At 69.8% G+C, this 56,475-nt stretch carries 51 protein-coding genes and 1 tRNA gene (1 of these 52 only partly in view); 21 read left to right on the top strand and 31 right to left on the bottom strand.

The window, feature by feature from the left end; translation table 11 throughout:
• The 4 genes from rpoC to rplJ form a co-directional block, all read right to left on the bottom strand.
• Positions 1-2,406: the 5' portion of a DNA-directed RNA polymerase subunit beta' gene (rpoC, locus tag ABS772_RS22745; protein ID WP_350396976.1), read on the bottom strand. 1,806 nt of this gene lie to the left of the window's left edge; 2,406 of the gene's 4,212 nt are visible here — the first part of the coding sequence; the start codon lies at positions 2,404-2,406; the stop codon falls past the left edge of the window.
• Positions 2,407-2,583: 177 nt separating this feature from the next.
• Complete coding sequence (rpoB, locus tag ABS772_RS22740) at positions 2,584-6,714, bottom strand: DNA-directed RNA polymerase subunit beta (RefSeq protein WP_350396975.1); 4,131 nt, start codon at positions 6,712-6,714, stop codon at positions 2,584-2,586.
• Between the two features lie 257 nt (positions 6,715-6,971).
• Positions 6,972-7,352 carry a 50S ribosomal protein L7/L12 gene (rplL, locus tag ABS772_RS22735; protein ID WP_238257913.1) on the bottom strand — a complete coding sequence of 127 codons (381 nt, stop codon included), beginning with the start codon at positions 7,350-7,352 and terminating at the stop codon, positions 6,972-6,974.
• Between the two features lie 58 nt (positions 7,353-7,410).
• Entirely contained in the window at positions 7,411-7,929 is a 519-nt protein-coding gene (rplJ, locus tag ABS772_RS22730; RefSeq protein WP_183435988.1) for a 50S ribosomal protein L10, read from the bottom strand.
• A gap of 710 nt (positions 7,930-8,639) precedes the next feature.
• Here rplJ and ABS772_RS22725 point away from each other — a divergent pair.
• Positions 8,640-8,789, top strand: coding sequence for a hypothetical protein (locus tag ABS772_RS22725; RefSeq protein ID WP_238257914.1), 150 nt, complete (start codon positions 8,640-8,642; stop codon positions 8,787-8,789).
• Positions 8,790-8,833: 44 nt separating this feature from the next.
• Here ABS772_RS22725 and ABS772_RS22720 read toward each other — a convergent pair whose 3' ends face one another.
• Positions 8,834-10,369, bottom strand: coding sequence for a porin (locus tag ABS772_RS22720; protein WP_350396972.1), 1,536 nt, complete (start codon positions 10,367-10,369; stop codon positions 8,834-8,836).
• A 704-nt stretch (positions 10,370-11,073) separates the two neighbouring features.
• Here ABS772_RS22720 and ABS772_RS22715 point away from each other — a divergent pair.
• Positions 11,074-12,717, top strand: coding sequence for a B12-binding domain-containing radical SAM protein (locus ABS772_RS22715; protein ID WP_238257014.1), 1,644 nt, complete (start codon positions 11,074-11,076; stop codon positions 12,715-12,717).
• A 76-nt stretch (positions 12,718-12,793) separates the two neighbouring features.
• On the opposite strand, the gene ABS772_RS22710 is transcribed toward ABS772_RS22715, so the two are convergent.
• Positions 12,794-15,274 carry an EAL domain-containing protein gene (locus ABS772_RS22710; RefSeq protein ID WP_350396971.1) on the bottom strand — a complete coding sequence of 827 codons (2,481 nt, stop codon included), beginning with the start codon at positions 15,272-15,274 and terminating at the stop codon, positions 12,794-12,796.
• A gap of 437 nt (positions 15,275-15,711) precedes the next feature.
• Between ABS772_RS22710 and ABS772_RS22705 the strand changes: the two genes are divergently transcribed.
• Positions 15,712-16,611 carry a prephenate dehydrogenase/arogenate dehydrogenase family protein gene (locus ABS772_RS22705; protein ID WP_350396970.1) on the top strand — a complete coding sequence of 300 codons (900 nt, stop codon included), beginning with the start codon at positions 15,712-15,714 and terminating at the stop codon, positions 16,609-16,611.
• A gap of 8 nt (positions 16,612-16,619) precedes the next feature.
• Here ABS772_RS22705 and ABS772_RS22700 read toward each other — a convergent pair whose 3' ends face one another.
• On the bottom strand, positions 16,620-17,945 hold the full coding sequence (locus tag ABS772_RS22700) for an OmpP1/FadL family transporter (RefSeq protein ID WP_238257017.1): 1,326 nt from the start codon (positions 17,943-17,945) through the stop codon (positions 16,620-16,622).
• Between the two features lie 252 nt (positions 17,946-18,197).
• On the opposite strand from ABS772_RS22700, the gene ABS772_RS22695 reads away from it, so the two are divergent.
• From ABS772_RS22695 to ABS772_RS22685, 3 genes are read left to right on the top strand one after another with little or no spacing between them, the layout of a single operon-like run.
• Entirely contained in the window at positions 18,198-19,082 is an 885-nt protein-coding gene (locus tag ABS772_RS22695) for a fumarylacetoacetate hydrolase family protein (protein ID WP_238257018.1), read from the top strand.
• A 19-nt stretch (positions 19,083-19,101) separates the two neighbouring features.
• On the top strand, positions 19,102-19,872 hold the full coding sequence (locus ABS772_RS22690) for an alpha/beta hydrolase (RefSeq protein ID WP_350396968.1): 771 nt from the start codon (positions 19,102-19,104) through the stop codon (positions 19,870-19,872).
• A 10-nt stretch (positions 19,873-19,882) separates the two neighbouring features.
• Positions 19,883-21,130, top strand: a complete 1,248-nt coding sequence (locus ABS772_RS22685) for a tetratricopeptide repeat protein (RefSeq protein ID WP_350396967.1) — start codon at positions 19,883-19,885, stop codon at positions 21,128-21,130.
• Between the two features lie 22 nt (positions 21,131-21,152).
• On the opposite strand, the gene ABS772_RS22680 is transcribed toward ABS772_RS22685, so the two are convergent.
• Positions 21,153-21,500 (bottom strand): hypothetical protein, encoded by a 348-nt coding sequence (locus ABS772_RS22680; protein WP_350396965.1) that lies wholly within the window; start codon positions 21,498-21,500, stop codon positions 21,153-21,155.
• 257 nt (positions 21,501-21,757) lie between these two features.
• Between ABS772_RS22680 and bioB the strand changes: the two genes are divergently transcribed.
• The 7 genes from bioB to ABS772_RS22645 all read left to right on the top strand — a co-directional run bounded on the left by bioB (position 21,758) and on the right by ABS772_RS22645 (position 29,715).
• A complete protein-coding gene (gene bioB, locus ABS772_RS22675) occupies positions 21,758-22,795 on the top strand; it encodes a biotin synthase BioB (protein WP_350396964.1) in 1,038 nt (345 codons plus the stop codon).
• An 82-nt stretch (positions 22,796-22,877) separates the two neighbouring features.
• Positions 22,878-24,692 carry an aspartate--tRNA ligase gene (gene aspS / locus ABS772_RS22670; RefSeq protein WP_350396963.1) on the top strand — a complete coding sequence of 605 codons (1,815 nt, stop codon included), beginning with the start codon at positions 22,878-22,880 and terminating at the stop codon, positions 24,690-24,692.
• Positions 24,693-24,854: 162 nt separating this feature from the next.
• Positions 24,855-25,739, top strand: a complete 885-nt coding sequence (locus ABS772_RS22665; protein ID WP_350396962.1) for a glycosyltransferase family 2 protein — start codon at positions 24,855-24,857, stop codon at positions 25,737-25,739.
• Entirely contained in the window at positions 25,736-26,821 is a 1,086-nt protein-coding gene (locus tag ABS772_RS22660) for an acyltransferase family protein (protein WP_350396961.1), read from the top strand. Before ABS772_RS22665 ends, ABS772_RS22660 begins: the two co-directional genes overlap by 4 nt.
• 176 nt (positions 26,822-26,997) lie before the next feature.
• Positions 26,998-27,213, top strand: a complete 216-nt coding sequence (locus ABS772_RS22655; RefSeq protein WP_350396960.1) for a ferredoxin — start codon at positions 26,998-27,000, stop codon at positions 27,211-27,213.
• Positions 27,210-28,472 (top strand): NAD(P)/FAD-dependent oxidoreductase, encoded by a 1,263-nt coding sequence (locus ABS772_RS22650; protein WP_350396959.1) that lies wholly within the window; start codon positions 27,210-27,212, stop codon positions 28,470-28,472. Before ABS772_RS22655 ends, ABS772_RS22650 begins: the two co-directional genes overlap by 4 nt.
• A 4-nt stretch (positions 28,473-28,476) precedes the next feature.
• Positions 28,477-29,715, top strand: coding sequence for a cytochrome P450 (locus tag ABS772_RS22645; RefSeq protein WP_350396958.1), 1,239 nt, complete (start codon positions 28,477-28,479; stop codon positions 29,713-29,715).
• Positions 29,716-30,013: 298 nt separating this feature from the next.
• Here the strand turns inward: ABS772_RS22645 and rplA are convergent, their stop codons facing one another.
• The 7 genes from rplA to ABS772_RS22610 form a co-directional block, all read right to left on the bottom strand.
• Positions 30,014-30,712 (bottom strand): 50S ribosomal protein L1, encoded by a 699-nt coding sequence (rplA, locus tag ABS772_RS22640; RefSeq protein WP_183667043.1) that lies wholly within the window; start codon positions 30,710-30,712, stop codon positions 30,014-30,016.
• Between the two features lie 10 nt (positions 30,713-30,722).
• Positions 30,723-31,172, bottom strand: a complete 450-nt coding sequence (gene rplK, locus ABS772_RS22635) for a 50S ribosomal protein L11 (RefSeq protein ID WP_003597508.1) — start codon at positions 31,170-31,172, stop codon at positions 30,723-30,725.
• A gap of 349 nt (positions 31,173-31,521) precedes the next feature.
• Positions 31,522-32,055 (bottom strand): transcription termination/antitermination protein NusG, encoded by a 534-nt coding sequence (gene nusG, locus ABS772_RS22630; protein ID WP_003597503.1) that lies wholly within the window; start codon positions 32,053-32,055, stop codon positions 31,522-31,524.
• A gap of 43 nt (positions 32,056-32,098) precedes the next feature.
• Positions 32,099-32,401, bottom strand: a complete 303-nt coding sequence (secE, locus tag ABS772_RS22625; RefSeq protein ID WP_350396957.1) for a preprotein translocase subunit SecE — start codon at positions 32,399-32,401, stop codon at positions 32,099-32,101.
• 207 nt (positions 32,402-32,608) lie between these two features.
• Positions 32,609-32,685: transfer RNA gene (locus ABS772_RS22620), tRNA-Trp, on the bottom strand.
• An 87-nt stretch (positions 32,686-32,772) separates the two neighbouring features.
• Positions 32,773-33,330 carry an RNA 2',3'-cyclic phosphodiesterase gene (thpR, locus tag ABS772_RS22615; RefSeq protein ID WP_350396956.1) on the bottom strand — a complete coding sequence of 186 codons (558 nt, stop codon included), beginning with the start codon at positions 33,328-33,330 and terminating at the stop codon, positions 32,773-32,775.
• Positions 33,331-33,332: 2 nt separating this feature from the next.
• Positions 33,333-34,004 (bottom strand): arylesterase, encoded by a 672-nt coding sequence (locus tag ABS772_RS22610; RefSeq protein ID WP_350396985.1) that lies wholly within the window; start codon positions 34,002-34,004, stop codon positions 33,333-33,335.
• Positions 34,005-34,193: 189 nt separating this feature from the next.
• Here ABS772_RS22610 and ABS772_RS22605 point away from each other — a divergent pair, with 189 nt between their 5' ends.
• Positions 34,194-34,886, top strand: coding sequence for an ABC transporter ATP-binding protein (locus tag ABS772_RS22605; RefSeq protein ID WP_350396955.1), 693 nt, complete (start codon positions 34,194-34,196; stop codon positions 34,884-34,886).
• Positions 34,887-34,997: 111 nt separating this feature from the next.
• Here ABS772_RS22605 and ABS772_RS22600 read toward each other — a convergent pair whose 3' ends face one another.
• The 7 genes from ABS772_RS22600 to ABS772_RS22570 form a co-directional block, all read right to left on the bottom strand.
• The gene (locus ABS772_RS22600) at positions 34,998-35,195 is read right to left on the bottom strand and encodes a hypothetical protein (RefSeq protein ID WP_238256371.1); all 198 of its coding nucleotides are present in this window, start codon (positions 35,193-35,195) and stop codon (positions 34,998-35,000) included.
• 158 nt (positions 35,196-35,353) lie between these two features.
• Positions 35,354-36,025: an HAD family hydrolase gene (locus ABS772_RS22595; RefSeq protein WP_350396954.1), complete on the bottom strand. Its 672-nt coding sequence runs from the start codon at positions 36,023-36,025 to the stop codon at positions 35,354-35,356.
• A 14-nt stretch (positions 36,026-36,039) separates the two neighbouring features.
• Entirely contained in the window at positions 36,040-36,330 is a 291-nt protein-coding gene (locus ABS772_RS22590; protein ID WP_350396953.1) for a hypothetical protein, read from the bottom strand.
• Positions 36,331-36,527: 197 nt separating this feature from the next.
• Positions 36,528-36,935, bottom strand: a complete 408-nt coding sequence (locus ABS772_RS22585; protein ID WP_350396952.1) for a DUF2934 domain-containing protein — start codon at positions 36,933-36,935, stop codon at positions 36,528-36,530.
• A gap of 62 nt (positions 36,936-36,997) precedes the next feature.
• Positions 36,998-37,270 carry a hypothetical protein gene (locus tag ABS772_RS22580; RefSeq protein WP_350396951.1) on the bottom strand — a complete coding sequence of 91 codons (273 nt, stop codon included), beginning with the start codon at positions 37,268-37,270 and terminating at the stop codon, positions 36,998-37,000.
• A gap of 167 nt (positions 37,271-37,437) precedes the next feature.
• Positions 37,438-37,842: a hypothetical protein gene (locus ABS772_RS22575; RefSeq protein WP_350396950.1), complete on the bottom strand. Its 405-nt coding sequence runs from the start codon at positions 37,840-37,842 to the stop codon at positions 37,438-37,440.
• A gap of 867 nt (positions 37,843-38,709) precedes the next feature.
• Complete coding sequence (locus ABS772_RS22570) at positions 38,710-39,588, bottom strand: outer membrane protein (RefSeq protein ID WP_238258379.1); 879 nt, start codon at positions 39,586-39,588, stop codon at positions 38,710-38,712.
• 349 nt (positions 39,589-39,937) lie between these two features.
• Between ABS772_RS22570 and ABS772_RS22565 the strand changes: the two genes are divergently transcribed.
• From ABS772_RS22565 to ABS772_RS22555, 3 genes are all read left to right on the top strand, one after another.
• Positions 39,938-40,177: a hypothetical protein gene (locus ABS772_RS22565; protein WP_350396949.1), complete on the top strand. Its 240-nt coding sequence runs from the start codon at positions 39,938-39,940 to the stop codon at positions 40,175-40,177.
• Between the two features lie 324 nt (positions 40,178-40,501).
• Complete coding sequence (locus ABS772_RS22560) at positions 40,502-42,019, top strand: DEAD/DEAH box helicase (protein ID WP_350396948.1); 1,518 nt, start codon at positions 40,502-40,504, stop codon at positions 42,017-42,019.
• A 220-nt stretch (positions 42,020-42,239) separates the two neighbouring features.
• Positions 42,240-43,304 (top strand): GGDEF domain-containing protein, encoded by a 1,065-nt coding sequence (locus ABS772_RS22555; RefSeq protein ID WP_350396947.1) that lies wholly within the window; start codon positions 42,240-42,242, stop codon positions 43,302-43,304.
• A gap of 28 nt (positions 43,305-43,332) precedes the next feature.
• Here ABS772_RS22555 and ABS772_RS22550 read toward each other — a convergent pair whose 3' ends face one another.
• A complete protein-coding gene (locus tag ABS772_RS22550; RefSeq protein ID WP_238258386.1) occupies positions 43,333-43,713 on the bottom strand; it encodes a HesB/IscA family protein in 381 nt (126 codons plus the stop codon).
• Positions 43,714-43,870: 157 nt separating this feature from the next.
• On the opposite strand from ABS772_RS22550, the gene ABS772_RS22545 reads away from it, so the two are divergent.
• Positions 43,871-44,464, top strand: a complete 594-nt coding sequence (locus ABS772_RS22545; protein WP_350396946.1) for a Uma2 family endonuclease — start codon at positions 43,871-43,873, stop codon at positions 44,462-44,464.
• Positions 44,465-44,468: 4 nt separating this feature from the next.
• On the opposite strand, the gene ABS772_RS22540 is transcribed toward ABS772_RS22545, so the two are convergent.
• The 7 genes from ABS772_RS22540 to ABS772_RS22510 form a co-directional block, all read right to left on the bottom strand.
• On the bottom strand, positions 44,469-44,852 hold the full coding sequence (locus tag ABS772_RS22540; RefSeq protein ID WP_350396945.1) for an SUF system Fe-S cluster assembly protein: 384 nt from the start codon (positions 44,850-44,852) through the stop codon (positions 44,469-44,471).
• A 50-nt stretch (positions 44,853-44,902) separates the two neighbouring features.
• Complete coding sequence (locus ABS772_RS22535) at positions 44,903-46,138, bottom strand: cysteine desulfurase (RefSeq protein WP_350396944.1); 1,236 nt, start codon at positions 46,136-46,138, stop codon at positions 44,903-44,905.
• Positions 46,135-46,587, bottom strand: a complete 453-nt coding sequence (locus ABS772_RS22530; protein ID WP_350396943.1) for an endonuclease domain-containing protein — start codon at positions 46,585-46,587, stop codon at positions 46,135-46,137. The genes ABS772_RS22535 and ABS772_RS22530 overlap by 4 nt, the downstream gene beginning before the upstream one ends.
• Before the next feature lie 167 nt (positions 46,588-46,754).
• Complete coding sequence (locus ABS772_RS22525; RefSeq protein ID WP_350396942.1) at positions 46,755-48,077, bottom strand: SufB/SufD family protein; 1,323 nt, start codon at positions 48,075-48,077, stop codon at positions 46,755-46,757.
• Positions 48,077-48,829 (bottom strand): Fe-S cluster assembly ATPase SufC, encoded by a 753-nt coding sequence (gene sufC / locus ABS772_RS22520; RefSeq protein WP_238257269.1) that lies wholly within the window; start codon positions 48,827-48,829, stop codon positions 48,077-48,079. Before sufC ends, ABS772_RS22525 begins: the two co-directional genes overlap by 1 nt.
• A gap of 221 nt (positions 48,830-49,050) precedes the next feature.
• The gene (sufB, locus tag ABS772_RS22515) at positions 49,051-50,520 is read right to left on the bottom strand and encodes a Fe-S cluster assembly protein SufB (RefSeq protein WP_238257268.1); all 1,470 of its coding nucleotides are present in this window, start codon (positions 50,518-50,520) and stop codon (positions 49,051-49,053) included.
• Positions 50,521-50,623: 103 nt separating this feature from the next.
• Positions 50,624-51,796 (bottom strand): cysteine desulfurase family protein, encoded by a 1,173-nt coding sequence (locus ABS772_RS22510; protein WP_350396941.1) that lies wholly within the window; start codon positions 51,794-51,796, stop codon positions 50,624-50,626.
• Positions 51,797-52,045: 249 nt separating this feature from the next.
• Between ABS772_RS22510 and ABS772_RS22505 the strand changes: the two genes are divergently transcribed.
• Genes ABS772_RS22505 through ABS772_RS22495 form a run of 3 tightly spaced genes read left to right on the top strand, consistent with a single transcriptional unit; the run spans position 52,046 to position 53,384 of the window.
• The gene (locus tag ABS772_RS22505; RefSeq protein WP_017484188.1) at positions 52,046-52,702 is read left to right on the top strand and encodes an alpha/beta hydrolase; all 657 of its coding nucleotides are present in this window, start codon (positions 52,046-52,048) and stop codon (positions 52,700-52,702) included.
• 51 nt (positions 52,703-52,753) lie between these two features.
• Entirely contained in the window at positions 52,754-53,047 is a 294-nt protein-coding gene (locus ABS772_RS22500; RefSeq protein WP_350396940.1) for a BrnT family toxin, read from the top strand.
• Positions 53,025-53,384 carry a BrnA antitoxin family protein gene (locus tag ABS772_RS22495; protein ID WP_350396939.1) on the top strand — a complete coding sequence of 120 codons (360 nt, stop codon included), beginning with the start codon at positions 53,025-53,027 and terminating at the stop codon, positions 53,382-53,384. The genes ABS772_RS22500 and ABS772_RS22495 overlap by 23 nt, the downstream gene beginning before the upstream one ends.
• Positions 53,385-53,547: 163 nt before the next feature.
• Here ABS772_RS22495 and ABS772_RS22490 read toward each other — a convergent pair.
• The coding region (locus ABS772_RS22490) for a Pls/PosA family non-ribosomal peptide synthetase (RefSeq protein WP_350396938.1) at positions 53,548-56,475 on the bottom strand (2,928 nt) is incomplete at its 5' end.

Here is a 56,475-nt window from a genome sequence, read left to right as displayed (position 1 = left end):
GAGATACCCTGAGTTCGCGGTCTTCAGCGCCGTGTCCGCGAGGCCCTTGCGGGCGCCGTGGGTGGAGTTGAAGTACTCGAGAACGTCGAGACCTTCCTTGAAGTTCGAGATGATCGGGGTCTCGATGATCTCGCCCGACGGCTTGGCCATGAGGCCGCGCATGGCCGCGAGCTGCTTCATCTGCGCCGGCGAGCCGCGGGCGCCCGAGTGGCTCATCATGTAGATCGAGTTGACCTGCTTGTCGGCTCCCTTGTCGTCCTTCTGGACGGCGGAGATCCGGCCCATCATCTCGGCGGCGAGCTTGTCGGAGCACTTGGCCCAGGCGTCGACGACCTTGTTGTACTTCTCGCCCTGGGTGATCAGGCCGTCGTTGTACTGCTGCTCGTAATCCTTCACGAGCGCGCGGGTGTCGTCGACGATCGACCACTTGTTCTCCGGCACGACCATGTCGTCCTTGCCGAACGAGATGCCGGCGCGGAAGGCGTGGCTGAAGCCGAGCGCCATGATGCGGTCGCAGAAGATCACCGACTCCTTCTGACCGCAGTGGCGGTAGACGGTGTCGATCATCGCCGAGATCTCCTTCTTGGTCATCAGCTTGTTGACGACGTCGAAGGGCACCTTCGGGTGCAGCGGCAGCACGCCGGACAGGATCACGCGGCCGGGCGTCGTGTCGTAGATCTTCGACACGGGCTCGCCGTCGGGACCCAGGCCGCGCCAGCGCCACTTGATCTTCGAGTGCAGCGAGACGGTCTTGGCCGCGAGCGCGTGCTCGAGCTGACCGATATCGCCGAACACGCCCTGCATCGGGTTGTTCTTGTCGTCGGCCTTGTGCTCGCCGACCGCGCCGTCGGCGACGATCGAGAGGTAGTAGAGGCCGAGAACGATGTCCTGGCTCGGCACGATGATCGGCTGACCGTTGGCCGGGTGCAGGATGTTGTTGGTCGACATCATCAGGACGCGCGCCTCCAGCTGAGCCTCGAGGCTCAGGGGGACGTGCACGGCCATCTGGTCGCCGTCGAAGTCGGCGTTGAACGCGGCGCAGACCAGCGGGTGGAGCTGGATCGCCTTGCCCTCGATCAGCTTCGGCTCGAACGCCTGGATGCCGAGCCGGTGCAGGGTCGGCGCGCGGTTGAGCATGACGGGATGCTCGCGGATCACCTCATCGAGGATGTCCCAGACCTCGGGCTTCTCCTTCTCGACGAGTTTTTTGGCCTGTTTGACGGTGGCGGAGAAACCCTTGGCGTCGAGGCGCGCGTAGATGAACGGCTTGAACAGCTCCAGCGCCATCTTCTTCGGCAGGCCGCACTGGTGCAGCTTGAGCTCCGGGCCGACCACGATGACCGAGCGGCCGGAATAGTCGACGCGCTTGCCGAGCAGGTTCTGGCGGAACCGGCCCTGCTTGCCCTTCAGCATGTCGGCGAGCGACTTCAGCGGACGCTTGTTGGCGCCGGTGATGACGCGGCCGCGGCGGCCGTTGTCGAACAGCGCATCGACCGCTTCCTGAAGCATGCGCTTCTCGTTGCGGATGATGATGTCCGGCGCGCGCAGCTCGATCAGCCGCTTGAGGCGGTTGTTGCGGTTGATGACGCGGCGGTAGAGGTCGTTGAGATCCGACGTGGCGAAGCGGCCGCCGTCGAGCGGGACCAGCGGGCGCAGGTCCGGCGGGATGACGGGCACGACCGTCAGGATCATCCACTCGGGCCGGTTGCCGGAGAGCTGGAACGCCTCGATGATCTTGAGGCGCTTCATCAGCTTCTTCGGCTTCAGCTCGGAGGTCGTCGTCGCGATCTCCTCCTTGAGCGAGGTCGCGATGCCCTCGAGGTCGAGCTCCTGCAGGATGCGCCGGATCGCCTCGGCGCCGATCATCGCCGTGAACGAATCCTCGCCGTACTCCTCCTGCGCGCGCAGGTACTCCTCCTCCGACAGGAGCTGACGCTCCTTGAGGGGGGTGAGGCCCGGCTCGATGACGACGTAGGACTCGAAGTAGAGGATGCGTTCCAGGTCCTTGAGCGCCATGTCGAGCAGGAGGCCGATGCGCGAGGGCAGCGACTTCAGGAACCAGATATGGGCGACGGGGGCGGCCAGCTCGATATGGCCCATGCGGTCGCGCCGGACGCGCGCGAGGGTGACCTCGACGCCGCACTTCTCGCAGATGACGCCCTTGTACTTCATGCGCTTGTACTTGCCGCACAAGCACTCGTAGTCCTTGATCGGCCCGAAGATGCGCGCGCAGAACAGGCCGTCGCGCTCGGGCTTGAAGGTCCGGTAGTTGATCGTCTCGGGCTTCTTGATCTCGCCGTAGGACCACGAGAGGATTTTTTCAGGGCTCGAGATCGAGATCTTGATCTGGTCGAAGCTCTGCGGCTGGGCCTGCTGATTGAAAAGGTTCATGACCTCTTGGTTCATGATCCGCTCCTTGCTCGCCGGCTGCCCCGCGCCTGGGCAGTCACGGCTTGATCCTCATGGCGCCGCGCTCGTCCGGAGCGCCGCTGGCCGTCATCGTGTCGTGGAAGGCCCCGCCCCTTCCCGCTCGACCGCGGCGGCGCCTCGTGGGAGGCGCCGCCGCGGGAGGTGATACGGTCGTTACTCGGCCGCCTCGGCCGGCGGCTCGATCTGCTGGTCGTTCGAGGCGTTCTGCTTGGAGTTCGTCAGCTCGACGTTGAGGCCGAGCGAGCGCATCTCCTTGACGAGCACGTTGAACGATTCGGGGATGCCGGCCTCGAAGGTGTCGTCGCCGCGGACGATCGCCTCGTAGACCTTGGTGCGGCCGGCCACGTCGTCCGACTTCACCGTCAGCATCTCCTGCAGCGTGTAGGCCGCGCCGTAGGCCTCCAGCGCCCAGACCTCCATCTCACCGAAGCGCTGGCCGCCGAACTGCGCCTTGCCGCCCAGCGGCTGCTGGGTGACGAGCGAGTACGGGCCGATCGAGCGCGCGTGGATCTTGTCGTCCACGAGGTGGTGCAGCTTCAGCATGTAGATGTAGCCCATCGTCACCTTGCGGTCGAAGGGCTCGCCGGTGCGACCGTCGTAGAGGGTCGACTGCGCCGAGCGGTCGAGCCCGGCCATCTCCAGCATCGTCTCGATGTCGGCTTCCTTGGCGCCGTTGAACACCGGGGTCGCCATCGGCACGCCGCGGCGGACGTTGTTGCCGGCCTCCGCCAGATCCTCGTCCGACAGGCCCTCCAGCTCCGCGGGGGAGTAGATCGCCTTCATCTCCTCCTTCAGCGGGCCGATATCCTGCGTCTTCAGATAGGCATCGACCGCCTTCGCCACCTTGCGACCCAAGCCCGCAGCCGCCCAGCCGAGGTGGGTCTCCAGGATCTGACCCACGTTCATGCGCGAGGGCACGCCGAGCGGGTTGAGCACGATGTCGGCATGCGTCCCGTCCTCGAGGAACGGCATGTCCTCGATCGGCACGATGCGCGACACGACACCCTTGTTGCCGTGGCGGCCGGCCATCTTGTCGCCGGGCTGGATCTTGCGCTTCACCGCCACGAAGACCTTGACCATCTTCATGACGCCGGGCGGAAGCTCGTCGCCGCGCTGCAGCTTCTCGACCTTGTCGAGGAAGCGCTGCTCGAGGCGCTTCTTCGACTCGTCGTACTGCTTCTGCATCGCCTCGATCTCCGTCATCAGACGGTCGTCGACGACGGCGAACTGCCACCATTGCGAGCGGGGATACTCGCTGATGATCTCGCGGGTCAGCGTGGTGTCCTTGCGGAAGCCCTTCGGGCCGGCGATCGGCGACTGGCCGATCAGCACCTCGGCGAGACGCGCGTAGGTGTTGCGGTCGAGGATGGTCTGCTCGTCGTCGCGGTCCTTGGCGAGACGCTCGATCTCCTCGCGCTCGATCGCCTGCGCGCGCTCGTCCTTGTCGACGCCGTGGCGGTTGAACACCCGGACCTCGACGATGGTGCCGGTGACACCCGGCGGCACGCGCAGAGACGTGTCGCGCACGTCCGACGCCTTCTCGCCGAAGATGGCGCGGAGCAGCTTCTCCTCCGGCGTCATCGGGCTCTCGCCCTTCGGCGTGATCTTGCCGACGAGGATGTCGCCCGCGTGGACCTCGGCGCCGATATAGACGATGCCGGCCTCGTCGAGGTTCTTGAGCGCCTCCTCCGAGACGTTCGGGATGTCGCGGGTGATTTCTTCCGGACCCAGCTTGGTGTCGCGGGCCATCACCTCGAATTCCTCGATGTGGATCGAGGTGAACACGTCATCCTTCACGATCCGCTCGGAGAGCAGGATCGAGTCCTCGAAGTTGTAGCCGTTCCAGGGCATGAACGCGACGAGCACGTTGCGGCCGAGCGCGAGCTCGCCGAACTCGGTGGACGGTCCGTCGGCGATGATCTCGCCCTTCTTCACCGGCTCGCCGACGCGCACCAGCGGCTTCTGCGTGATGCAGGTCGACTGGTTCGAGCGCTGGAATTTTTGCAGGCGGTAGATGTCGACGCCCGGCTTGGTCGGGTCCGTTTCTTCGGTGGCCCTGATGACGATACGGGTGGCGTCGACCTGATCGACGATGCCGGAGCGCCGCGCCGCGATGGCCGCGCCGGAATCGCGGGCGACCACGGCCTCCATGCCGGTGCCGACGAAGGGCGCGTCGGCGCGGACCAGCGGCACCGCCTGGCGCTGCATGTTCGAGCCCATCAGCGCGCGGTTGGCGTCGTCGTTCTCGAGGAACGGGATCAGCGCCGCCGCGACCGAGACGAGCTGCTTGGGCGACACGTCCATGAGATCGACGCGGTCGGGGGCGACCACGATGACCTCACCCGCGCGGCGGCAGACCACGAGGTCGTCCGTCAGCTTGCGGCCCGCATCCATGCCGGCATTGGCCTGGGCGACGTAGTACTTCGCCTCCTCCATGGCGGAGAGGTAGGCGACCTCGTCGGTCACCACGCCGTCCTTCACCCGGCGGAACGGCGTCTCGATGAAGCCGTACTTGTTCACGCGGGCGAAGGTCGCCAGCGAATTGATCAGGCCGATATTCGGGCCTTCCGGCGTCTCGATCGGGCAGATGCGGCCGTAATGGGTCGGGTGCACGTCGCGCACCTCGAAGCCGGCGCGCTCGCGGGTCAGGCCGCCCGGGCCGAGGGCCGAGAGGCGGCGCTTGTGCGTCACCTCCGAGAGCGGGTTGGTCTGGTCCATGAACTGCGAGAGCTGCGACGAGCCGAAGAACTCGCGCACGGCCGCCGCCGCGGGCTTCGCGTTGATCAGGTCCTGCGGCATCACCGTGTCGATATCGACCGAGGACATGCGCTCCTTGATGGCGCGCTCCATCCGCAGGAGGCCCAGACGGTACTGGTTCTCCATCAGCTCGCCGACCGAGCGGACGCGGCGGTTGCCGAGGTGGTCGATGTCGTCGATCTCGCCCTTGCCGTCGCGCAGGTCGACCAGCGCCTTGACCACCGCGAGCATGTCCTCGCGGCGCAGCGTGCGCACGGTGTCGGCGGCGTCGAGGTCGAGGCGCATGTTCATCTTCACGCGGCCGACCGCGGAGAGGTCGTAGCGCTCGGCGTCGAAGAACAGCGAGTGGAACATCGCCTCCGCGGTGTCGAGCGTCGGCGGCTCGCCCGGGCGCATGACCCGGTAGATGTCGAACAGCGCGCCTTCGCGGCCGGAATTCTTGTCGACCGCCAGGGTATTGCGGATGTAGGGGCCGACATTGACGTGGTCGATGTCGAGCACCGGGATCTCGGTGACGCCGACGTCGTCGAGCGCCTTGAGGAGCTTCTCCGAGATCTCGTCGCCGGCCTCGGCCCAGATCTCGCCGGTCTTGCCGTTGACGAGGTCCTCGGCGATGTACTGGCCGACGAGATCCTCGTCGGTCGCCTTGAGGAACTTGGTGCCCTTCTCGCCGATGAGGCGGGCGTTGCGGGCGTTGAGCTTCTTGCCGGCTTCCAGCACCACCTCGCCGGAATCGGCGTCGATGAGATCGACCGAGGCCTTGAAGCCCTTCAGGCGCTCGGCGTCGAACGGCACGCGCCAATCCGCCCCGTCCCGCTCGTAGGCGACGCGGTTGTAGAAGGTCGAGAGGATCTCCTCGCCGTCGAGGCCCAGCGCGAACAGCAGCGAGGTCACCGGGAGCTTGCGCTTGCGGTCGATGCGCACGTGCACGATGTCCTTGGCGTCGAACTCGACGTCGAGCCAGGAGCCGCGGTACGGGATGATGCGGGCGGCAAACAGCAGCTTGCCGGACGAGTGCGTCTTGCCCTTGTCGTGGTCGAAGAACACGCCCGGAGAGCGGTGCATCTGCGAGACGATGACGCGCTCGGTGCCGTTGACGATGAAGGTGCCGTTGTCCGTCATGAGCGGCATGTCGCCCATGTAGACGTCCTGCTCCTTGATGTCCTTGACGGACTTGGCGCCGGTGTCGGGATCCACGTCGAACACGATCAGGCGCAGCGTCACCTTGAGCGGGGCCGCGAAGGTGATGCCGCGCTGGCGGCACTCGTCGACGTCGTATTTCGGCTGCTCGAAGGTGTAGCGCACGAATTCGAGGAGCGCCGTCGAGGCGAAGTCGGAGATCGGGAAGACCGACTTGAAGACGCTCTGGAGGCCCTCGTCGGCGCGCCCGCCCTCGGGCTCGTCCACCATCAGGAACTGGTCGTAGGACGCCTTCTGAACCTCGATGAGGTTCGGCATCTCGGCGACTTCCCGGATCTTGCCGAAGAACTTGCGAATGCGCTTGCGACCGACCAGCGTATTGGCCATGAGACCTCGCTCCACCACTCAGCGTAGGGTGCCCGGGGAAGGCGAGAACGCCTCCCGTCACCGGGCTCGAAGGGCCGCCCCGCCGGACGATCAGCCCACCCGAACCGAATTCGTCTCCGTTCGCCGCACGCTCCCTGGGGAACGACGACCGCCCGAAGCGGCGTTAGCCCGCGAGCCGGAGCCCGCGGGCGTGAAGGCCGGCGCAGCCCCGGGGGGACTGCGCCGGATGCGATGGGCCGGATCGGCCCATCGACGGATTACTTGAGCTCGACCTTGGCGCCGGCCTTCTCGAGCTGGGCCTTGATCTTCTCGGCCTCTTCCTTGGCCACCGACTCCTTGACGGGCTTCGGGGCGCCCTCGACGAGGTCCTTGGCCTCCTTGAGGCCGAGGCCGGTGATCGCGCGGACCTCCTTGATGACCTCGATCTTCTTGTCGCCGGCGCCGGCGAGCACGACCGTGAACTCGGTCTGCTCCTCGGCGGCCGGGGCGGCGGCGCCACCACCGGCGGCCGGGCCGGCCACGGCGACGGCGGCAGCGGCCGAGACGCCCCACTTCTCTTCGAGAAGCTTGGCGAGCTCGGCGGCTTCGAGAACGGTCAGCGAGGAGAGATCGTCGACGATCTTGGCAAGATCAGCCATGTGCGGATTCCTTCAGGTATATCGGTTTGAACGGGTCGGTTTGTAAGGGGGAAACGGCTCAGGCCGCCTCGTCCTTCTTGGCATAGGCCCCGAACACGCGGGCGAGCTTGGCCGCCGGCGCGTTGACGACCTGGGCGACCTTGGTCGCGGGAGCCTGGATGAGGCCCACGAGCTTGGCGCGCAGTTCGTCGAGGGACGGGAGCGTGGCGAGTGCCTTCACGCCGTCCGGGTTCAGGGCGGTCGTTCCCATGGCGCCGCCGAGAATCACGAGCTTGTCGTTCGTCTTGGCGAAATCCACCGCAACCTTGGCGGCCGCGACCGGGTCGCTCGAATAGGCGAGCAGGGTCGGGCCCTTCAGGAGGGGCTTGATGGAGGCGACGTCCGTGCCATCGAGAGCGATGCTGGCGAGCCGGTTCTTGGCGACCTTCACGGTGGCGCCGGCCTGCTTCATCTGCGAGCGCAGCTTCTGCATGTCGGCGACCGTGAGGCCCTTGTAGTGGGCCACGACGACGACGGCGTTCGCGGTGAACACGCCGTTGAGCGTCGAGACGAGATCAGCTTTAGCTGTCCGGTCCACTGGTGCTCTCTCCGGTTGGCGGAACCTGAGGCAGGTCCGCCGGTTGCACTTGCCGCCCGGAACGGATCTCGGCTGAGAAGCCGGAACCGTCGCCCGGGCGACGTCTCACGGCCCTGTCCCCTTGAAGCGCCGTCAGGCCCCTCGCGGGTGAGATTGGTTCAAACCGATGCCTCCCCCCGGTGCCGGCCGGCCCCGAGGCGAGGTGAAAGAAAATTCGGTCTTCCCCGTCTGTGCAGGCTGTCGCCGATTAAGCCGGTTGCCCGGCGCCTGCAGTCTCGGACAGGACATAGCCGGAAACGGCGCTCGGAGCGGCTGCCCCAAGTCCCTTCCGGCCATCACCGCCCGGTCGCCCGAGCGGCATCTCGAATGGAAACCGACCGATCGGCCGATCCCTTCCAATAGGTGAATTCGTGGAGCGCGGTCTATAGCGGCGTGCAAGCTCCCTGCCAAGTCCCGCGACGCGACTTTTCCGTCGCAGGCAAGAGGGCATGTGGGAGCGGGGGACGTTGCCGCGGGCCGGGGCGGCCCGCGCAGCGGACCGCCCCGCCGCCGGTCGGACGCGCGAGCCCGCGTCGACGCGGGCGTTAACCCGGCCTTGACTCTGCCCCACCGCTTCCGCCCCGGCGCATGATCCGTGTGCGCCAGCGCATCCCGAGCCGCGTCGCGGCGGCCTTATACCGCATCGCACAAAAGCGGGGATGGTTCGGGCGATGGCCTCGAAGGCGTTGTTGGCTCTGGTGATGCTCGTCTTCGTCCTGGACGGCCACCTGCCCGGGATGCGCGAACTGCGCAACCCGGACACCGAAGGCGGCAAGGGCGCGAGCCGCGCCGCGCTCCTGTCGAAGCGGTCCGAGGCCTGAGCCGGAGCCGAGCCGGGACCCGCTCCGGGTCGCCCGCCCCGCATTCAGTAGTTGATCTGCAGCTGGGCCCGGAAAAGGTCGCCCTTGGCCCGGCCGAGGCGGCTGATGCTGGCCTCGCGGCGGTTCATGCTGGCATAGGCGAGCGTCAGCTCGACCGCCTTGATCGGCTGGAACTCGACGCCGAGCTCGAACTCGTCGGTGTCGAGCCGCGGCGCGCCCGTTCCCACCTTCCAGCCGCCGTCATAGGTCTGCCAGCGGGCGTAGGGCATGAACGGCCCGACCGGGGAGCGGTCGACCCTGACCATCGCCTGGACGTAGCCGCCCTGGAGCGGCTTGGTCAGGATCGCGCGGGCCACCGGATCGTATTCGGGGCCGCGGCCCCAGTTCCACTCGGCCTGGAGGCCGAAGGGCTGCGGGTACAGGATCGCGTGCAGGCCGACGCGCTCGTCGTCGTAGCCGTTGCCGAGGCCGGGGCTGCCGAGTTCGGGCCGGAACCGGTTGCGGTAGGCCGAGCCGCCGACCTCCAGCACCTGCCCCCGGAACGCCTCGCCGAGCCCGTCGAGCTCGAACGGCCAGGTCGCCATCACCACCGTCATCAGGTCCTCGTTGGCCTCGATCCGGTTGATGGTCTGGCCGTTGTAGAGGCCGAGGCCGAGGGCGCCGTAATTGCCGAACAGCTTCTGGCCGCCCCTGGCGAGGCGGTCCCAGATCCGCTGCACGTGCCAGGGCGTGTAGTACAGGGTGATGCCGAGATCGCGCTCGCCGGGAACGCCGCTGTTGAGCGCGTCGGCGCGGTCGAGCGTCAGGCGGTTCTGCGAGGATTGCAGGTTCTCCCAGCCGTAGGGCACCTTCTGCTGGCCGAAGCGCAGCTTGGTCCGGCGCTCGTCGTCGAGGAAGACGTCGGCGTAGGCGTCGCGCAGCTGGCTGTAGTGCTGGCGGCCCTCGGGGCCGGACTGGTTGGACACGTTCACGGCGAAGTCCGGCTGCAGGTAGATGAACACCCGCTCGTGGATGTCGCCCTGGAGCACGAGGCGGACGCGCCGGAAGGTGAAGGTGTTGCGGTCCGAGATGCCGCCGTCATGGACCGAGCGCAGGCGCGAGCGGCCCGCGGGCGCGGTGTCGTCGCCGGACAGGAACTCGTTCGAGCGCAGCTGGGTGTAGCCGCGCAGCGACAGCCGCTCGAACCAGGTCCTGGGCCGGGCGCCGTGGTTCGGCCCGTCCGCCAGCGGCTGCGGCGCGGGCGGCACCAGCGCGTCGGACCACGTGTCCGGCTCGTCGAGGGCGAAGCGGTGCGGCACCGGTGCGACCACGACCGGCGGCGCGACCGCCGACTCCACCGGCCGGCCCGCCGCCGGAACAGTGCCGGCATCGGTGGCGCGGGCATGTGTCGGCCGCACGGCGACCGGGGTCCCGCGACGGGCCCCTCTTGCCTGTGACGGTGCCTGCGCCTGCGCTTTGACCAGCGCCTTGAGCTCGTCGATCTGCCGCTGCAGCTCCGCGACCGTCTGGGCGCGCGCCGGCGGGGCGGCCAGCCCGATCGCGCTCGCCAGGAGCAGCGCGGCCAGAAGACGTCGTTTCATGGTTCAAATCCCCTTCGCGCGTCCCGGGGCCGGCGCGATGACGTCCGCCGTGTCGTGCCGGGACGCGCGCATCCCCAGGTTGCGCATCGTCTGAGAGCGGGGCGAATTCGGGCGGCCGCACGAGAGGCTCGCCATCGGAGGCCGACGCGGAAGGCGGCGGCCGGCGAAGTTGTTCGGCGGCTCAGTCGGTGAGCGGCCCCGATGCGCCCCGCTTCCGGGACGCGGCGATAGCACCGGGATCGAGTAATTGAAAGTAAATCGACTCGCAAACTGAGGATAAATACGACTCATTACTATATTAACGGCGCGGCTATTCGCTTAATCCGAAAAGATCATCGACTTATTTCGTCATAAAACTGACGCATGGACATGCGTTTCTTCGCAGTTCATCGAAAGGGCGCTGGGGCAGAGCCGTTCCGCCCGAACCCGGGAAACGCCCTCGTGACGCGCCCGCCGGGACCGCCCGACCATGCGTGGTCCCATGCGGCGTCTGACGCGGCATCCCATGCGTCTGCCGCATACCGCCATCGCCGCCCGGCGGTGGCGCATCGATGGGTCCGCGAGGCCGTCCCGGCCCGATCGTCACGCCCGACCGGTCCGCCCTCACCGCTCCGGCGGGCCGGTATGCTGCGGATGCACGATGTCACGTCAAAGAGAGGGGTGAGGGGGGCGCCAAAGCGCGACGCTGTGCTAGATTGGCGGCCATGCGATGCCCCCTCCCCGTCTCGTCCCGCCGGCGCATCCTGTGCGTCTTCCCCGCCTACACGCCGTCCTTCGGCACGTTCTCCCACGCCTATCCGCTGATGGGCGGGGTGAAGGCGTTCATGCCGCCCCAGGGGCTCCTGGTGATCGCGGCCTACATGCCCGAGTCCTGGGAATGCCGGTTCATCGATGAGAACATCCGGCCGGCCTCGCCTCGGGACTTCGCCTGGGCCGACGCGGTGTTCGTCTCAGGCATGCACATCCAGGAGGGGCAGATCCACGATATCCGCCGGCGGGCACACGAAGCCGGCAAGGTCGCGGTGCTCGGCGGCCCCTCGGTCTCGGGCGCGCCGGAGAAATACCCGGATTTCGACTACCTCCATGTCGGCGAGATCGGCGACGCCACCGATCGCCTCATCGAGATCCTGGACCGCGACCTCGCGCGGCCGGCGGCCCAGCTCGTGCTCGACACCAAGGACCGGCTGGCGCTCGGCGACTTCCCGGCCCCGGCCTACGAGGCGGTGCCGCTCAAGCGCTACCTGATCGGCTCGCTGCAATTCTCCTCCGGCTGCCCCTATCGCTGCGAGTTCTGCGACATCCCGCAGCTCTACGGGCGCCAGCCGCGGCTGAAGAGCCCGGAGCAGATGTGCGCCGAGCTCGACGCCATCGTCAGCCAGCCGGGCCACCCGGCGGTGGTCTACTTCGTCGACGACAACTTCATCGGCAACCGCAAGGCCACGCGGGAGATGCTGCCCCACCTCGTGGAATGGCAGAAGAAGAACAATTACCCGCTCCAGTTCGCCTGCGAGGCGACGCTGAACATGGCCAAGCAGCCCGAGATCCTGGAGCTGATGCGGCAGGCCAACTTCATGACGGTGTTCGTCGGCATCGAGACGCCGGAGGCCGAGGCGCTGAAGGGCATCGACAAGACCCACAACGCCGCCGTGCCGATGTACGAGGCGATCGAGACGCTCAATTCCTACGGTCTCGAGGTGACCTCGGGCATCATCCTCGGCCTCGATTCCGACACCGACAAATCGGAGCAGAACCTGATCGACTTCATCGACCGGTCGGCCATCCCCGTACTCACCATCAACCTGCTCCAGGCACTCCCAAAAACCCCGCTCTGGGACCGGCTGGAGCGGGAGGGCCGGCTCGTCCACGACGCGGCGCTCGAATCGAACGTGCTGTTCAAGCGCCCGCACGACACGGTGGTGAGTTCCTGGCGCCGGGCGATCAGTCACGCCTATTCCCCCGAACACCTGTTCGAGCGCTTCAAGCACCAGTGCGACGTGACCTACGGCAACCGCATCGTCACCCCGACCGCGGGCAAGCTCACCTTCACCAACCTGCGCCGCGGCCTGATCCTCGGCTTCAACATCATCACCCGGGTGGGCCTCTTCTCCGACTATCGCCGGCCGTTCTGGCGGGCGGCGGCCCACGCCCTGAAGCGCGGGCAGATCGAGGCGGTGTTCAACATGGGCTTCGTCGCCCACCACCTGATCCGCTTCACCCGCGAGGCGCTGCGGGGCGAGCACAACGCCTCGTTCTACGCCGCCAAGGCCGCGGAGGCCGAGGCGCAGCGCCAGCGCAGCTGGTGGGAGAACGCCCGCCGCCGCCTCGCACCGGAGCGCGAGGCGGCCTGACCCGGCCGGGTTCCGGCGATGACGGGGGCCGGACCGGCGGACGGCCGCCCGTCCCCTCGCGGGCGAAAGCCCTGCCTCAGGCGCAGGCCCTGGCCGGCGGCTCGGCGAACAGGGAGCGCAGGCGCGCCAGTTCCAGATCCGGGGAGCCCGAGATGGGGGTCATCATCGCCCCCATGACCGGCGTCGGCCGGGCGAACAGGTAGCCCTGCATCTGGTCGCAGCCGAGCTCGCGCAGCACGGCGAGCTGCTCCTGCGTCTCCACCCCCTCGACCGTGACCTGAAGGCCGAGATTGTGCCCGAGATGGGTGATCGCGCGCACGATCGTCAGCGAGTCCGCGTTCTGTCCGAGCCGGCGCACGAAGGACTGATCGACCTTGATCTTGTCGAACTTGAACCGCTGCAGGTAGCTCAGGGACGAGTAGCCGGTTCCGAAATCGTCGAGCGCGAGGCGCACGCCGAGGGTGCGCAGCGCCGTGAGCACCTCCACCGCCATCGCCGCGTCCTGGATGAAGACGCCCTCGGTGATCTCCAGGACCAGCCGCCCCGGCGGGAGCCCGTGGCGGCCGAGCACCGCCGCCACCCCGGCGGCGAAGCCCGGCTGGCGGAACTGCTTCGGCGAGACGTTGACCGAGACCCGCCAGGGCTGCGGCCAGGCGGCGGCGGTGGCGCAGGCGGTGTCGAGCACCCAGGCGCCGATCCGCCCGATCTGGTCGGTCTGCTCGGCGAGGGGGATGAACTCGGCCGGGGGCACGCAGCCGCGCTCCGGATGATGCCAGCGGATCAGCGCCTCGAAGGTCTCGATCTCGCCGGTGCGGCCGTTGACGATCGGCTGATAGTAGAGCTGCAGCTCGCCGCGGGGGATCGCACCGCTCAGCTCGTGCTCGATCCGGCGGCGCGCCTGGAGCTGCTCGTCCATCGCCGCCTCGAAGAAGCGCACCGTGCCGCGCCCCTCGTCCTTGACCCGGTAGAGGGCGGTGTCGGCGGCGCGCTTCAGGCTGTCGGCGGTGCTGCCGTCGCTCGGATAGACGGCGATGCCCGCCGAGGCGCCGATCTCGATGCGCAATCCGGCGCTCTGGCCCTTGGTCCGGCCCTCGATCCGACCCTCGATCTGAAACGGGCGGCCGAGCGCCGCGACCAGCCGCTCCGCGGTCTCGGCGACCTGCGCCAGCGTGCGGGTATGGGCCAGGACGACCACGAACTCGTCGCCGCCGATCCGGGCGAGCGTGTCAGTCGGGCGCAGCTCCGCCAGCATGCGCTTGGCCGCCTGCACGAGCAGGGCATCGCCCGCGGCGTGGCCGTGGAAATCGTTGACGGGCTTGAAGCGGTCGAGGTCGAGATAGACCAGCGCCACGCTCGACCCGTTCTCGGCCGCCGTCTCCAGGGCGAGCCCCAGGCGCTCCTCCAGCAGGGTGCGGTTGGGCAGGTCGGTCAGGGCGTCGTGCAGGGCGAGGTGGCGGATGCGCGCCTCGTCGCGGCGGCGCTGGCTGAGGTCGCGCAGGGCCACCGCCGTGGCGGGCCGGCCGAGATACTCGATGGGACGGCAGGAGAGTTCCACCGGCACGAGGGTGCCGCTCGCCGTGCGGATCTCCAATTCTTCCGGGCGCAGATCCTCCGGGCGGCAGCGGCTGAGCCGCATCACGGCCGGGGCGTGGGCCTCGGCGAACAGGTCCAGCACCGGCCGGCCGACGATCTCCTGCGTCGTGGCCTCGAACAGGCGCAGGCCCGCCTGGTTGATCTCGACCACCCGCCCGCCGCGGTGGATGAACAGCACCTCGTGGGCGAGGTTGCCGAGCAGGCGCATGCGGCTCAGCTCGTCCATGCGGCGGCGCATGAGATGCCGCTGCATCAGCAGCGCGGCGAGACCGGCGGCGAGGACGACGAGGCTCACGAGCCCCACCGCGAGGCCGAGCTGCATCGAGCCGAGGACGGCACCGCCATCCTCCCGCGGGGCGGCGGGTGCGACGGTGAGCGCCGTCATGCCGGTGAAGTGCAGGCCGCAGATCGCCAGCACCAGCCAGAGCGTGACCTCGATCCGGCGGCCGAGGCCGGTGAGGTCGCCGGCCCGGGCGAGGGCGGTCACCGCCAGGATCGCGCAGAGGCCGAGCGAGCCGTAGACGTAGGCGCCCTCGAACATGAGCAGGTTGCTCGCCGCCATGGCGCTCACGCCCGCGTAGTGCATCCCCGCGATCGCCGCCGCCAGGGCCAGGCCGGCCGCAACCACCCCGAGCGGGAAGTGGCGGGCGCGGGACCAGATCAGGAGGGCGGCCAGGGCTCCGGCCACCGCGATCGCGATCGAGGCCGCGGTGGGCTGGAGGTCGTAGGCCGCCTGCCCGCCGGGCAGGAAGGCGAGCATCGCGACGAAGTGGAGCGACCAGACGCTGCAGCCGAACACCGCCGCCGCCGCGGCCAGCCAGGGGGAGAGGGCCCGGCGCTCGGCCTGCGCGGCCTCGGCCATCAATGTCACCGTCGAGAAGCAGCCGAGCAGGCAGATGCCCGCCGAGATGGCGACAAGGCCGAGATCGTGCTGTTGCGCGACGCAGGCGACGATTTTGAGCATGGTGGATGGAGAGCCCGACAACCCAAGGCCGGATTAGGCTTTCTCTCTTAAAGTGCCGTTGCTGAAATTCTTCTTGGTGATCGCATTTGCGTGATCGAAGATTTCATAAATAAACGTAGGTTATGTTTAGAAATCATTCCGATCTTATGTATTTCCGAACACAATTTCTGCGTTACGGCGGCGCCCCGATGATCGATTGCGCGACGTCTCCCGAAGACTTCGGCCGATCTCCGCCGGCCGGAGCTTGACCGTGCGGCCCTCCCCGTCTAGAGGCGCCCCATCATGACGGGCATCCTCCTCTCCGGGTCGTATCGCGCGCCGCTCCCCTAAGCGGCCTCGGACTCGTCATGTCTTCAGCCGCTGCGTCGTCGGCGGCTCGAGGATCTCACCATATCCCGCAACGGACCGCCGGCCTCGCCCCATCCCGAGGTCACACCGTGTCTGCCCTGCCCCCGCTCTCCCCTCCTCGCCCGTCGGTCGGTCTTGTCGGCTTCGGCGCCTTCGGCCGCCTGATCGCCCGCCATCTCGCGCCGCACGCCGCCCTGACGGTCCACGATCCGTACCTGCCGGCCGACAGCCTCGCGGCGCAGCTCGCGGCGCATGCGGGGCCGGACGCCATCGGGGGCGGTCTCCGAAGCGTGGCGGCCTGCCCCGTGGTGATCCTCGCCACGCCCGTGGCGCGCCTCGCCGAGGCGGTCGGCGCCCTCGCCCCGCATCTGCGGCCGGGCACGCTCGTGGTCGATGTCGGCTCGGTGAAGATGGGACCCGCCGCGATCCTGCGCGCGGGATTGCCGGCCGACGTCGCGATCCTCGCGACCCATCCGCTGTTCGGGCCGCAGAGTGCCAAAGATGGCGCGGGAGATGGCGCCGGCGAGGACATCCGGGGGCTGAAGATCGCCGTCTGCCCGATCCGCGGCCGGCAGGCCCTGCGGGCGGCCGCCTTCCTGCGGCGCGGGCTCGGCCTCGACGTGATCCTGACGACGCCGGAGGCGCATGACCGGGCCATGGCCTCGGTCCAGGGGCTGACCCATCTCATCGCCAAGGTTCTCGTGGCGATGGAGCCGTTGCCGACGCGGATGACGACGCGCAGCTTCGACCTGCTGATGCAGGCGGTCGGCATGGTGCGGCACGACGCGCCGGACGTGTTCCACGCCATCGAGCGGGCGAACCCGCACGCGGCGGGAGTGCGGCGGCGCTTCTTCGCCCTCGCGGGGCAGCTCGACGCCGAGCTTTCCGCGGAGGCGGTTCGCGCCGAGCCGGACCGCCTCGCCTCGTCGACGCGGCTTCCCGCCCCGCACCGGACCGTTTCAGGCCGGGCGCGGGGCGGGCCGCGGTGATCAAGTGATCAGTACTTGCGCACCAGCGGGGCCGGGACGACGGCGGCGGGAGCGTCCCACTGGTAGCGGAACCCGACCGAGACGACGTCGGCGCTGACGTCGGTCGAGGCCGCGAGCGGGATGTTGCCGATGTTGTAGTCGCGGCCGGGCCCCGCCAGGAGGAGGCCGCGATCGAAGAAGGCGTGGGCGTAGCTGGCCGTCAGCAGCACCTTCTCGCTCCAGCGATAGCTGCCGCCGATCGAGACGACGTAGCGGTTGCTGTCGGGCAGGCGCGCCGAGCGGTTCGAGACGTCGATCGGCACGTTGTCGTAGCCGAAGCCGGCCCGCAGGGTCAGGTTCGGCGACCAGTCGTACTCGGCACCGATCGAGTAGAAGAACGAGTCCTTGAAGTTGAGCGGCAGGTGATTCACCGTCACGCCGAGCGCCTTCGAGACGATGCCGACGTCGCCGAGCCTCGACCAGTTGTCCCACTCGAAGCCGAGATTGATCCGGGTGACCGGGTTGATCGCCTGGGTCAGGCCGACGCTGACCTTCTCGGGCGTGTTGAGGTTGGCCCGCACCTGCCCCAGGGCGATGGCCTGCCGCGGGTCGGGGAAGCCGATCGAGCCCTCGATGTCGTGGTGGACCGAGGAGCGGTAGCCGACGCCGATCGTCGTGCCGGCGGCCGGCGTGACCAGGACGCCGGCGGTGAAGCCCACGCCCCAGGACTCGCCCTTGAGGAAACCGGACGGGTACTGGCCCGGGAACACGCCGGGCACCGGCACCGCCTGGCGCAGGGTCAGGCGGAAATACTCGACGCTCGGGCCGGCGGCGACGGAGAGCCAGTCGTTGACCTTGAAGCCGATCACCGGGTTGAAGGCCAGCGAGAAGATCCGCGAGGAACGGGCATAGACCGAGCCCGCCCAATCCTGGCGCGGCTTGGTGACGAGCCCGTAGGGCGCGCCGGTCTGGATGCCGATCCAGATCCGGTCGGTGAGCTGGTAGGAGGTCGCTCCCGAGGGCACCACGGCGCCCTGGCCGACCTCGCCGGAATCGCCGAACGGCAGCAGGCCCGGCGCGGTGCCCACCCTCGGCGTGATCTCACCCGAGAGATTGATGAAGCTGAGGCTCTGCTCGCTGGCGAAGCCCGGCCGCATCGTCACGGTCGCCGGGTTCCAGAAGATCGACGAGACGCCCGCCCCGCCCGAGGCCGCGCCCGCGAAGGCCACGCCCAACCCCTGCGCACTCTGCTCGCGCAGGCCGAAGGCACCGGCCTGCGCCCCCGTCGCGCCCGCCACCGAAGCGGCCGCGACGGCTCCCGCGAGCCCGAGCGCGCGGATCGTCCCCCCAGTCATTGTTTTACTCCGAAGCGTCTTTTTGCAGACCCAAGTCCCATCGCGATGGAAGAGGATCGCGCGCATCCGGTCCAGAGGCGGGAAACCGAAAATAGAATTATATATCAATTGAGGAATTTATGTCACGGAACCGGGGTGCCCCCGCGCCCGTATGAACGGCGGGGCCCCCGAGGCGCGGCTTGCACCCTGGACCGGTCGCGGCCATGGTCTCGCGCCTCTGGGCGAGCCCCGGGCAGGACGGAGACGCGGACGATGAAGTTGATCCGGCACGGAGCGAGCGGTGACGAGAAGCCGGGCCTCGTGGACGCGCGGGGGGGCCTGCGCGACCTGTCGGGAACCCTGCGCGACATCGCCGGACCGGGCCTCTCGCGGGAATCGCTCGATCGGCTCGCGCGGATCGATCCCGAGAGCCTGCCGCTACTGCCGCCCGGCACCCGCCTCGGCCCCTGCGTCGGGGGCACCCGCAACTTCGTGGCGATCGGCCTGAACTTCGCCGACCACGCCGCCGAGACCGGCGCCGCGATCCCGGCCGAGCCGATCATCTTCAACAAGGCGCCCTCCTGCATCGTCGGCCCCAACGACACGGTGATCCTGCCGAAAGCCTCGGCCAAGACCGACTGGGAGGTGGAACTCGCGGTGGTGATCGGCGCCCGCGCCTCCTACGTCCACGCCAACGAGGCCCTGCGCTACGTGGCGGGGGTGTGCATCTGCAACGACCTGTCCGAGCGGGAATTCCAGATGGAGCGCGGCGGCACCTGGACCAAGGGCAAGGGCTGCCCGACCTTCGGCCCGCTCGGCCCCTGGCTCGTCACCCTCGACGAGATCCCGGACCTGAAGAACCTCTCGATGAGCCTCGACCTCAACGGGAAGCGGATGCAGACGGGCTCGACCGCGACGATGATCTTCGACGTGGCCCAGCTCGTGGCCTACGTCTCGCACTTCATGATGCTGGAGCCCGGCGACGTCATCACCACCGGCACCCCGCCCGGCGTCGGCCTCGGCATGAAGCCGCCGCGCTTCCTCCGGAGCGACGACGAGATGGTGCTGCGCATCGACGGCCTCGGCGAGCAGCGCCAGCGGGTCGTGGCCTTCGACGACTGGACCGCGAAGGTCGCCGCGGGCGAACCGACGAACTGACGGACAATTCGCCCCGACGATGCGCACCGCTCCGCCCGACCGGCCGTCCCCCGTCGTCTTCCTCGGCGGCGGTCCCGGCCTGCCTGTCGCCTACGCCGCCGACCCGCTGCGGCGCGCAGGGTTCGCGCGCGACTGGGCCTTCTTCGAGCAGCCCGGCTGCGGCGCCGAACCCTCGTCCGAGCCCGCGACGGCGCACGGCGTGTGCGCGGCGGCCGCCGCCTTCGTCGCCGGGCGCGCGGGGGAGGGCGCGGTGAGCCTCGTCGCGCATTCCTGGGGGGCGTGGCTCGCGCTGGCCCTGCTCGATCGCCTGCCGCCGGAGACGATCGCCCGCGCCGTGCTGCTCCACCCGGCCCCGCCGACCCGCGCCGGGCTCGACGCGGGCGTGGCCGCGCTGTTCGGCCGGCTCTCGCCCGAGGCGATGGGCCGGGCCGCGCCGCTGATGGCGCGGACCGACGCGGAGGCCGGCCGCTCCGTCATGGCGATCCTGCTGCCCGCCTATTGCGGCCGCGAGACCGACCTGCCGGATCTCGACCTCGCCCTGGCCCCGCCGGTCTATCACGGCGTCTCGGCCAGCCTCGGCGACTACGACCAGCGCGGGATCGTGGCGGCCCACGCGGACCGCCTCACCCTCGTCTTCGGCGAGGCCGACGCGTTCTCGCGCGAGCTCTACACCCGCCACGGCGGCGACCTGACGGGCCTCGACGTCGCCGCCCTGCCCGGCGGCCATTTCGGCTTCCTCGAGGACCTGGCCGGCTTTGAGCGCCTCCTGCGCGCACGGGGCGTGATCTAGCCTCCCACCCATGGTGATCCCCTCGGCGACCCCCTCGGCGCTCCCCTCGGCCACACGCTCCCTGCCGCTGCCGGACCGGCCCTCGGTCGCCGTGCTGCCCTTCGCGGATCCGGAGGGCGACTTCGACACGCAGGCGCTGGCCGACGGCCTGTCGGAGCACGTCACCGACGCCCTCGCCTGCACGCCCGGCCTGTTCGTGAGCGCCCGCAACTCCGCCTTCACCTTCAAGGGCCGCGCCGTGCCGCCGGACGAGGCGGCCGGGCGGCTCGGTGTCGCGCACATCCTCACGGGGACGCTGTCGCGGGCGGGCTCGCGCCTGCGGGTCGAGGCGAGGCTGCACCGGACGGCGGCCGAGCGGCCGGTCTGGAGCCAGGATCTCGACGAGGACGAGGGCGCGGTCCACGCCCTGCGGAGCCGGATCGTCGCCGGCGCGGTGGCGGCGATGGCCCCCGGCCTCGCCCGCGACGCCGTGCCGGAGCGGACGGGGCCGCCGCTCGATGCCGGCGTCTACGCGCCGTTCCTGTCTGCCTACTCGAACCACGCCATGCCGAGCGCCGAGAGCGTGCGCCTGCGCATCGCCTCGATCGAGGCCGTGCGCCGCCTCGTGCCGGAGCATCCCCTGCCCTGCGCGCTGCTCGCGCAGTGCTACACCAACCTCGTGGTGCAGGGCTGGAGCGCGGATGCCGCCGCCGACTGCGCCGAGGGCGCCCGGCTCGCCCGCCTCGCCCTGGAGCGGGACGACGGCGATCCGGCGGTGCTGATGATGGCCGGGCACACCCTCGCCTTCCTGGCCCAGGACTACGACACGGCGCTCGCCCTGCTCGACCGCTCGCTTGCCCTCAACCCCAACAGCGCCGCCGCCTACGAGCGCAGCGGCTGGGTGCGCTGCTATGTCGGCGAGGCGGAGCCGGCGGCGGACCATTTCCGGGCGGCCAAGCGCCAGAGCCCGCTCGACCCCACGACCTTCCGCTTCGAGTCCGGCCTCGGGCTCGCCCTGTGCATGGCCGGCGCGCACGAGGAGGCCCTGGTCTGGCTCGACCGCTCCATGGCGGAGGATCCGACCTGGACCAGCACCCACCGCGTCCGCGCCGCGAGCCTCGCCCTCCTCGGCCGCCAGGCGGAGGCCGAGGCCGCCGCCTTGCGCTTCCTGGAACTCGAACCGAGCTACCGGGTCAGTCGCGCCATGCGCCTCTACCGGCCCTCGCCCGGCAAGGACCGGTTCGTCGAGGGGATGCGGCGGGCCGGCATCCCGTTCTGACACCGTTGACGGAGCGAGCCCGTCACCGGCGTAGGGGCGCCGTCGCGCGGTTCTGGTCCGACAGGATGCGGCCGATCACACCGTCGCAGTTCAGGGTCTGTCCGACACACTCGGCCGACAGGTGGATCTTCACCTGGCCCCCCTCCTGCACCACGCGTCGGCAGATATAGGCCGCCGGCTGACCGCCGCTGGGCTTGACGAGCGTCCAGATTATCAGCCGCTTCGGGTCCTGAATCTCCGTGACCGACGCGGTTTCGCGCGTGACCTCCGTCCCCGGATCGGACTTGATGGCGGCCACCATCTCGGCGAAGGGCAGGATCTCGCGCTCGCAAAGCTGCTGCGCCGCGGCCGGGAAGGAAAGAAGCGCCACGAGGGCCGCCGAGAGGACCGGACTGACAGACAGGCGCATCGCAAGCCCTTCGAACGGGTTGTATCAATTAGACCACACGCCCCTTGGCTGCAACGGCGGCCAAGCTCCAATCCGGCGAGAGGTTTTGTCCGACCGACGCGGCGTTCGGCGGTGCCTCTCCGTGCGAAGCCGCCGCCCGGACGCGCGTCCGAGGCCACCGAACGGCTCCCCCAAGGCAAGGCTTGATTTTTCCCGCGCCTTCGCCCTCAAAGAAGCGCATGAGCGACACCGTGGTCTCCCTCACCTCTTCCGCCGCCCCGGCCGCGATCCGGCAAGACATCCGGCAAGACATCCGGCACGATTGGACCCTGGCCGAGATCCAGGCGATCCACGACATGCCGCTGCTCGATCTCGTCCACCGGGCCGGCGTCGTGCACCGGGCGCACAACGACCCCGCCGACATCCAGCGCGCGGCGCTCCTGTCGATCAAGACCGGCGGCTGCCCCGAGGATTGCGCCTACTGCCCGCAATCGGCCCACCACAAGGGCGCGAACCTCCCCCGCGAGCGGCTGATGCCGGTCGAGGCCGTGCTGAAGGAGGCCGCCGCCGCCAAGGCCAACGGCGCGCATCGCTTCTGCATGGGCGCGGCGTGGCGCAAGCCCAAGGACGGGCCGGACTTCGACGCGGTGCTGGAGATGGTGCGCGGCGTGCGGGGGCTGGGCATGGAGGCCTGCGTCACGCTCGGCATGCTGACCCGGAGCCAGGCGCAGCGCCTCGCGGAGGCCGGGCTGACCTCCTACAACCACAACCTCGACACCGGTCCCGAATTCTACGGCGACATCATCTCGACCCGCACCTACGACGACCGGCTCCAGACCCTGGAGCATGTCCGCGAGGCCGGGATCGGCGTCTGCTGCGGCGGCATCGTCGGGATGGGCGAGCGGGTGCGCGACCGGGCCGAGATGCTGCTCGTGCTCGCCAACCACGCGCCGCACCCGGAGAGCGTGCCGATCAACGCGCTGGTGGCCGTCGAGGGCACGCCGCTGGAGGACCGCCCGCCGATCGATCCGCTCGACCTCGTGCGGATGTGCGCCACCGCCCGCATCGTCATGCCCAAGGCCCGCGTGCGCCTCAGCGCCGGCCGCAAGAGCCTGACCCGCGAGGCGCAGATTCTCTGTTTCCTCGCCGGTGCCAACTCGATCTTCTACGGCGAGCGCCTGCTCACCACCGCCAACAACGAGGCCGACGCCGACGCGGAGCTGCTGCGCGACATCGGCGTGCCGGTGCCCGAGGTGACGCTCGCCGCCGCGGAGTAGGCGGAGCGGCCCCGCATGGCCGCTTTACCTTGACTTCACCTGCCTCCCGTGAATGGTGCCGGCTCCTTTTCAAGAGCCCGCCATGCACCGTTACCGTACCCATACCTGCGGGGCGCTCCGCCCGTCCGACGTCGGGCAGAGCGTCCGCCTGTCCGGCTGGTGCCACCGCATCCGCGACCATGGCGGCGTGCTCTTCATCGACCTGCGCGACCATTACGGCCTGACGCAGTGCGTGGTCGATTCCGACTCCAAGGCGTTCAAGGCCGCCGAGACCGCCCGCTCCGAGTGGGTGATCCGCATCGACGGCCGGGTGCGCACGCGGCCCAGTGGCACCGAGAACGCGGAGCTGCCGACGGGCTCGGTCGAGGTCTATATCGACGACCTCGAAGTGCTCGGCCCCGCGGGCGAACTGCCGCTCCCCGTCTTCGGCGACCAGGAATACCCGGAGGAGACCCGGCTCAAGTACCGCTTCCTGGATCTCCGCCGGGAGAAGCTGCACGCCAACATCATGAAGCGCGGCGCGATCGTCGACTCGCTCCGCCGCCGCATGCGCGAGGGCGGTTTTTTCGAGTTCCAGACGCCGATCCTGACCGCCTCGTCGCCGGAGGGCGCCCGCGACTACCTGGTGCCGTCGCGGGTCCACCCTGGAAAGTTCTACGCGCTGCCGCAGGCGCCGCAGCAGTTCAAGCAGCTCACGATGATCGCGGGCTTCGACCGCTACTTCCAGATCGCCCCCTGTTTTCGCGATGAGGACGCCCGGGCGGATCGCTCCCCGGGCGAGTTCTACCAGCTTGACATCGAGATGAGCTTCGTCACCCAGGAGGACGTGTTCCAGGCGGTGGAACCCGTGCTGCGCGGCGTGTTCGAGGAATTCGCCGGCGGCAAGCGCGTCACGAAGGAATTCCCGCGCATCACCTACGCCGACGCGATGCTGAAATACGGCGTCGACAAGCCGGACTTGCGCAACCCGCTGATCATCGCCGACGTGACGGACGAATTCGCCGACGACGCGGTGGAGTTCAAGGCGTTCAAGGGCGTGATCAAGTCGGGCGGCGTGGTCCGCGCCATCCCCGCCACCGGGGCGGCGGGCCAGCCGCGCTCGTTCTTCGACAAGCTGAACGACTGGGCGCGCTCGGAAGGCGCGCCGGGCTTAGGCTACATCGTGTTCGAGGAAGAGGGCGGGGCGCTCACCGGCAAGGGGCCGATCGCCAAGTTCATCCCGGCCGAGATCCAGGCGCGGATCGCGCGGAAGGCCGGCGCCAAAGCGGGTGACGCGGTGTTCTTCGCCGCCGGCGCCGAGGCGAAGGCCGCCGCGCTCGCGGGCAAGGCGCGCATCCGCATCGGCGACGAGCTGAAGCTCTCCGACACCGACCAGTTCGCCTTCTGCTGGGTCGTCGATTTCCCGATGTACGAGTGGAACGAGGAGGAGAAGCGGATCGACTTCTCCCACAACCCGTTCTCGATGCCGAATTTCGACCGCGACGCGTTCCTCGCCCTGGGCGAGGCCGATGCGGAAAAAATCCTCGGGATCAAGGCGTTCCAGTACGACATCGTCTGCAACGGTATCGAGCTGTCCTCGGGCGCGATCCGGAACCACCGCCCCGACGTGATGGAGAAGGCGTTCAGTATCGCCGGCTACGGCCGGGACGTGCTGGAGGAGAAGTTCGGCGGCATGCTGAATGCGCTCCGCCTCGGCGCCCCGCCGCACGGCGGCATCGCGCCGGGCGTGGACCGCATCGTCATGCTGCTGTGCGAGGAGCCGAACATCCGCGAGGTCGTGCTGTTCCCGATGAACCAGCGCGCCGAGGACCTGATGATGGGCGCCCCTGCCGAGGCGACGCCGAAGCAGCTGCGCGAGCTGCACATCCGCCTCAACCTGCCCGAGAAGAAGGGCTAGTTCCTGAACCCTCCCCCCTCTGCGGGGGAGGGTGCCCGCTTCAGCGGGCGGGAGAGGGGCCGGCTCCGCACCTTCCGGAAACGGCGCTCCCCTCTCCCGACCCCTGCTGACGCAGGGGCCACCCTCCCCCGCAGAGGGGGGAGGGAAGCCGCGCGGGACCCGATGTCGCCAAACCCCATGCCGCTGACCGCCATCGTCGTCAGCCACGACAGCGCCGACGCCCTGCCCGCCTGCCTCGCGGCGCTCGCGCGCGAAAAAATCCCGGCCATCGTCGTCGACAACGCCAGCCGCGACGGCTCGGTCGCCGTGGCGCGGGCCCACGGCGCGCGGGTGATCGCCAACCCCCGCAACGAGGGCTACGGCCGGGCCAACAATATCGGCGTGCGCGCCGCGGAGGGGGCAGGGCACGTCCTCATCCTCAACCCCGATCTCGTGCTGCAGCCGGGCGCCGCCGCCGCCCTGCTCGCGGCCGCCGCGGAATGGCCCGATGCCGGGCTCCTCGCCCCGCGCATCCACGAGCCGGACGGGCGCTTCTTCTACCAGCCGCGCTCGCTGCTCGCGCCCTACCTCACCAACCCGAAGGGCGTGCGCGCCCTGCCCGAGGGCGATGCCTGCGCCCCGTTCCTCTCCGGCGCCTGCCTGATGATCGCGCGCGGCTTCTTCCTCGAACTCGGCGGTTTCGACGAGAAGATCTTCCTGTTCTACGAGGACGACGACCTCTGCCGCCGGGTGGCCGATGCAGGGCGCGCGCTCGTCCACGTCCACGGCGCGGTGGCGCTGCACGGGCGCGGCCGCTCCTCGGCCCCGGCGCCGGGCCGGGTGTTCCGCACCCGCTGGCACCAGGCGTGGTCGCGCGCCTACGTCGCGAAAAAATACGGCCTGCCCGATCCGAGCCCCGGCATGCTCGCCACCAACGCGCCGAAGGCGGCGCTCGCCGCCCTCGCCTTCCGGCGCGCGGGGCTCGAGCGCTACGGCGGCTCGGCGGCCGGGGCGCTCGCCGCCCTGCGCGGCCGGAGCGCGCTGGCCCGCGAGGGGCTGGCGCCGTGAGCGGCCCGTTCTCCGGCCCGACCGTCGGGCAGGCGCTGGCGCGCCCGCATAACGGCTTCTCCGCGTTACGGCTGGCGCTCGCCCTGATGGTGGTGGTCTCGCACGCCTTCAGCGTCGTCTCCGGCCAGGGGTCCGACGAGCCGCTGGCGCGGTCCACCGGCTTCTCGCTCGGCGAGCACGCGGTGAACGGCTTCTTCGCCGTCTCCGGCTTCCTCGTCACCATGAGCTACGACCGGCGCGGCTGGCGCGACTACGCCATCGCCCGCTCCTTACGCATCCTGCCGGGATTGGTGGCCGCGACCCTGGCGGTCTCGCTGCTGCTCGGCGCCGCCCTCACCCGGCTGCCGCTCGCCGAGTACCTCGCCGCGCCGGAGCTGTGGCGCTTCGTGCGCGGCACGCTCCTGTCCTTCAAGAGCAACGCCAGCCTGCCCGGCCTGTTCGAGGCCAACCCGCTGCGCAGCCCCCTCGGCACGGTCTGGACCCTGAAATACGAGACGATCTGCTATGTCGGCGTCCTCGTCGTCGGGCTGTGCGGACTGCTGCGGCGGCGCTGGGCCGTGCCGGCGCTCACCGCCGCCCTGGCGCTGGCCCTGGCGACGCTGGAGGCCGTCCGGCCGGAGATGTCGAAGGGAACCGAGACCGCCCTGCGGCTCCCGCTGATCTTCGCCTTCGGCGCCTGCCTCTACCTGTGGCGGGACCGCGTGCGTCTCAGCGCGTGGCCGCTGCTCGGGCTCGCCGCCGCGCTCCTGCTGCAAGGCCACGCCCCTGCCCGGACGCTGCTGTTCCTGTCCGAGAGCTACGCGGCGATCTGGCTCGCCTTCCTGCCCGCGCTCGCCCGCCCGGCCCTCGATCCGCCCGCCGACCTCTCCTACGGGGTCTATCTCTACGGCTGGCCGATCCAGCAGAGCCTGCACGCGCTGCTCCCCACGGCCTCGGCCGGCGCGCTGCTGCCCCCCGCGCTTCTTCTCGCCCTGCTCGTCGCAGCGCTCTCGTGGTACGCGATCGAGAAGCCGGCCCTGCGCCTGAAGGCGCGGGCACTCGGCCGGCGGACGCTCGGCACCATCGAGCCCGCCGCCCCCTGACGGCCGTCTTGACGCAGGATTGATCCCTCTCGCGGCCTGGAGCGTTTCCCGCTCCGCGGACCGGGGTGCGGCCGTCGGGATGGGGGACGCAGGGGCGCCGCGGTGAGCGCCCTCCCCGCGCCGGCCGCCCTCCGGCCGCGGAACCCCATCGCTACAGGCGGAGCGGAAGCCTCCTCATGAAGGTCGTCGTGGATCTCAACCGCTGCCAGGCCTACGCGCAGTGCCTCTACGCCGCGCCGGGCCACTTCGCCCTGCACGGGCGCGAGGCGCTGGTCTACGACCCCTCCCCCGACGAGGGCGCGCGGGCCGAGATCGAGCGGGCCGTCCACGCCTGCCCGGTCCGGGCGATCACCGCCACCTCCGACGACACCACCGCCGGAGAGGCGGCGTGACGCGCTCCCCCGAGCGCATCGTCGTCGTCGGCGCCTCGCTGGCGGGGCTCACCGCTGCGCAGAGCTTGCGCGAGCGGGGATTTTCCGGCTCCCTCACCCTGGTCGGCGACGAGCCCCACCTCCCCTACGATCGGCCGCCGCTCTCCAAGCAGGTCCTGCGCGGCCTCTATTCCGCCGACACCACCCTGCCCTGCCCGCCCGACCTGCGCGCCGACTTCCGCCTCGGCCAGAAGGCGACCCGGCTCGACCTGGGGGAGCGCGTGGTCGAACTCGGCGACGGCGACCGCCTTCCCTACGATCGCCTGCTGATCGCCACGGGCACGCGGGCGCGGCCCTGGCCCAAGCCGGAGGAGGCCGGGCTCGCCGGCGTTTTCACCCTGCGCGGGCGGGACGACGCCGAGCGGCTCGGGGCCTGCCTGCGCGCCAGGCCGCGGCGCGTCGTCCTCGTCGGCGGCGGCTTCATCGGCTTCGAGGTCGCCTCGACCTGCCGCGATCTCGACATTCCCGTCACCCTGCTGGTGCGCGACGCGGTGCCGCTCGCCGCGGCGCTGGGTCCCCGCCTCGGCGGCCTGATCGGCGAGGTCGCCCGCGAGCGCGGCGTCGACCTGCGCCTCGAATCCGAGATCGAGCGGATGGAGGCGGAGGGCGGGCGTCTCGCGGCCATCGTCCTGAAGGACGGCGAGCGGATCGAGACCGCGTGCCTCGTCGCGGCCATCGGGACGCTCCGCAACGTCGAGTGGCTCGACGGCGCCGGACTGGAGGCCGACGCCGACGGCCTGCGCTGCGACGCCTTCTGCCGGGCCCTGCGCGCCGACGGCCGCGTCGCCGAGGGCGTGTTCGCCGCCGGCGACGTCGCCCGCTGGCCGAACCCGCACGACGACGACGCGCTGGTGGCGGTCGAGCACTGGGGCAACGCCCGGGCGCAAGCCGAGACCGCGGCCGCCAACATGCTGGCGGGCGACGCCTCGGCCATGCGCCGCCACGACCACCTGCCCGATTTCTGGTCGCAGCAATTCGGCCTGACGATCAAGCTCGTCGGCCTGGCCGAGGGTGCCGACGCCTTCGCGGTGGTGCACGGCGCGCTCGACGAGCGCCGCCTCGTGGCCGTCTACGGACGCGACGGCCGCACCGTCGCGGCGGCCGCGATCGACAGCGCCCGCTGGCTGCCCGCCTACAAGGCGGCGATCCGGGAGCGCGCGCCGTTCCCGCCGATCGCGGACGCCCTCGACCAGCCCCGCCTCCGTCTGCAGGAGCCATGACCCCGTGAGCGGAAGCACGCTGTTCGAACAGATCCTCGATCCCGCCAACCGGGCGAACCCCTACCCGCTCTACGCGGAGATGCGGAGGGTGCCCGTCGCGCGGCAGGAGGACGGCACCTACGTCGTCAGCACCCATGCCGAGCTGGCGCGGCTGATCTCCGACCCGCGGATCAGCTCGGACGACCTGCCCGACCCGCAGAAATTCCGCTGGACCGGCAATCCGGTCACCGACCTGCTGGTGCGGCCGGTGCGGGCCGAGATCCGCAAGCGCCACCGCCCCTTCATCTTCCGCGATCCGCCCGACCACGACCGCCTGCGGGGTCAGGTGATGCGCTGCTTCACGCCGGAGCGGGTGCGCGGCATGCGCGCGAAGACCCAAAAGATCACCGACGACCTGATCGGCAAGATGCGGGGCAAATCCTGCATCGACCTCGTCGACGACTTCTCCTACCCGCTCCCCGTCACCGTGATCTGCGAGCTGCTCGGCGTGCCCCCCGAGGACGAGGCGCGGTTCCACGGCTGGGCGACGCAGCTCGCGACCGCGCTGGAGCCCAACCAGCGCGACGACGAGGAGACGAGGGCCAAGAACGAGGTCTGCTTCACCGAGATCGCCGACTACCTCCAGTGCCTGATCAAGGAGAAGCGCAAGGACCCACAGGAAGACATCCTGTCCGACCTCGCGAACGACAAGGACGGGATGAACGATTTCGACCTGATCGCCACCGCCGTGCTGCTGCTGGTGGCAGGCCACGAGACCACGGTGAACCTGATCACCAACGGCATGCTGACGCTGCTGCGCTTCCCCGAGCACGGGGAGCGCCTGCGCGCCGAGCCGGGGATCGCGCCGCGGCTGATCGAGGAATTGCTGCGCTACGAGCCGCCGGTCCAGTACCGCACCCGGCTGGCGCTCGCCGACATCACGGTCGGCGGGATCACCATCCCCAAGGACGCGCCGGTGATCTTTCTGCTGGCGGCAGCCAACCGCGACCCGGCGCGCTTCCCCGACACCGATCGCTTCGATCCCGACCGGACCGACAACCGCCATCTCGGCTTCGGCGGCGGTCTGCACTACTGCGTCGGCGCGCCGCTGGCGCGGATCGAGGCGGAGGTGGCTCTGGTCAGCCTGATGCGGCGGCTCAAGGGCGCGTCCCTGGTCGAGGATCCGCCCCCCTACCGTCCCGGCGCCTCGCTGCGGGGCCCGCGGCACCTGCGGCTGGCGCTGGAGGGCGTGGCGGAGACGTAGACGTTCACCGGCATGCCCCCTCTCCCCGCTTGCGGGGAGAGGACCGCGACGATCTTGTCGTCGGCGCGGTGAGCCCGCAGGGCGAGGGTGAGGGGGCGCATCCAGAGGAGGCTCCTCCGGCCAAGCCCCCTCACCCTCGGCTGCCGCCTCGCTTCATGCCCCGACGAGGGGGCATGAAGCCCTCTCCCCGCAGGCGGGGCGAGGGGATGCGTTCGCCTCGCAATGACGGCACCCCGCCAAACGAAAAGCGCCCGGCCTCGCGGCTGGGCGCTTCCCAGAAGTCCGTTCGGACGATCGCTTACGCGGTGAGCACCGTGGAGGGCTCGACCTTCACGCCCGGGCCCATCGTCGAGGTGACGGCGATGCGCTGGATGTAGGTGCCCTTGGCGCCGGCGGGCTTCGCCTTGGCGACCGCGTCGGCGAAGGCCTTGATGTTCTCGACGAGCTTCTGCTCGTCGAAGGACACCTTGCCGACGCCGGCGTGCACGATGCCGGCCTTCTCGACGCGGAACTCGACCGCACCGCCCTTGGCGGCGGCGACCGCGCCCTTCACGTCCATGGTGACGGTGCCGACCTTCGGGTTCGGCATCAGGCCGCGCGGGCCCAGCACCTTGCCGAGACGGCCGACGAGCGGCATCAGGTCCGGGGTCGCGATGCAGCGATCGAACTCGATCTTGCCGCCCTGCACGATCTCGAGGAGATCCTCGGCGCCGACGATGTCGGCACCCGCCGCCTTGGCGTCGTCCGCCTTGGCGCCGCGGGCGAAGACCGCCACGCGGACCGTCCGGCCGGAGCCGTTCGGCAGGTTGCAGACGCCGCGGACCATCTGGTCGGCGTGACGCGGATCGACGCCGAGATTCATCGAGATCTCGACGGTCTCGTCGAACTTGGCCGAGGCCTTCGACTTCACCAGCTTGATCGCCTCGTCGATGGCGTAGAGCTTCATCGGCTCCAGACCCTCGCGGGCGGCGCGGATACGCTTTCCTTCGCGTGCCATGATGCCCTCCTTAAGCGACGACTTCGAGGCCCATGGCTCGCGCGGAGCCACGGATCATCGCGACCGCCGCATCGACGGAATCGCAGTTGAGGTCGGGCATCTTCTTCTCGGCGATCTCGCGAAGCTGGGCCTCGGTGATCTTGCCGACGGTCGGACCCTTGCCCGGGGTCTTGGAGCCGGAGGCCGGCTTCTTGCCGATCTTCAGACCGACGGCCTTCTTCAGGAAGAAGGTGACCGGGGGCTGCTTCATCTCGAAGGTGAAGGAGCGATCCTGATACGCGGTGATGATCACCGGGATCGGGGTGCCCTTCTCCATCTGCGCGGTCTTCGCGTTGAAGGCCTTGCAGAATTCCATGATGTTGAGGCCGCGCTGACCGAGCGCGGGACCGATCGGCGGCGACGGGTTGGCGGCGCCGGCCGGGACCTGAAGCTTCACGTAGCCCGTGATCTTCTTCGCCATGGGACTGCTCCCAAGATGTGCGCGTCGCCGTGCTGCCTAAGGCACGGACGGACGGGCGGTTGCAGGTCGCGGTGCGATCCGTGGATCCCGGAGGCGAGGCCGGGCGGATCTCCCGCGGATGGTACCCCGCCGCAGCGGGGACTTATCCGGCGAAGCCGGATCTCAACGCGATATCCACCACCAGAGACGCAACCACCATCCGTGGCGCTCGGGGAAGTCTCGCAAACTCATCTGACCGCTCAGCAGGCGCCAGAAGAAGGTGCCCACACACCACAGGAACGCGCCTGCGACGGCCATGCCGACGGCTAAATCTCGATACTGAGACGTAACCGCCGGGTTGATCATGGGATCAGACCTTCTCGACCTGACCGTATTCCAGCTCGACCGGGGTGGCGCGGCCGAAGATCGACACCGCCACCTTGAGGCGCGAGCGGGCATCGTCGATCTCCTCGACGGTGCCGTTGAAGGAGGCGAAGGGGCCGTCGGAGACGCGCACCGTCTCGCCGATCTCGAAGGAGACCGTGTGCTTCGGGCGGTCCACGCCCTCCTGCACCTGCCCCTTGATGCGCTCGGCCTCCGCGTCCGGGATCGGCACGGGCTTGGCCTTGTCGGCACCGAGGAAGCCGGTGACCTTCGGGGTGTTCTTGATGAGGTGGTAGACCTCGTCGGTCAGGTCGCACTTCACCAGCACGTAACCGGGGAAGAATTTTCGCTCGGCGTCCACTTTACGGCCACGCCGGACTTCCGTGACCTTCTCGGTCGGCACCATGACCTCGTCGAACAGCTCGGTCAGCCCGCGCTGGGCCGCCTGGTCCTTGATGGACTGGGCGACCTTGTTCTCGAAATTCGAGTAGGCGTGGACGATGTACCAGCGCTTCGACACGGGTCTCTCAACTCCTCGGCGTCGCAGGAACGCCCGAAAATCCTTAGGCGCCGATCCCGAGGATCAGGCCGACGCCGAAGCGCAGCACCTGATCGACGGCGACGAAGAACAGGCTCGCGACCACGACCATGATGAACACCATCATCGTGGTGACGGTGGTCTCCTTGCGGGTCGGCCACGTGACCTTGCGGGCCTCGTCGCGCACCTGACCCAGGAACTCCGCCGGGCCGACGCGCTTCGGCGCGGGGCGCGCCGGCGGGGCCGCGCGCGGGGGCGAGACGGGCGCCGCGCCGCGATTGGGTCCGCGCGCCGCGTCGGCTTTCTTGGTCGCTTCGTTCGATGCCATGGCGCAACTGAAACCGGACAGGGCTCCGGGAACCGCCGATCGCGGTGCGAGGACGTTGGTCCCACACCGACAGCATCTGAGGATCTCGGAATGCGCCCGCTCTAGCGCAAGTGATCCGGCTTGTCGATGGGGAGGAAAACAACCGCGGCGCGGCGGAGGCCGGGCCGGATGCGGGAGGCGCCGTGGCAAAAGTCGTCGCTAGAGCCGTGGCAGGAGTGGAGGGACTCGAACCCCCAACCCCCGGTTTTGGAGACCGGTGCTCTGACCAGTTGAGCTACACTCCTACGGCGCGCGCGGCGCGGCTCGCGTCATGCCGCAAGCGGCGGCTCAACGCAAGGGCGGCGAACGGGGAACGCCGTGATCGCCGGCCCCTACCCCTCGTCCTCGTCATCCGCGAACGGATAGGCCGCCTCGACCAGATAGGGGCCGCCGCCGCGGGAGGTGCGGGCCGAGAACAGGGCGGCGCGCCGCGCCGTGAAGGTGAGGCGCGGGAACACGCCCGCCTGCGTGAGCGTGCGCGCCACCGCCTCCGGCGTAGCCTCGCGGTTGAGGCGGGCGAGCGTGACGTGCGGGGTGAACTTGCGCCGCTCCGGCGCGGCGCCGGCCCGGCGGGCGATGCGCTCGTGCTCCTCCTGCAGGTCGGTCAGCTCCGGGCTCGGCACGACCGAGGCGTAGAGCGCCCGCGGCTTGTCCCCGCCGAAGCTCGCCAGCCCGTCGAGCGTCACGGTGAAGGGCGCCCGTGCCCGCGCTTCGGCGAGGCCCGCATCGAGATCGGCAGCGACCATCGCGTCGATCTCGCCGAGGAAGCGCAGGGTGATGTGGTAGTCGGACGGTTCGATCCAGCGCGCGCCGGGCAGGCCGCCGCGGAAGAACGACAGCCGCTCGGCGACCTCCGCCGGGATCTCGAGCCCGGTGAACAGGCGCGGCATCGCTACTGTCCCTTCTGCTCTTGGCCCTTCCGCTCCGGGCTCTGCCCCAGGCGGCCGAGGAAGGTCTCGACACTCGGCAGGATGCCCTCGACGACCCGCTCGACGCCCCTGGCGGTCGGGTGCAGCCCGTCATCCATGGTGTTGGCGCGCATGCCCGCCACGCCGTCGAGGAAGAACGGGTAGAGCACGAGGTCGTGCGCCTTGGCGAGGTCGGGATAGATCGCGTCGAACCGGGCGCGGTACTCCGTGCCGAGATTGGGCGCGGCCAGCATGCCGGCCAGCAACACCGGGATGTTGCGGGCCTTCAGCCGCGCGATGATCGTCTCCAGCGCCTTGCGGGTCACCGCCGGATCGGTGCCGCGCAGCATGTCGTTGGCGCCGAGTTCGAGGATCACGCCCTGCGTGCCGTCCGGCACCGACCAGTCGAGCCGGTCGAGCCCGCCGGTGCTGGTGTCGCCCGAGACCCCGGCATTGGCGATCTCGACCCGGTACCCCTTGGCCTTCAGCGCCCGCTCCAGCACCGCGGGGAAGGCGGCCTCGGCGGGCAGGCGGTAACCCGCGGTGAGGCTGTCGCCGAGCGCCACGAGCTTGAGCGGCGCCCCCTGCTCGGCCCGCGCAGGATCGGGCCGCAGGCCGGCGGCGCCGACGAGCGTGGCTGCGGCGAAGAGGAGCATCAGCGCGGCCCTGCGCCCGGGGCGGGGCGCCCCCACATCGGGTCCGCCCGCCTCGCGCCGGGCGCGTAAGCGTGACACAAGCCTGCCGGATCCGGCTTCCGCCTCGTTCGCGTGGTGCAAGACCGTGTCCTTTCGCTCGAACCTGCCCGTGTGGCCCGCAAGCCCTTAGCCCAGATCGGTCGGTGCCTGATGTCGAACAAGGCCGTCTCCCTGTCGCAGATCGAGCTGAGCCTCGGCCGCGGCCCCGCACGGGTGCATGTCCTGCGCGGCATCTCGCTCGATGTCGAGCGCGGCGAGGCGGTGGGGCTCGTCGGGCCCTCGGGCTCGGGCAAATCCACCCTGCTCACCGTGATGGCCGGGCTGGAGCGGCCCGATACCGGCCGCGTCATCATCGCCGACACCGATCTCGGCCAGCTCGACGAGGACGGGCTCGCGCGCTTCCGCGGCCGCAACATCGGCATCGTGTTCCAGGCCTTCCACCTCGTGCCGACCATGACCGCGCAGGAGAACGTGGCGCTGCCCCTCGAACTCGCCGGCGCGCCCGACCCGCACGGGCGGGCCGCGGCGGAACTGGAGGCGGTGGGGCTCGGCCACCGGCTGCGCCACTATCCGGCGCAGCTCTCCGGCGGCGAGCAGCAGCGGGTGGCGATAGCCCGCGCGCTCGCGCCCGATCCGGCGATCCTCGTCGCCGACGAGCCGACCGGCAACCTCGACGAGGCGACGGGGCGGCAGATCGTGGACCTGCTGTTCGGGCTCAAGCGCGACCGCGGCGCGACCCTGGTCCTGGTGACGCACGATTCCGGCCTCGCCCGGCTGTGCGACCGCACCGTGCGCCTGCGCGCCGGCCGGATCGAGGCGCCGGCGGAGACGCAGGGGACCTAAAAACAAAGCCTCCCGGCGCCGTGCGCGCGCCGAAAGGCAAGCATTGGCCGGATGTTGCAGCTGCCTGTTCGCGTACCGCCTCGGGCGGTGCGATCGGCAATCACAAAAAAATCAGGCGCTCAGCGGGGCACCGATCCGGGCGCGGAGCTGAGCCCGCAGGTTCTGGTTGGCGGCACTGCGGTCGGCATCGAGGGCCCACATCAGGCGCAGGAGCCGGCTGATCGGCAGCGCCCGGTCCTCGATAGCCTCGGCGACCTGCTGCTGCAGGGATTTCGAGGTCGTCATGAGCGTCTCGGCCGTGGTCTGCATGCGTCGAATCCGAAGCGGGCTCGCCCCCCCGCGGGGCGCGCTCTTAAACGGTTCCAAATCACAAGGCCATAGGTTTGCCGGCTCGCAGTTAGCGCTTCCTTGGACGGCGCCGAGGGTCCCTCACAACTTTTTGACGCCGGCTCATCAAAGGGCCGGCGTCAGGCGAGGGGCGAGCGCGCGTAGCCGTCGAGCAGATCCTGCGGATCGCGGTAGATCGCGACGCAGCCGGCGGCCGACAATTCGGCCTCCGGAAAGCCGCCGCACAGGACGCCGATGGTGGAAAGTCCAGCGCGCGCAGCCGCTTGCGCGTCGTAGGGCGTGTCGCCGACCACCATCACCCTCTCCTTGGGGAGGCCGGGGAGCTTGCTCAGCACCGCCTCGAAGATGTCGGGATGAGGCTTGGAGCGGTCGGCGTCGTCCGAGGTCGTGACCACGTCGACGAGATCGGTGATGCCGAGGATCTTCTGGTAGTTCTCGACCTCGTCGGCCTTGCCCGAGGAAGCGAGGGCGACGGTCTGGCCTGCATCGCGCACATGGCTGAGCAGGGCGCGCACCGCCGGGAACGGCTTGGCCTGCGCGAGATAGGTCCGCTTGAACAGATCCGAGCGGTAGGCTTCGATCGCCTCACCCTCGCGGGCGAGCCGCGCCTCGTCCACGAAGACCGGCAGCAGCTGGTCGCCGCCCTTGCCGATCTGGCGGCGGACGTCCGCCTCCTCCGTCCGGATCCCGAAATGGGCGAAGGCCTCGACCCAGGCGCGGGCGTGCAGATCGACGCTATCGAGCAGCGTGCCGTCGATGTCGAACACCACGGCCTTGATGCGAGCCGACATCCGGGAGGCGGCTCTCAGCGCGGGAAGAGGTGGAGGCCGTCGTCGGGCAGGAGGTTGCGAGCCGGTCCGCCGGTCTGCTGGCCGCCGCCCTGCTGGTAGTAGGGCAGTTCGGGGCGCCGGTCGTTGTCGCTGCCCGAATCGTATTGCCAGGGCGCATTCCACGGCGCCCGGCCGCTCACCGCCGGGACGGCGGGACCGGCGTAGAACGACTCGCCCGCCCGCAGCGGACCCGCCGCGGCGACGCCCGAGACCAGCATCGTGCCGAGGAAGACGGCAGCGGCCCCTCGTCCCATCAGCGCGCGCATCGCGTGTCCTTTTCCGAAACGTCGGATCAACCCGGGAACGCCCCGACCGCGGAGCGCGAAGGGAAACGGCCGAGCCGGCCCCCCGTTCCCTCTTCCCCGCGCCCTCGCCCCGCCGGTCCCGCCCTTCCGAAAAAGCGAAGCCCGCCGTCCCCGGGGGACGGCGGGCTCTCGAACCGCGTTCCTTTCGGTGACGCGGCTCAGTGGAGGACGACCGCCTCGGCTCCGGCGCGGGGCTTGGCCCGGCTGTCGGCCGGCTTGGCCTTCGCCGCCGACTTCGAGGGGGCCTTGGCATCGATCTTGGCCGCAGCCTTCGCCACCTTGGCGGCGGGCTTCTCGGCAGCCTTGGTCGACGTCTTCGTCGCAGCCTTGGCGGCCTTGGCGACGCCCGCCAGCACCTCGGCAGGAGCCCTTTCGGCAGCCTTGGCGCGGCTGGCGCGGGGCTTGGCGGCCTTGGCCGCCTCGGCCTCGATCGTCGCCGCCTTCGGGGCGTGCCGCAGCTCGGCCTCGGCCTGCAGCCAGTGGGCCTCGGCCCGGCCGAACACCCGGCCCTCGCCTTCCCAGATGTAGTAGGCGCGCTCGCGCACGCTGGTCTCGCACAGCACCATGTATCTCTCCCGGAATCGTCCGACGTGAGGTCGAACGATGGAAGTTCATGGTTAAGGGCCGGTTAACCGCGTTTCGCACCGCGGGAGAGGCGGCGGTGGTTCGCCCGCACCTTGCGGCGGTAGCCGGCCACCACCGTACCGTGGGAGGCGCCCGTGGCGAGCTGCATCGCCGCCTCGCCGGCCGCGAGCACCTTCTCGCTCACCATGCGCTGCGCCTCCACCTGCGCGGCGGTGCCGCCGGCCGCGAGCTTGGCCATGCGCAGGGCGATCACCGATTGCGCCTCGAAGGCGAGCAGGGTCGTGTCGAGACCGAGCTTCCACCACGTCGCGAACATCGAAGGGATCCTCTGGTCACCACGCGGCCTCGCCCCGAGCGGTCACGGCAAGCCACGCCTGCCTATGGCCGCGCCCGGGAACGAGGCAAAGACACAAGATCGAGACACGGGATCGAGCGCCGCCGTCCGGCCGCCGCCCGTCGGGGCGGCCGGCGGGGCCTCGGCGCTCAATCGAAGCTGCGGCCCTTGGCGGCGGAGCCGCCGAGGCTGATCTTGACCTTCTTCGGCTGGGGCGCCTGGGCGCTCCGGCCGCGCCCGGCCGGCACCTCGGCCTCCGGTGCCGCGGGGGCGGGCTTCAGCCGGGACTGGCCGTAGATCACCGAGCCGATCTCGCCCACCGCCCGGATCAGGTCGTCGCGCTCGCAGGCGCGGGCCACCTTCAGGCCGAGCTGGTGCATGTGGCTCTTGCCGTAGAGATAGGCGGCGAGCTTGGCCCGCGTCAGCGCCGGGATCGTCTCGAGGATGTAGGGCAGGTCGTACTCGTCGGCGCGGTAGACCTCGCCGAGCAGTTCGAGGGAGACCGGGCATTCCGGATCGACGGTCGCGCCGGTGGTCGGGTGGGCCTGGGTCATGGGTCACCTGCTGGCGGTGCAAAGGGCGATGGAGGGAGCGATGGAGAGGGTGACGAAAGCGGCGAAGGCATGTCGGAGGCCGGAGCTTCCGCCACGGAAGACGGCATGAACGCCTGAAGGGCAGAACGCCCGGCGAGGCATCCGGTGCAGACCGAGGCGATCGCGATCCGCGCGCGCCGGTCGCTGCGCTCCCAGGCGGATTCCTTGCGCGCGGATCCTGCGGAAAGCGGACCGCCCGTCGGTCCGGTGGCCGCAGCCCCGTCGAGCCGGGCGTCCGGGTTGGCGCGGATCCGCAGGTAGAGCGGCTCCTGCGCCCGGACGGCGGGGATCGGGCCGCACAGAATCCCGAACAGGACCGCCGCGAGGAACGCGCTGCGCCGCGGCCGCGCCGGGGCCGTCCGCCGCGCGGCGCGGCCTGTCATACGGTTTCCGGTTGATCGCTTCGGTTTCTCCTCCGTCATTGCGAGGCGAAGCCGTGGCAATCCAGGGCGCGACCTTTCCGGATCGGTCGCGCCCTGGATCGCTTCGGCTCCGCCTCGCGATGACGGGATTGGACAAGGCCCGAGGTGATCAACCGGGAACCGTATCAGGCGGTCCGTTCTCATGCCGGTCGTCATGCGGATCGCGGGTCTCGCCGTGGCGGTTGCGGGCGCCGGTCCCCGCGTCGCGGGCGTCCGGGCCGAGCAGGATCGGCCGGGATGGTCAACAAGACCTTAACCGCAGGATCCGCGCGAGGCGAGACACCGCCGCGCGAAACCGCCATGCAAAGTCGCCACGCGAACCCGCAACGCGAAAAAGCCCGGCACGCGGCCGGGCTTCTCCGAAGAACTCCGGCGATCCGATGAGGGATCGCCGAGGCTCCCGATCTTAGTACGAGCCGAACTTGTAGTTCAGGCCGGCGCGGACGACGGCGAACTCGGTGTCGCGCACCTGCTGGCCGCCGCTGACGAGCACGACGCCCGGGCTGGTCACGGAGACGGTGCGGCCCGCGTTGTCGACCGCGAAGGCGCCGCGGCCGCCGGAGTTGCGGTCGAGGTTCACGTAGAGGCCTTCGACCTTCAGCGTGACGGCCGAGGACTTGAAGAAGTTCAGGAACGAGTCGGTCGGGAGAGCGTACTCGACGCCGCCGCCGGCAACCCAGCCGGTCTGGAAGTCGTTGCTCGACACGCCGGTGCCGAACTCGCGACCGCCGCCGGAGCCGTAGGCGAAGCCGCCGGTGCCGTACACGAGGGTGCGGTCGAAGGCGTAGCCGAGGCGACCGCGGACGGTGCCGAAGAAGTCGAGGCCGGACAGGCCGCCGGGATTGAACACCTGCTGGGCGGCCAGCGGGCTGGTGGTGAGGAAGCGGTTCCGGTCACGGCCGAAATCGGCGTACTGGGCGTCCGCCTCGACGCCGATCACGACGCCCGAGCCCGGGGTGAACTGATAGTTGTAGCCGATCTGGCCACCGCCGACGAAGCCCTCGTTGGACTCGCGGTTGCTGAAGGCCACCACGGCGGTGGTGCCCGGGGGCACGAGCAGGGAGGCCGGGCCGACGCCGATCACGGTCGGGACGCGGTCGTCCTGGGTGCCGAAGCCGTAGCCGGCGTTGAAACCGGCGTAGAAGCCCGTCCAGGTGAAGACCGGCACCGGCTGGAACACCGGGGGCGGCGCGGCGCGGCGCGGCAGGTCGGCGGCCGAGGCGGTGACCGTGGCGGCCAAAGTGGCGGCAACGAGCGCGCTCGAAGCGAGAAGCAGGCTTTTCATCGTGTCGTGTCCTGGTTTGGCGGGAGCCGGTGTTGGTGTGAAGTGGTCCGGGGGTCCGCCCCGGTATCCGTCGCCCTCCTGCGATGAAGCGATGAATGCACCCGAACCCGTCAACGAAAGGTGAAGCTTACCCGGCCGTGAGCACACGATCAGACTCGATGTGTCATGGCGCACATCGATGGCTCGTCTTGTCGAAATCCAGCAACAGTCAAATCCTCGCAAGAAATCTGATGCCAATACGGTTAACGACGTGTTGCCTCTTCGCGTAAGCCGGCATTAACCCTGTTCGGGCGATCCTCCACCGTGCCGACGCCCGCTCCCGGAGCCGGCCCGACGGATTGCGCTGCTCATGTCCCTCGATTCCGGCTCGCCCCGACCGCGCGGTCCCCTCGCCTGGTCGATCAAGATGTCGCTGATCCTCGGTCTCGGCGCCACGGCCCTCGCCCACCACGTCGCCAAACCGGTCCCCAAGCCGGCCGCGCAGGCGATCGATCCCGAGGTGACCGGCTCGATCGGGACCAGCGCGCAGGCCACGAGGCTCGACCCCTGCACCCTCCGCGGCAGCCTCGGCCCGAGCCCGCGACACTGACGGCGAGGTCCGCGGCCAAGACCGCAGCCAAGAGCGCGGCCGAGCGGGCGTTCGCGCGGGCATCCGTGATGGCGAAGCGGCGGAAACGGCGCCTCGCGTGCGCTCAAGACGGTCGCGGGATGCTCACGGCGCAACCGTACCCGGCCCGCGCGGGCAGCGGCTGCGGAGGCGCGGTCGATTGACAAGCAGGCAGAGGGGTCTAAGTGTCGCGCGCGTTCGGACGCGTGACGGCGTACCGCGCACGGCTCTCGCGATCATCCGCCGGCGCGAGCTCTGAGCCCCTGATCGGCCCACTCCACGCGCGCAAATGGTTTCCCACACCCGATGTCTTTCGCCGATCTTGGACTGAGTGACAAGGTACTCCAAGCCGTCTCCGCGGCCGGCTACACCGAGCCGACGCCGATCCAGGCCCAGGCGATCCCGCACGTGCTCGCCCGGCGCGACGTGCTCGGCATCGCCCAGACCGGCACCGGCAAGACCGCCGCCTTCACCCTGCCGATGCTGACCATGCTGGAGACCGGCCGGGCGCGGGCCCGCATGCCGCGCACGCTGATCCTCGAGCCGACCCGCGAACTCGCGGCGCAGGTCGAGGAGAATTTCGAGCGCTACGGCACCAACCACAAGCTCAACGTGGCGCTGATCATCGGCGGCGTCTCCTTCGCCGACCAGGACGCCAAGCTCACCCGCGGCACCGACGTGCTGATCGCGACGCCGGGCCGCCTGCTCGACCATTTCGAGCGCGGCAAGCTGCTGCTCACCGGCGTCGAGCTCCTCGTCATCGACGAGGCCGACCGGATGCTCGACATGGGCTTCATCCCCGACATCGAGCGCATCGTGAAGATGGTGCCCTTCACGCGCCAGACGCTGTTCTTCTCCGCCACCATGCCGCCGGAGATCGAGCGGCTGGCGGACATGTTCCTGCACAACCCGCAGCGGGTCGAGGTGGCACGTCCCGCCTCCACCGCCACGACCATCGAGCAGCGCCTCGTGGCCACGGGCTCCGAGGGCCACGAGAAGCGGAAGGTTCTGCGCCACCTCATCCGTTCGGCGAGCGAGCTGCAGAACGGCATCATCTTCTGCAACCGCAAGCGCGACGTCGCCCAGCTCCAGCGCTCGCTGACGAGCCACGGCTTCAACGCGGCGGCGCTCCACGGCGACATGGACCAGCGCGCCCGCATGGCCGCGCTGGACGGCTTCCGCACCGGCGAGACGCCCCTGCTCGTCGCCTCGGACGTCGCCGCCCGCGGCCTCGACATCCCGGCGGTGAGCCACGTCTTCAACTTCGACGTGCCGCATCACCCGGAGGACTACGTCCACCGGATCGGCCGTACCGGCCGCGCCGGCCGTTCGGGCCAGGCCTTCACCCTGGCGAGCCGCGCCGACGAGCGCTCGCTCTCGGCGATCGAGAGCCTGATCGGCCGGCCGATCGAGTGGCTCGACGGCGATCTCGCGAGCCTGCCCGAGGACGCGGAGGGCGACGAGCCGCGCCGCCGCCGCGGGACCCGCCGGGTCAAGGGTGCGGAGAGGGGTGGCGAGAGGGGCAGCGAGAGAGGCTCCGAGAAGGGCGGCGAGCGGGCGGCCGAGCGGCCGAGCGAGACCCGCTCGCGCGGCGGCCGGCGTTCGGCCTCCGACCGCGGCCGGGGCGAGGAGGCCCGCCGCGAGCCGGTCCGCGAGCCGGAGCCGGTCTCCCCGGCCCGCGAGGCCGCCCGGAGCGCCCCCGAGCGGCCCCGCTCCGAGCGCCGTCCCCCGCGCCGCGATGAGGACGACGACACGCCGGTCGGCCTCGGCTCGCACGTGCCGGCCTTCCTGCTGAAGCCGACCGGGTTCGGGAAGAGCAAGTAGCGTCCGCGCCCGTCGTCGATGACGGCGGCGGGCCTTTTGCGTGCCCGCCGGATGCCCTCTCGGGCGGCGCCCGCCGCGCCGTCCCGGGCGGAGGAGCCGCGGTCGGCGAACCGGGCGTTTTGTGAGCGCTCTTAACGTCCTGGCGAGGTTCTGAGGCGACACTCCGGGGAAGCGGACGACGCGGGCGGTGTGCCCCGTCCGCAGGAGCCTACGTCACCGGATGAGCCACGGCCCCGATCTCGACCGTGATCGCAGTTTCGTGCTCGCGCAGCGCAGCTTCGAGCTGATGCGCGACTATTGCGCCTGCGCCACCCCGCGGGCCTACGCCGTCTGGTACCTCTACGTGTCCGGCGCGCAGCCGCTGATGAACGACGCGATCAAGCGTCTCACCACGCAGAACGGCACGCTGACGAGCACCGACATCGAGGGATTGCACGACACCTATATCGACGGGCGCCGCCTCGCGGTGGAGGTGGACCGGATGAATTCGAGCCTCATCGCCGAGGTCGAGGGCATCATGGAGATGATCGAGGTCTCGATCCGCTCCACCACCCAGTACGGCGAGTCGCTCCAGGCCCTGTCCCAGGACATCGCCAACACCGCCACGACCCGGGCGCGCCTGCGCGAGATCGTCACCACGATCATCGCCAACACCCGCGACGTGACCGCCAACAACCGCACCCTCGAAGCGCGGATGCGCGAGAGCCGCAGCGAGATCGAGGGCCTGCGCGAGACGCTGGAGGCAGCCCGCCTGGAGAGTCTGACCGACGCCCTGACGGGTCTCGGCAACCGCAAGAGCTTCGAGACCGCGCTGCACCGGGCCTGCGACGCGCCCGCCCAGGCGGGCCGGTCGACGAGCCTGATCGTCCTCGACATCGACTCCTTCAAGCGCTTCAACGATCTCTACGGCCACCTGACCGGAGATCAGGTGCTGCGCCTCGTCGCCATCGTCATGCGCGAGCATGTGGCGCAGCCGGGTGCGACGCTCGCCCGCTTCGGCGGCGAGGAATTCGCCATCGTCCTGCCGGAGACGGATCTGGCCGAGGCCCGCGCCGTCGCCGAGCGGGTGCGCACCAGCGTGACCGGCCGCGAGCTCGTGAAGCGCTCGACGGGCGAATCGCTCGGCAAGGTCACCGTCTCGCTCGGCGTCGCGACCCGGCGCGAGGACGACAACGCCGTCTCCCTGCTGGAGCGGGCGGATGCCTGCCTGTTCGCTGCCAAGCGCGCCGGCCGCAACCGCACCCTCGACGAGACCGAGGCGGCGCTCCTGCGCGACGTGGCCTGAGGCGCCCCTGCGCCGAAGCCTCGCCCGATCAGGCCGAGGCGCCGGCCGCCAGGCGTTCCGGGTTCGCGGGGGTGATCGCCACGGACTCGCCGCAGCCGCAGGCCGAGGTCTGGTTCGGGTTGTTGAACACGAACTGCGACGACAGCTTGGTCGTCTGGAAATCCATCTCGGTGCCGAGCAGGAACAGCACGGCCTTCGGGTCGATGAACACGGTCACGCCCCGGTCCTCGATCACGTCCTCGCCGGCTTTCCGCTCCTCGGCATATTCCATCGTGTAGGACATGCCGGCGCAGCCGCCGTTCTTCACGCCGACGCGCAGCCCCGCGATGGGGCGCTCGGCATCGGCCATGATCGCCTTCAGCCGATCCGCCGCGCGGTCGGTCAGCGTGATCACCTTGAAACCTGACATCGTCGTCTCTCTCCTGCGGCCGGGTTCAAGGCCCGGGCGGGTGAGTCTTCTTCGGGTGCTTCGAGAGATAAGCACTCCGCCGCCGCCGGTCCACCGGTGCACCGGGCGCACGGATCGATTGCAGCCGTGCTATGCTCAATCGGTGACGGAGGATGCGATGGCCGATCCTGCGCGGCGCCGGATGACGCCGGACGCGTTTTTCGCGTGGCACGCGGCACAGGACGGCCTCTACGAACTCGTCGAGGGCGTGCCGGTGCTGCACGCGAAGCGGCTGGACGCGGTAAGCCGTTCGCACGACTGCGCGACCGTGAACATCATCGTCGCGCTTCACGGATGCCTGCGCGGCGGCATGTGCCGGCCCACCACCAGCAACCTCGCGATCCGAACCGGCCCCGCGACGCTCCGACGGCCGGACGTGACGGTCGAATGTGCGCCGCTGATCCGCGACACCTTCGAAAACCGCTCGCCGCGTCTCGTCGTCGAGGTCCTGTCGCCCTCGACAACCGACATCGACCGCTTCCGCAAACTCGACGAGTATCGGCGCCACCCGAGCCTCGCCTACATCCTTCTGGTCGAGACACGCTTCCCCAGCGCCGTGCTCTACCGGCGCGAGGGGGAGGACTGGGCCGAGGAGAGTTTCGAGGGACTCGATGCCGTGATCGCGCTGCCCGCCATCGGCGCGCACCTCGCGCTGGCCGACATCTACGAGGATGTCCGCTTCGAGCCGGGACGCATGATCCCGACGCGCTGAGGCCCTACCACATGTCGAGCGCGATGCGGGCCTCGTCGGACATCCGGCTCTGGTCCCACGGCGGGTCGAACACCATCGTCACCTGGCAGGACTGCACGCCCGGCACCGCCGCGACCGCGTTCTCGACCCAGCCCGGCATCTCGCCGGCCACGGGGCAGCCCGGCGCGGTCAGGGTCATGTCGATCAGCACCCGCCGGTCGTCCTCGATCTGCACCCGGTAGATCAGGCCGAGTTCGTAGATGTCGGCGGGGATCTCGGGGTCGTAGACGGTCTTCAGCGCGGCGACGATGTCGTCCGTCAGGCGGTCGATCTCCTCCGCGGGAATCGCGGAGGCGGCCGCGAGGGCGGGGGTGTTGGTGCCGCCGGTGATGGTGGCGTCGGTGCTCATCGGATCACTCCTTCCGGCCCCCTGCGCGGGGGCCGAAACTTCCAAAACGATCAGGCGAACAGCATCTCGGCCTTGGCCAGGGCCTCGGCGAGCGCGTCGATCTCTTGCGTCGTATTATACAGGCCGAACGAGGCGCGACAGGTGGAGGTGACGCCGAAGCGGGCGAGCAGCGGCATGGCGCAGTGGGTGCCCGCCCGCACCGCCACGCCCTGGCGGTCGATCACCGTGGCGATGTCGTGGGCGTGCGCGCCCTTCACCTCGAAGGCGATGACCCCGCCCTTGTCGCGGGAATTGCCGATCTGGCGGATCGCGTTCATCGCGCCGAGGCGCTCCTGCGCGTAGGCCGTCAGCATCGCTTCATGCGCGGCGATCCTGTCGCGGCCCAGTTCCATCATGAATTCCAGCGCCGCGCCGAGGCCCACCGCCTCGATGATCGCCGGCGTGCCCGCCTCGAAGCGGTGCGGCGGGTCGTTGTAGGTGATCGCGTCCTGGCTCACCGTGCGGATCATCTCGCCGCCGCCCTGGTAGGGGGGCAGCCGGTCGAGCCACGCCTTCTTGCCGTAGAGCACGCCGATGCCGGTCGGCCCGTAGACCTTGTGGCCGGTGAAGACGAAGAAGTCGCAGTCGAGCGCGCGGACGTCGACCGGGCGGTGCACCGCGCTCTGCGCCCCGTCGAGCAGCACCGGCACGCCGTGGGCGTGGGCGATGCGCACGATCTCCTCGGCCGGCGTCACCGTGCCGAGCACGTTCGACATGTGGGTGATCGCCACCATCTTCGTGCGCGGCGTGAAGAGTTTTTCGTACTCTTCGATCAGGAAGTTGCCATCGTCGTCCACCGGCGCCCACTTGATCACCGCCCCGCGCCGCTCGCGCAGGAAATGCCAGGGCACGATGTTGGAGTGGTGCTCCATGATCGAGAGGATGATCTCGTCTCCCTCCCCGATCAGGCCGGCCCAGCCCATCGACGAGGCCACGAGGTTGTAGGCTTCCGTCGCGTTGCGGGTGAAGATGATCTCGTCGGTCGAGGCGGCGTTGAGGAACTGCCGCGTGGTCTCGCGGGCGCCCTCGAACCCCTCGGTCGCGGCGTTGGCCATGTAGTGCAGGCCGCGGTGGACGTTGGCGTAGCCGGTCTCCATGCAGGAGACCATGGCGTCGATGACCCGCTTCGGCTTCTGCGACGAGGCGGCGTTGTCGAGATAGACCAGCGGCTTACCGTAGACCTTCTCCGAGAGGATCGGGAATTCCCGACGGATTGCCTCGACGTCGTAGGGGGTGGATGCGGTCATTCAATGCGGCTCGCGAAAAACCCTCCCCCCTCTGCGGGGGAGGGTGCCTCGCGGAGCGAGGCGGGAGAGGGGAAACCCCGGTCCTCGATGGCCGCGCCGATCGCGTCCATCACCGCACCGAGATTGCTGAGAACCAGATCCGTCGAGAAGCGCAGGACGAGGAAGCCCTGGGCGGTCAGCCAAGTATCGCGGGCTTCGTCGCGCCGCCGGCGGTCGTCCGTCTCATGCACCGGACCGTCGATCTCCACGACCAGCTTGGCCGATGCACAAAAGAAGTCGGCGATGAACGGCGCGATCGGCACCTGACGCTTGAACTTGGCACCGCGAAACCGGCCGCCGCGCACCTGCTCCCAGAACAGGGCCTCGGCGCGCGGCATGTCGCGGCGCTGCGCGCGGGCGAAGCGGCGCAGGCGGGGGGAGACCTCGTTGAGCTTGGGGCGCTTGTCCATGACCCGCCTCCGCTTCCGAAACCCCTCTCCCCTCCGCGGGAGAGGGTGGCCCCCGAAGGGGGTCGGGTGAGGGGAGCGCCGCTTCCGGAAAGACCTGAGCCGGCCCCTCTCCCGCCCGCTCCGCGGGCACCCTCCCCCACGGAGGGGGGAGGGTATGGCGGTGCGCCCTACCCTCTTGCCGCCAGCCAAGCCTCGATACCGGCGATCAGCGCGTCGCGCGCGCCCTCGTGCGTGACCGTCTCCACCGCCTCGCCGACGAAGGCCTGGACCAGCAGGCTCTCGGCGAGGCTGCGCGGCAGGCCGCGGGCCATGAGGTAGAACAGAAGGTCCTCGTCCGGCGCGCCGCAGGTGGCGCCGTGGCCGCAGGCGACGTCGTCGGCGAAGATCTCCAGCTCCGGCTTGTTCATCATCTGACCGTCGTCGGTCAGGAGCAGGCAGTCGGACTTCATCTTGCCGTCGGTCTGCTGCGCGACCTGGCGGACGATGATCTTGCCCTGGAACACGCCGGTGGCATCGCCGTCGATCACCGTCTTGAACATCTCGCGGCCGATGCCGCCCGTCGCCGCGTGGTCGGCGAGCAGGGTCGAATCCGCGAGCTGGCCGCCACCCAGCAGGGCCGCGCCGTTGACGACCGCGTTGGCGTCCTCGCCCGCGACGTGCAGGTAGATCTGGTGGCGCGAGAGCTTGGCACCGGTGACGAGGTTGACGGTCTCGAGCTGCGCCCGGGCGTCGAGCCGCACGGAGAGCGTCGAGAGGGCGATGGCCCCGTCTCCCTCCCGGTTGAGCCGGGTGTGGCGGAAGGCGGCGTCCGCGCCGATGCGCACGTCGAGCGCGTCGTTGGGCTGGTAGGTCAGCCCGGCCGGCCCCTCGTGGCTCTCCAGCAGGAAGAACTCGGACGCCGCGCCGAGCTCGACCAGCACGCGGGTCGCCGTCGAGAAGGCGGCCTCGCCGGTGCCGACGAAGCGCAGGTGGACCGGCGTCGCCGGCTTGGCGCCGGGGGCGACCGAGATCAGCGCGCCGTCCGCCAGGAAGGCGGTGTTGAGCTGGTAGATCGGGTTCTCGCGCACCTGCTCGACGGGGGCGAGCAGCTTCAGGCGGGCATCGCCCGCCGCCAGCGCCGCGTTGAGCGGGGCGACCGTCACGCCTTCGGGCAGACGGTCGAGGTCGGAGAGCGCGGCGACGAGGTGACCGTTGACGAAGGTGAGGCGCACGGCCTCGACCTCGGCGAAGCCCTTCGCGGCCGCGGCGGCGGTCCGGGCGGCCGCCTCGGACGGCGCCTCGGCGGGCGGGGCGGCTTCCGTGATGGCGGCGCGCAGATCCGTGTACTTGAACGCCTCGACCCGGCGGCTCGGCAGGCCGGTCGCCTCGAAGAAGCGGAACGCCTCCTCGCGGCTGATGGCCTGGTCGCTGGCGAAGGCCTTGCGCGAGGACTCGAACAGCTTCGAGAGCCCGGCCTCGGCGGGGGAGCGGAGATTGGTGACGTCGGCCATCACGCAGCCTCGCTCGCGCGGTACTCGGCGTAGCCGCTCGCCTCGAGCTCCAGCGCCAGCTCCTTGCCGCCCGACTTCACGATCTGGCCCCGCGACATGACGTGCACGGTATCGGGCACGATGTGGTTGAGGAGCCGCTGGTAGTGGGTGATGACGAGGAAGGACCGCCCCTGCGCCCGCAGCGCGTTCACGCCCTCGGAGACGATGCGCAGCGCATCGATGTCGAGGCCGGAATCGGTCTCGTCGAGCACGCAGAACTTCGGCTGCAGCAGCGCCATCTGGAGGATCTCCATGCGCTTCTTCTCGCCGCCGGAGAAGCCGACGTTCAGCGCCCGCTTGAGCATCTCCTTGTTGATCTCGAGCTTGTCGGCGGCCGCGTTCACCGCGCGGATGAAGTCGGGCGTCGAGAGCTCGTCCTCGCCCCGCGCCTTGCGCTGCGCGTTGAGGCAGGCCTTGAGGAAGGTCATGGTGCCGACGCCCGGGATCTCCAGCGGGTACTGGAAGGCCAGGAAGATGCCGGCGGCGGCGCGCTCGTCCGGGGCCATCTCCAGCACGTTCTGCCCGTCGAGCAGGATCTCGCCGTCGAGAACCTCGTAGTCCTCCTTGCCGGCGATGACGTAGGAGAGCGTCGACTTGCCCGAGCCGTTCGGGCCCATGATCGCGGCGACCTCGCCGTCGTTCACGGTGAGGTTCAGGCCGTTGAGGATGCGGTTGTCCTCGATCTGCACGACGAGGTTTTTGATCTCAAGCATCGTTTGATAGTCCTAAATCGATTCCGATGACCGTCCCTCCCCCCTCTGCGGGGGAGGGTGGCCCCTGCGTCAGCAGGGGTCGGGAGAGGGGAGCGCCCTTTCCGGAAAGGACGCGACGGGCGCCACTTCCGGCACCGTCGCGCTGCCCCTCTCCCGCCTGCTCCGCAGGCACCCTCCCCCGCGGAGGGGGGAGGGAAAAGGGCGTGCTTTTTACTGAACCGTCAGCCCACCGAGCCTTCGAGGCTGATCGAGATCAGCTTCTGGGCCTCCACTGCGAACTCCATCGGCAGCTGCTGCAGCACGTCGCGGACGAAGCCGTTGACGATGAGCGCGGTCGCCTCCTCCTCGGAGAGGCCACGCTGCTGGCAGTAGAATTTTTGATCTTCCGAGATCTTCGACGTCGTCGCCTCGTGCTCGAACACGGCGCTCGCGTTCTTCGACTCGATGTAGGGCACGGTGTGCGCCCCGCACTGGTCGCCGATCAGGAGCGAGTCGCAGTTGGTGAAGTTGCGGGCGCCCTTCGCCTTCCTGTGGGCCGAGACGAGACCCCGGTAGGTGTTCTGCGAGCGGCCCGCGGAGATGCCCTTCGAGATGATCCGGCTCGTCGTGTTCTTGCCGAGATGGATCATCTTGGTGCCGGAATCGACCTGCTGCATGCCGTTCGACACCGCGATCGAGTAGAATTCGCCGCGCGAGTCGTCGCCCCGGAGGATGCAGGACGGGTACTTCCAGGTGATCGCCGAGCCGGTCTCGACCTGCGTCCACGAGATCTTCGAGCGGGCGCCGCGGCAATCGCCGCGCTTGGTCACGAAGTTGTAGATGCCGCCCTTGCCCTCGTTGTCGCCGGGGTACCAGTTCTGGACGGTCGAGTACTTGATCTCGGCATCCTCCAGCGCCACCAGCTCGACCACCGCGGCGTGGAGCTGGTTGTCGTCGCGCTTCGGCGCGGTGCAGCCCTCGAGATACGAGACGTAGCTTCCCTTGTCGGCGATGATCAGCGTGCGCTCGAACTGGCCGGTATCGCGCTCGTTGATGCGGAAGTAGGTCGACAGCTCCATCGGGCAGCGCACGCCCGGCGGGATGTAGACGAACGAGCCGTCGGAGAAGACCGCCGAGTTGAGCGTGGCGAAGAAGTTGTCGGTGACCGGCACGACCGAGCCGAGGTACTGCTTCACGAGATCCGGGTACTCGCGGATGGCCTCCGAGATCGGCATGAAGATCACGCCGGCCTTCTCCAGCTCCTTGCGGAAGGTGGTGGCCACCGAGACCGAGTCGAACACCGCATCGACCGCGACGCGGCGCTCGGGGGCGATGCCCTCCAGCATCTCGACCTCGCGCAGGGGGATGCCGAGCTTCTCGTAGGTCTTCAGGATCTCGGGATCGATCTCGTCGAGCGATTCCGGGCCTTTCCGCTTCGGCGCGGCGTAGTAGTAGATGTTGTTGTAATCGACCCGGTCATAGGACACGCGCGCCCATTCCGGCTCCTTCATCGTGAGCCAGCGCTTGTAGGCGTCGAGGCGCCATTCGAGCATCCATTCCGGCTCGTTCTTCTTGGCCGAGATGAAGCGGATCACGTCCTCGGAGAGGCCCTTCTCGGACTTCTCCATCTCGATCACGGTCTCGAAACCGTACTTGTACTGGTCGATGTCGATCGAACGGACCCGATCGATGGTCTCCTGCACTGCAGGCATTCAACGTCTCCTGACCTACTCCGGTGTCAAGGACCGGGGGTTTCCAACGACACGGCGGGTGGTCCGCCGAAAAATGGCTTGGGCGGGCGGCGCTGAGCGGTCCTCAGGCTGCCTGCCCTCGCCGCTGATATAGGGACGAAACGACCCGTTCGAACCCCGCAACGAAGCGTGACAGGTCATCCGCGCGCGAATTCCAGCCGAAGCTGACGCGCAGCGCCCCTGCGGCGAGCGCAGGGCTCACGCCCATCGCCGCGAGCACGGGGGAGCGGGCCACCTTGCCCGAGGCGCAGGCCGAGCCCGACGAGACCGACAGGCCGGCGAGATCGAGGGCGATCAGCGCCGCGGCGGCCTCCAAACCCGGCACGGCGAAGAGGAGGGTGTTGGGCAGGCGCGGCGCGCCCGCGCCGAACACGACCATGTCCGGGGCGAGCGCCCGAAGCTGCGCTTCGAGTCCGTCGCGCAGCCCGGCGAGCCGCACGCCCTCTCCGGCGAGGGCGTCGCGGGCGATCCGGGCCGCCTCGCCCATGCCGACGATGCCCGACACGTTCTCGGTGCCGCCGCGCAGGCGCGCCTCCTGGCCGCCGCCGCGCAGGAAGGGCGCCTCCAGGCTCACGCCCTCGGCCAGCACCATCGCGCCGACGCCCTTCGGCGCGGCGAACTTGTGGCCCGACAGGGTCAGGGCGTCGAGGCCGAGGGCGGACACGTCGAGCGGGATCTTTCCGACGGCCTGCACCGCGTCGCTGTGGACGAGGGCCTGCCCGTGGGCGCGGGCGAGCCGGACGATCGCGTCGAGGGGCTGGACCACCCCGGTCTCGTTGTTGGCGGCGTGGACCGAGACCAGCACGGCCTCGTCGCGAACAGCGTCGAGCCGGGCCGCCAGCACGTCGAGCCGCAGCAGGCCGGCCTCATCCACCGGCAGCACCTCGACCTGCCCGGGGGCAAAGCGGTGGCCGGCGGCGACGCAAGGGTGCTCGGTGGCCGAGAGCATCAGGCGCGTGGGGGCCGGCATCCCCTGCCGGCGCAACGCGCCGGAGAGCACGGCGTTGGCGGCTTCCGTGCCGCCGCTGGTGAAGGTGACCCGTTCAGGCGCCGTCCCGACGAGGGCGGCGAGCCGGATCCGCGCCGTCTGCAGGGCGTGGCGCGCCGCGCGGCCCTCTTCGTGAATGGAGGACGGATTGCCGGGCCATTCGAGGGCGCGCGCGACCACGGTCGCGACCTCCGGACGCACCGGGGAGGTCGCGTTGTGATCGAGATAGCTGCGCCCGCCTGAGGTCATCCTGCCGTTGCGCTCCGTATCGTCCTGCCAATCCTGATTTTCTTGATTTCGCCCCCCTCCCCCGTGCTAAGCCGCGCGAAACGCGCCTCATACATCGCAGGTCGGGGTCCGACGAACAGTTTAGAATTATTCTAATCGCCTAGAATTATTCTAAGAGGCTTGTAGGTGGCGCGCGCAACGAGTCAAGCCGTGACCGGCTCAGCCTCCCTGCCTTCTCGGGGGTGAGGGTCGGATCATCTCGAGGACACCATGCCCGAAGTCATTTTCTCCGGCCCCGCCGGCCGCCTCGAAGGCCGCTACCAGGCCCCGAAGAAGAAGGGGGCGCCGATCGCGATCGTGCTCCATCCGCACCCCCAGTTCGGGGGCACGATGAACAATCAAATTGTGTACAATCTTTTCTACACCTTCGCCAACCGCGGATTCGCAGCCCTGCGCTTCAATTTCCGCGGGGTCGGCCGCAGCCAGGGCGCGTTCGACCACGGCTCGGGCGAGCTGTCCGACGCGGCCGCCGCCCTCGACTGGGTGCAGTCGGTCAACCCGGAGGCGAAGTCCTGCTGGATCGCGGGCGTGTCGTTCGGCTCGTGGATCGGCATGCAGCTCTTGATGCGCCGCCCGGAGATCGAGGGCTTCATCTCGATCGCCGCCATGGCCAACCGCTACGACTTCACCTTCCTCGCGCCCTGCCCCTCCTCCGGCCTGTTCGTGCACGGCTCGGAAGACCGGGTGGCGCCGGCCCGCGAGGTGATCCCGGTGATCGAGAAGGTGAAGACGCAGAAGGGCGTCATCATCGAGCACCAGATGGTCGAGGGCGCCAACCACTTCTTCGACGGCAAGGTCGATGAGCTGACCCAGACGGTCGACACCTATCTCGACAAGCGGCTCGGGGCGAAGACCGAGGCGGCGTGAGGCGGGAGGCCCTTATGCGTCGCATCTCTCCATGAGGAGGCATGCGAGCCGATGGGGGAGAACGAGCGTACGATCTGGGACGATGCGAAGAACGAGCGCAACATTGCGGCCCACCGGATCGACTTCGCCGACCTCGACGGGGCGTTCGACGGCCGCTTCGCGCTGGTGGCCGAAGACAAGCGGCGCGATTACGGCGAACCGCGCTTCAACATGCTGGTCGAATTGTTCGACGTGGTTTTGAATATCACGTTCACGCAGCGCCTGCTCAAGTACCGGATTATCTCGGCGCGCCTGGCGAATCGGAGGGAGAGGAGGGCGTATCGTGGGAGACAACAAGACAGCTAAGGCCGTGACCCGCGGTACCGATTGGGCTGCTCTGCGCGCCCTGCCCGAGGAGACGGTCGAGCGTCTCGCCTCCGATGACAGGGACAACCCGGCCACGGACGAAAGCCACTGGGCCGAGGCCGGGATCGGGCTTCCGGTCGGCAAGACCTCCGTCCACGCCAGCTTCGACCGCGACGTTGTCGCGTTCTTCAAGCGCGGCGGCCGCGGCTATCAGGACCGTATGAACGCCGTGCTGCGTCGCCACATGGAGGCGGAGCGGCGAGAATCTGCGAATCCGAGCAACATCAACCCGACGAAAGCCGAGACGACCGCGACCGGGCCGAAAAATCCGACGTGACGACGTTACGATTTCGTGTCGGACATGCGGTGTCCGCTCAACAAGTGAGCATCGACACGTGCCGTCATTCGCGCGCCAATGTTCCCCGAAACCGCCGGAAACAGCGGTGACCGGATAAGCGCGCCGTTCCCCTCGACGGCGCCAGGGATTGAGGCCTGCGGCCTCACGCCGCCCGCGCCATCGGTTCGGCCGGCGCGTGCACCACCGGCACGGCGGGCGCGCCCTCCCATTCCGAGTGCGCCGGGATCGACTCGCCCTTCATGACGATGGTGAGCGGGCGCAGCCGCGCGTAGTCGCCGACCCTGGTGTCGTAGAGGACGGTCGAGAAGGCCCCGACCGAGACGCCGCGCCCGACCACGACCCGGCCGACCTTCATGATGCGGTCCTCGTAGAGGTGGGTCTGGAGCGCCGCCGAGCGGTTGATGGCGGCGAAATCGCCGATCTCGACGCAGTCGAACTCGGTGATGTCGGTCATCAGCAGGCAGGCGCCCCGGCCGACCTTGACGCCGAAGAGCCGCAGCACCCAGGGCAGGAACGGCGTGCCCATCAGGTGCTCCAGCAGCACCTTGCCGGCCAGCCCCCAATAGGCGACCGCGATGGCCTCGGTGCGCATCGCCCACCACGACCACATCGGCCGCATGCCGGGGCGGTAGACGCCCATCAGCAGCCATTTGAGGGCGATGACGCTGCTCGTCTGGATCAGCGCGATGACGACGCTCGCGAGCACGAAGGCGACGCCGAGCCCGACCCAGTCCCCTTCGAGGATCTCGGGGTAGAACACCCAGTCGATCGCGCAGATGGCGAGGGAGATGTAGAGCATCGGCGAGAACGAGGTGGCGAAGGCCTCGAACAGGCCGCGCCGGAGCTTGGCCCAGACGCTCGGCTCGAAGGTCTGGGCGTGCGAGCCGAGATCGACCTTCTGGCGCACCGGCAGGCGGATCGGCGGCGAGCCGAACCACGTCTCGCCCGGCCCCATCGCCGCGTTGGCCGGCGGCTTCGACTTGATGCCGATCAGCACGTCGTCGGGCAGCCGCGTGCCCGGCGGCAGCACGCCGTCGTTGCCGACGAAGACGCGGGCGCCGGTCTCGACGGTGTGGAGGTGCATCCAGCCGCGGCGGATCTCCTCCTCGCCGACCACCACCTCGTCGGCGATGAAGTTGTTGGCGCCGATCGAGACGAGGTCGTGGCGCGAGCCGAGATTGGTCGAGATCTCGGCGCCCCGGCCCATCCTGGCCCCCATCAGCCGGTACCACGCCCGCATGTAGACGGTGGCGAACAGCGAGGAGAGCGTCTCCAGCGTCACCTCGGAGGCGAGCGCCACCAGCCACTTGCGGAGGTAGAAGCCCGACCAGATCGAGTAGGTGCCGTGGGTCGCCCGCGGCAGCACCGCCCAGCGGATGGCGGCGATGAGCAGCACGGTGCCCGCCGTCATCAGCATGGCGGTGGGCCAGGTCAGCAGCGGCAGGTAGGCGTGGTAGTCGACGTCGGTGATCTCGGAGAGGTTATCGGAGATCTGGTCGAAGATGTAGAAAGCCGGGAAGATCGGCAGCAGGCCGACCGCCGGCACCGCCGCGAGCAGGAAGGCGTAGACCGCGCCGAAGGCCGCCCGGCGGGCGGGCGAGGCGGTGGCGGGCTCAGGGAGCGCGGAGAAGTCGACGGTGCCGACCCGGCGGCCGGGCGAGCCGTCCCAGGCCTCGGCCGGGCCGATCTCGGTGCCCGCCGGCACGGTGGTGAGGTCGGCGATCTCGGCGTGGTCGCCGATCACCGCGCCGGGGCCGATGACGCAGGAGGCGCCGATGGCGACGTCCGCGCCGATCGTGACGGGGCCGATGACGAGTTCGTTGCCCACGACCTCGGCGTTGGCGATGACGAGCCGCCCGCCGAGCGAGGCGCCGCGGCCGATGGTGAGCAGGTCGGCCGCGCCGACATCGAGGTCGGAGATCAGCACGTCGTCGCCGATCTTCGCGCCGAGCAGCCGCAGATAGGCGACGATGGCGGGCGAGCCCTGGAGCCACTTGATGTGGACCAGCGGCGTCAGGCGCTGCGCCAGCCACCAGCGGTAATAGTAGACGCCCCAGAGCGGGTAGCGGCCGGGTCGCGTCCGCCCGAGGATCAGCCACTTGGCGGCGATCGCCACCGAGGCCGTCACCGCGTTGATGCCGATATAGACGAGCAGGAGGACGCCGAGCTCGCCCCAGAAGCCGAGGCCGCCGCCGGTCAGCAGCAGGTAGGTGACGAAGATGCCGAGCCACTGCGAGGTGGCGAGCGCGATGACGAAGGGGAGTGCCGCCGCCTGCGCCAGCCCGCACAGGGCCCGGCGCAGGAGCGGGGGCGGGTCGAAGCTCAGGTCGCGGATCGCGGTCTGCGCGCCGACGCCGCCGGTGCGCTCGATCAGGCTGGCGGCCATCGCCCGGAGCGTGCGCCCGGCATAGACGTCCTGCAGGGTGATGGCAGCGAGCGCGGGCGTCTCGCGCACCGCGCCGACGAAGCGGGCGGCAAGCAGCGAGTGGCCGCCGAGTTCGGAGAAGAAGTCCGCCTCGAACCCGACCGGCCCGTCGCCGAACACCTTTTTGGCGGCGGCCAGCAGCGCGGCCTCGGTCTCGTTGTCGGGGGCTTCCTGCTCGCCCTCCGCCACCGCGACCGTGAGCGGGGCGCCCCGCAGCGCCTTGCGGTCGACCTTGCCGGAGGTGAGCCGGGGCAGGCTCTCCACCGTCTCGAAATGGCCGGGCACCATGTAGGGCGGCATCTGCGCCGCCAGATTCTTTCGGAGCGCCGCGCGGTCGAGCGCGGCCCCGCGCTCGGGCACGAGGAAGGCGACGAGGCGGTCGACCTCGTCGTCGCGCCGCAGCACCACCGCCGCCTGGTTGACGCCTGCCTCGCCGCGGATGCGGGCCTCGATCTCGCCGAGTTCCACGCGAAAGCCGCGGATCTTGACCTGATCGTCGATGCGGCCGTGGAAGAGGATGTCGCCGGCCTCCGTCATCGAGACCGCGTCGCCGGAGCGGTAGAGGACCGGGTCGGTCCCGTCGGACGAGTAGGGGTTGGCGACGAACTTTTCCGCCGTCAGCTCGGGCCGCTTCAGGTAGCCCGC

Origin of the sequence: Methylorubrum podarium, assembly GCF_040270385.1 — a bacterium.
Taxonomy (GTDB): Bacteria; Pseudomonadota; Alphaproteobacteria; order Rhizobiales; family Beijerinckiaceae; genus Methylobacterium; species Methylobacterium podarium.
This window is presented reverse-complemented; position numbering and strand designations above follow the sequence as displayed.

Coding starts and splice junctions, on each gene's coding strand:
- rpoB (WP_350396975.1), bottom strand. CDS start 6,714: ATGGCCAATACGCTGGTCGGTCGCAAGCGCATTCGCAAGTTCTTCGGC.
- rplL (WP_238257913.1), bottom strand. CDS start 7,352: ATGGCTGATCTTGCCAAGATCGTCGACGATCTCTCCTCGCTGACCGTT.
- ABS772_RS22725 (WP_238257914.1), top strand. CDS start 8,640: ATGGCCTCGAAGGCGTTGTTGGCTCTGGTGATGCTCGTCTTCGTCCTG.
- ABS772_RS22720 (WP_350396972.1), bottom strand. CDS start 10,369: ATGAAACGACGTCTTCTGGCCGCGCTGCTCCTGGCGAGCGCGATCGGG.
- ABS772_RS22715 (WP_238257014.1), top strand. CDS start 11,074: ATGCGATGCCCCCTCCCCGTCTCGTCCCGCCGGCGCATCCTGTGCGTC.
- ABS772_RS22710 (WP_350396971.1), bottom strand. CDS start 15,274: ATGCTCAAAATCGTCGCCTGCGTCGCGCAACAGCACGATCTCGGCCTT.
- ABS772_RS22700 (WP_238257017.1), bottom strand. CDS start 17,945: ATGACTGGGGGGACGATCCGCGCGCTCGGGCTCGCGGGAGCCGTCGCG.
- ABS772_RS22695 (WP_238257018.1), top strand. CDS start 18,198: ATGAAGTTGATCCGGCACGGAGCGAGCGGTGACGAGAAGCCGGGCCTC.
- ABS772_RS22690 (WP_350396968.1), top strand. CDS start 19,102: ATGCGCACCGCTCCGCCCGACCGGCCGTCCCCCGTCGTCTTCCTCGGC.
- ABS772_RS22685 (WP_350396967.1), top strand. CDS start 19,883: ATGGTGATCCCCTCGGCGACCCCCTCGGCGCTCCCCTCGGCCACACGC.
- bioB (WP_350396964.1), top strand. CDS start 21,758: ATGAGCGACACCGTGGTCTCCCTCACCTCTTCCGCCGCCCCGGCCGCG.
- aspS (WP_350396963.1), top strand. CDS start 22,878: ATGCACCGTTACCGTACCCATACCTGCGGGGCGCTCCGCCCGTCCGAC.
- ABS772_RS22665 (WP_350396962.1), top strand. CDS start 24,855: ATGTCGCCAAACCCCATGCCGCTGACCGCCATCGTCGTCAGCCACGAC.
- ABS772_RS22655 (WP_350396960.1), top strand. CDS start 26,998: ATGAAGGTCGTCGTGGATCTCAACCGCTGCCAGGCCTACGCGCAGTGC.
- rplA (WP_183667043.1), bottom strand. CDS start 30,712: ATGGCACGCGAAGGAAAGCGTATCCGCGCCGCCCGCGAGGGTCTGGAG.
- rplK (WP_003597508.1), bottom strand. CDS start 31,172: ATGGCGAAGAAGATCACGGGCTACGTGAAGCTTCAGGTCCCGGCCGGC.
- secE (WP_350396957.1), bottom strand. CDS start 32,401: ATGGCATCGAACGAAGCGACCAAGAAAGCCGACGCGGCGCGCGGACCC.
- thpR (WP_350396956.1), bottom strand. CDS start 33,330: ATGCCGCGCCTGTTCACCGGGCTCGAGATCCCGGCGGAGGTCGCCGAG.
- ABS772_RS22610 (WP_350396985.1), bottom strand. CDS start 34,004: ATGCTCCTCTTCGCCGCAGCCACGCTCGTCGGCGCCGCCGGCCTGCGG.
- ABS772_RS22605 (WP_350396955.1), top strand. CDS start 34,194: ATGTCGAACAAGGCCGTCTCCCTGTCGCAGATCGAGCTGAGCCTCGGC.
- ABS772_RS22600 (WP_238256371.1), bottom strand. CDS start 35,195: ATGCAGACCACGGCCGAGACGCTCATGACGACCTCGAAATCCCTGCAG.
- ABS772_RS22595 (WP_350396954.1), bottom strand. CDS start 36,025: ATGTCGGCTCGCATCAAGGCCGTGGTGTTCGACATCGACGGCACGCTG.
- ABS772_RS22590 (WP_350396953.1), bottom strand. CDS start 36,330: ATGCGCGCGCTGATGGGACGAGGGGCCGCTGCCGTCTTCCTCGGCACG.
- ABS772_RS22585 (WP_350396952.1), bottom strand. CDS start 36,935: ATGGTGCTGTGCGAGACCAGCGTGCGCGAGCGCGCCTACTACATCTGG.
- ABS772_RS22580 (WP_350396951.1), bottom strand. CDS start 37,270: ATGTTCGCGACGTGGTGGAAGCTCGGTCTCGACACGACCCTGCTCGCC.
- ABS772_RS22575 (WP_350396950.1), bottom strand. CDS start 37,842: ATGACCCAGGCCCACCCGACCACCGGCGCGACCGTCGATCCGGAATGC.
- ABS772_RS22570 (WP_238258379.1), bottom strand. CDS start 39,588: ATGAAAAGCCTGCTTCTCGCTTCGAGCGCGCTCGTTGCCGCCACTTTG.
- ABS772_RS22565 (WP_350396949.1), top strand. CDS start 39,938: ATGTCCCTCGATTCCGGCTCGCCCCGACCGCGCGGTCCCCTCGCCTGG.
- ABS772_RS22560 (WP_350396948.1), top strand. CDS start 40,502: ATGTCTTTCGCCGATCTTGGACTGAGTGACAAGGTACTCCAAGCCGTC.
- ABS772_RS22555 (WP_350396947.1), top strand. CDS start 42,240: ATGAGCCACGGCCCCGATCTCGACCGTGATCGCAGTTTCGTGCTCGCG.
- ABS772_RS22550 (WP_238258386.1), bottom strand. CDS start 43,713: ATGTCAGGTTTCAAGGTGATCACGCTGACCGACCGCGCGGCGGATCGG.
- ABS772_RS22545 (WP_350396946.1), top strand. CDS start 43,871: ATGGCCGATCCTGCGCGGCGCCGGATGACGCCGGACGCGTTTTTCGCG.
- ABS772_RS22540 (WP_350396945.1), bottom strand. CDS start 44,852: ATGAGCACCGACGCCACCATCACCGGCGGCACCAACACCCCCGCCCTC.
- ABS772_RS22535 (WP_350396944.1), bottom strand. CDS start 46,138: ATGACCGCATCCACCCCCTACGACGTCGAGGCAATCCGTCGGGAATTC.
- ABS772_RS22530 (WP_350396943.1), bottom strand. CDS start 46,587: ATGGACAAGCGCCCCAAGCTCAACGAGGTCTCCCCCCGCCTGCGCCGC.
- ABS772_RS22525 (WP_350396942.1), bottom strand. CDS start 48,077: ATGGCCGACGTCACCAATCTCCGCTCCCCCGCCGAGGCCGGGCTCTCG.
- sufC (WP_238257269.1), bottom strand. CDS start 48,829: ATGCTTGAGATCAAAAACCTCGTCGTGCAGATCGAGGACAACCGCATC.
- sufB (WP_238257268.1), bottom strand. CDS start 50,520: ATGCCTGCAGTGCAGGAGACCATCGATCGGGTCCGTTCGATCGACATC.
- ABS772_RS22510 (WP_350396941.1), bottom strand. CDS start 51,796: ATGACCTCAGGCGGGCGCAGCTATCTCGATCACAACGCGACCTCCCCG.
- ABS772_RS22505 (WP_017484188.1), top strand. CDS start 52,046: ATGCCCGAAGTCATTTTCTCCGGCCCCGCCGGCCGCCTCGAAGGCCGC.
- ABS772_RS22500 (WP_350396940.1), top strand. CDS start 52,754: ATGGGGGAGAACGAGCGTACGATCTGGGACGATGCGAAGAACGAGCGC.